Below are 55722 nucleotides of genomic sequence, written 5' to 3'. Positions count from 1 at the left end.
CAGGACATAAACGGCGCCATCACAATGGTCATCAGACGCTCGCGCGGTGCGTCAAGGGTGCGGGCGCCCATCACCGACGGCACGTTGCAGCCGAAACCGACAATCAACGGGACAAAGGATTTCCCCGGCAGGCCGAGGGCTTGCATCAGGCGGTCCATGACAAAGGCGGCGCGCGCCATGTAGCCGGAGTCCTCGAGGAAGGAGAGGAACAGATACATCATGCCGATCTGCGGCACCAGCGGCAGTACGGTGTTGATACCGCCGCCGATCCCCTGGGCGAGGAACACGGTCAGCCAGTCCGGGAAGTGCAGGGTGTAGCCCAGCCATTGAATACCGTGAATAAAGACCGCGACCGAACCGGCATCAAAAATCGGCTGCAGCGCGCCGCCGATGTTTATCGCCAGCAGGAACATCAGGTACATGACAAAGAGAAAAATCGGCAACCCGAGGAAGCGGTTGAGGATCACTTTGTCCATCGCCGCGGTGAAGCGGCTCGGCTCGGCGGTCAGGGTGTTGCTGACGGCGTCGCAAATGGCGGCGATGGTCTGATAGCGTGCGTCTGCGATATGCAACGCCGGGTCGTCGATCACGTCGCTGAGATTCGCCAGAGCAATATCCAGTTTATCGGCGGCGTCGCCGGCATAGGCCCGGCTGTAGATATCGCCCTCCAGCATCTGCAGACCCAGCCAGCGCCGCTGCCGGGTCGGGATCTGCGCTGACATTTGCTGCGCCAGCAGGTCAGCTTCGCGCAGCAGCGGCTGCGGATAGTGAACCAGCTCAATATCGCTGTTCGCCTGATGACGGTCGAGGGCAATCTTCAGCGCTTCGATTCCGCGTCCGCGGGTTGAGACCAGCGGAATGACCGGGCAGCCGAGACGGGCGGCGAGGGCGTCGATATCGATACGCACCTGCTGCTTTTCGGCGATATCCAGCATGTTCAGCGCGACGACGCAGGGGATCCCCAGCTCGAGCAGCTGCAGCGTCAGATAGAGGTTTCGCTCAAGGTTGGAGGCATCAACCACGTTAATCAGCATGTCGGCGTCGCCGCTCAGGATGTAGTGGCAGGCAATCTGCTCGTCCAGCGAGGTCTGCGAAGAGATGGTGGTCAGGGAGTAGGTCCCCGGGAGGTCGACCAGCGTGACCTGATGGTCAGTGGTGGCGAAAACGCCCTCTTTACGCTCAACGGTGACCCCGGCCCAGTTGCCTACGCGCTGGCGGGCACCGGTCAGCTGATTAAATAAGGTGGTCTTGCCAGAATTAGGATTACCAATTAAACCAACGGTTAATTTTTTCATATTTCAGACTCTTGTGCCGGGCCAGCCGTTATTGTGCAACCGCTTCCAGTTCGATTAAGGCGAGATCTTTTTTGCGTAATACCAGACTGACGCGTCGGGTTTCAATATGAACAGGATCGCCGAGTGGCGCTACGCGAACCACATGAAATGAGGAACCGGGCAGCATGCCGAGGGAGAGTAATTTCTGACGGTATGCTGGGCTAATATCGCGGGAGAATCCGGTAATTTTCCACGCACTATCAGGTGTGAATTGCATAGGGCCTACTTGTCTATCGCTAACCGAAGAAGAATTTTCCGGACGCCTGGAGGCAGCTGCGCCGGGGACCGTAGCCAACGAAAAAGGAAAAAACGTTCTGAAAGTGATGATAATGAGAATGGTTTTTATCATCAATACATATGATGCGCTTCGCGCTATTTTTATAGCGAAAATCACCTTTTTATTGATATGCCGCAAAATCCAGTCGGTGATCAAATAGCGCAAAATATTATTTCGGCGATCTAATGTTTAATTAAGGTTTCTTAAGTTAACGAAATGAAAATAATAATTTCGCGACCTTTCCTTAACGGAATTAATGCAGATTATCAGAAATGACTGAACCCGTTTTGCGCGTAATGGCGGCCGTATCGCCAGGGGATAAAAAATGAAAACTGCCCCTGAAAAGGGGCAGGGAGAGATTAGCGTTTTTTACCCATCGCCGCAGCGAGGGCATCCATCATTGCGCTGTTACCGGCAGGCTGTGCCTCGCGACCGCGGGGTTTGGCGGCTTTCGCGGCCGGGCGGTTGCCCTGGGGGCGATCCTGACCGCCGCCGCGGCGGGCGTTGCTGTCGCCTGGCTGCTCGTCGAGACGCATGGTCAGAGCGATACGTTTACGCGGCAGATCGACTTCCATGACTTTGACCTTCACGATGTCGCCCGCTTTCACCACGGTGTGCGGATCTTCAACAAACCGGTCAGAAAGCGACGAAATGTGTACCAGTCCATCCTGATGGACGCCGATATCGACAAACGCGCCGAAATTGGTGACGTTGGTGACGGCGCCTTCCAGGATCATCCCCGGCAGCAGATCGTTCATGGTCTCTACGCCGTCGGCGAACTTCGCCGTCTTAAACTCCGGACGCGGATCGCGGCCCGGTTTTTCCAGCTCTTTGATAATGTCGGTGACGGTCGGAACGCCGAACTTCTCATCGGTGAAATCCACGGCCTTCAGATGACGCAGTTCGCTGCTGTTGCCCATCAGATCTTTCAGCGCCTGCTGGGTGGCGGCCAGAATGCGCTCGACCACCGGATAGGCTTCCGGGTGCACGGTGGAGGCATCCAGCGGGTTGTCGCCGTGGTTGATACGCAGGAAGCCGGCGCACTGTTCAAAGGCTTTCGGCCCCAGACGGCTGACCTTCAGCAACTGCTGGCGATTCTGGAACTGGCCGTTCTCGTCGCGCCAGGCAACGATGTTCTGCGCCATCATGCGGGTCAGGCCGGCGACGCGGGTCAGCAGCGGAACGGAGGCGGTGTTCAGGTCAACGCCGACGGCGTTCACGCAGTCTTCCACCACCGCGTCCAGCTTACGCGCCAGCTGGGTCTGGCTGACATCGTGCTGATACTGGCCGACGCCAATCGATTTCGGGTCGATTTTCACCAGCTCGGCCAGGGGATCCTGCAGACGGCGGGCGATGGAGACCGCGCCGCGCAGCGACACGTCGAGGTCCGGGAACTCCTGGGCCGCCAGCTCGGAGGCGGAGTAAACGGAAGCCCCGGCTTCGCTGACGATCACCTTCTGGGCGGTGACTTTCGGGAACTGCTTCTGCACGTCGAGGAAGAAACGCTCGGTTTCACGCGAGGCGGTACCATTGCCGATGGCCACCAGCTCAACATTGTACTTTTCACACAGCGCGGCGACGACGACGGCCGCTTTGGCGGCCTGGCCGGTATGGGGATAGATGGTATCGGTGGCGACCAGTTTACCGGTGGCGTCGACGACGGCCACTTTCACCCCGGTGCGCAGGCCCGGATCGAGTCCCATGGTGGCGCGCAGCCCGGCGGGCGCGGCCATCAGGAGGTCGTGCAGGTTACGGGCGAAGACGTTGATGGCTTCGTCCTCCGCGCGCTCGCGCACGGTGCCCATCAGCTCGGTTTCGAGGTGCATCAGTACTTTGATACGCCAGGTCCAGCTGACGACACCTTTACGCCAGCTGTCCGCCGGGGCGTTATTCAGGCGCAGGCCAAGGTGGTGGATAATAATTTGCTCGCCGTGGCTCTCTTTCGGCGGCTCGTCAAACTGCGGATCGGCGTTTAAAGAGAGCTGCAGCACGCCTTCGTTGCGACCGCGGAACATCGCCAGCGCGCGATGCGACGGCACGGTGGCGATCGGTTCATGGTGATCGAAGTAGTCGCGGAATTTGGCGCCTTCCTCTTCTTTGCCGCTGACGACGGTGGAGACCAGGTGGGCGTTTTTCCACAGATAGTCACGGACCTTCGCCAGCAGCGCGGCGTCTTCGGCAAACCGCTCCATCAGAATATAGCGCGCGCCGTCCAGGGCCGCTTTGCTGTCGGCGATGCCGTTGTCAGCGTTAATATATTTTGCGGCTTCCGCTTCCGGATCGTGGGCCGGTTCGTTCCACAGCAGGTCAGCCAGCGGCTCCAGCCCGGCTTCGATGGCGATCTGCCCGCGGGTACGGCGCTTCGGCTTGTACGGCAGGTAGAGGTCTTCCAGTTCGGTTTTGCTCAGCGTGGAGGTGATGGCTTTTTCCAGCGCGTCGGTCAGTTTGCCCTGTTCAGCGATGGATTTGAGGATCGCCTGACGACGGTCTTCCAGTTCGCGCAGATAGCCAAGGCGAGTTTCCAGATTACGCAGCTGCGTGTCATCCAGACCGCCGGTGACTTCTTTACGATAACGTGCAATAAACGGCACGGTGTTCCCTTCATCAAGCAGGCGAACGGCAGCTTCTACCTGTTCGGCTCTGGCCTGAAGTTCACCCGCAATAATGCGGCAGAGCGAATCATTCATCATGGCTTTTAATTCATCTTTAGGGTCAAAAATCAGGGACTAGTTATACGGACTGACGGCTGAAAATGCCAGTCGCGCCCGGTGTCTCTCGGAAAGTTCTTGTCTATTTTACGTATTCGATCTCGTTGACATACCAGCTGGCTTCGCCCGCCGGCGTGTTAACGATAGCCAGATCGCCGACCTCTTTTTTCAGCAAGGCCCGCGCCATCGGTGAGTCGATGGAGATGTAGTCTTTGCGGCCAAAAATTTCATCGTAGCCGACGATGCGAAAGCGTTTGGTATCGCCCTCGTCGTTTTCGATCTCTACCCAGGCGCCGAAGAAGACTTTGCCTTCCTGCTGCGGGGAATAATCGACGATCTTTAACTGTTCCAGACATTTGGTCAGATAGCGGACCCGGCGATCGATCTCCCGCAGGCGCTTTTTGTTGTACTGGTAGTCCGCGTTCTCGCTGCGGTCGCCAAGGCTGGCGGCCCAGGTGACCTTTTTGGTCACTTCCGGGCGCTCCTGGCGCCACAGGTAGTCCATTTCCTGCTTCAGTTTTTCATATCCCTCGCGGGTGATCAGCGGCGTTTTCATCGTGAGTTCAACCTTCTGACAGTCTGTCGTTGCGCACAATTTGTAGCGCGTAATAATACCGACAGGATAAATACTGTGTCTTATGATTAAATGTATACTTAACCTGCTGTTAAATATGCTTTGTAACAATTTAGCCTGGAATATATACCAGATTTAGCTGGTGAGCGCGCCGGGCTTTTTTGAGAATACGCACTGACTATTGCAGTGAACCTTTGGGAGTACAAACAATGCAAGAGAATTATAAGATTCTGGTTGTGGATGACGACATGCGCCTGCGTGCGCTGCTCGAACGTTATCTGACCGAGCAGGGCTTCCAGGTTCGTAGCGTGGCGAACGCCGAACAGATGGATCGTCTGTTAACCCGTGAATCCTTCCACCTGATGGTGCTGGATCTGATGCTGCCTGGGGAAGATGGTCTCTCGATTTGCCGTCGTCTGCGCAGTCAGAGCAACCCGATGCCGATCATTATGGTGACGGCGAAAGGTGAAGAGGTTGACCGGATCGTTGGCCTGGAAATCGGGGCTGACGACTACATTCCGAAGCCGTTTAACCCGCGTGAACTGCTGGCCCGTATTCGGGCGGTGCTGCGTCGTCAGGCGAATGAACTGCCGGGCGCGCCATCGCAGGAAGAGGCGGTTATCGCCTTTGGTAAATTCAAACTGAACCTGGGCACCCGCGAGATGTTCCGTGAAGACGAGCCGATGCCGTTGACCAGCGGCGAATTTGCGGTCCTGAAGGCGCTGGTGAGTCATCCTCGCGAACCGCTGTCGCGCGATAAGCTGATGAACCTCGCCCGCGGGCGCGAATATTCTGCGATGGAGCGCTCCATCGACGTTCAGATCTCCCGCCTGCGCCGCATGGTGGAAGAGGATCCGGCGCATCCGCGCTATATCCAGACCGTCTGGGGTCTGGGCTACGTCTTCGTCCCGGACGGCTCTAAGGCATGAAACGCGTGCGCTTTTCGCCGCGCAGCTCCTTTGCTCGCACGCTGCTCCTGATCGTCACCTTGCTGTTCGTCAGCCTGGTGACGACCTATCTGGTGGTACTGAATTTCGCGATCCTGCCGAGTCTCCAGCAGTTTAATAAAGTATTGGCCTACGAAGTCCGTATGCTGATGACCGACAAACTGCAGCTGGAGGATGGCACCCAGCTGGTGGTGCCCCCGGCGTTTCGTCGTGAAATTTATCGTGAGCTGGGGATTTCGCTCTATTCCAATGAAGCGGCGGAAGACGCAGGGCTGCGCTGGGCGCAGCATTATGAATTCTTAAGCCAGCAGATGGCGCATCAGCTCGGCGGCCCCACTGAGGTGCGGGTGGAGGTCAATAAAAGCTCCCCCGTGGTGTGGCTGAAGACCTGGCTGTCGCCCAATATCTGGGTGCGGGTACCGCTGACCGAAATTCATCAGGGCGACTTCTCGCCGCTGTTCCGCTATACCCTGGCGATCATGCTGTTGGCGATAGGCGGCGCCTGGCTGTTTATCCGTATTCAGAACCGTCCGCTGGTAGATCTCGAACACGCGGCGCTGCAGGTCGGGCGCGGTATTATCCCGCCGCCGCTGCGAGAGTACGGCGCCTCTGAGGTGCGCTCGGTGACCCGCGCCTTTAACCATATGGCCGCGGGCGTGAAGCAGCTGGCTGACGACCGTACGTTGCTGATGGCCGGGGTCAGCCACGATTTACGTACTCCGCTGACGCGCATTCGTCTGGCCACCGAGATGATGGGCGAGCAGGACGGGTATCTCGCTGAGTCGATCAATAAAGATATCGAAGAGTGCAACGCCATCATCGAGCAGTTTATCGACTATCTGCGCACCGGGCAGGAGATGCCGATGGAGCTGGCGGACCTCAATGCTGTACTGGGCGAAGTGATCGCCGCAGAGAGCGGCTATGAACGTGAGATCGCCACCGCCCTGCAGGCCGGTGAAATCCCGGTACGCATGCACCCGCTTTCTATCAAGCGTGCGCTGGCGAATATGGTGGTGAATGCGGCTCGCTATGGCAATGGCTGGATCAAGGTCAGCAGCGGCAGCGAAGCGAGCCGGGCCTGGTTCCAGGTGGAAGATGACGGGCCGGGGATCAAACCTGAGCAGCGCGAACATCTGTTCCAGCCGTTTGTACGCGGCGATAGCGCCCGCAGTACCAGCGGCACCGGGCTGGGGCTGGCGATTGTTCAGCGTATTATCGACAATCACAACGGCCGGCTGGAGATTGGCTCCAGCGAACGCGGCGGATTACTGATCCGCGCCTGGCTACCGGTGCACCGGATGCTGGCGCCGATGAAACCCGCCAAAGAGAGCTGAGTGCGGCCGAGGTTGGCCGATCAGGACGTTGCACAACAAAAAGCCGGGCAAGCCCGGCTTTTTCACCTCTGCGCCCGTTAGCGCTGCGGCCCTGCCGCCACCAGCGTGGCGCCCGCTGGCGTATCGGTATACTTCTCAAAGTTCTCGATAAACAGCTTCGCCAGCTGATCGGCTTTTTCCTGCCACTGCTCCGGGGAACCATAGGTGCTGCGCGGATCGAGGATCTGGGTATCCACACCCGGGAGCGCCGTTGGGATCTGCAGGTTAAACATCGGCAGGGTAAAGGTCTCCGCGTTGTCCAGCGAGCCATTGAGGATGGCGTCGATGATGGCGCGGGTATCTTTAATCGAGATACGCTTGCCGGTGCCGTTCCAGCCGGTATTGACCAGATAAGCCTGCGCGCCGGCCGCCTGCATACGTTTAACCAGCACTTCGGCGTACTGTGTCGGATGCAGCGACAGGAAGGCGGCGCCAAAGCAGGCGGAGAAGGTTGGCGTGGGCTCGGTCACGCCGCGTTCGGTGCCGGCCAGTTTGGCGGTAAACCCGGACAGGAAATGGTACTGGGTCTGATCGGCGGTCAGGCGGGAGACCGGCGGCAGGACGCCGAACGCATCGGCCGTCAGGAAGATCACTTTGGTGGCGTGACCCGCTTTGGAAACCGGTTTAACAATGTTGTCGATATGGTCGATGGGGTAGGAGACGCGGGTGTTTTCAGTCTTCGAACCGTCATCGAAATCGATCGTGCCATCGGCGCGCACCACCACGTTTTCCAGCAGAGCATTGCGGCGAATGGCGTGATAGATATCCGGCTCGGCCGCTTCAGAGAGCTTGATGGTCTTGGCGTAGCAGCCCCCTTCGAAGTTAAACACGCCGTCGTCATCCCAGCCATGTTCATCATCGCCAATCAGGCGGCGTTTTGGATCGGTGGAGAGGGTGGTTTTGCCGGTGCCTGAGAGGCCGAAGAAAATAGCGACATCGCCTTTTTCGCCGACGTTGGCTGAGCAGTGCATGGAGGCGATGCCCTTCAGCGGCAGCAGGTAGTTCATGATCGAGAACATCCCTTTCTTCATTTCGCCACCATACCAGGTGCCGCCGATCAGCTGGATGCGCTCGGTGAGGTTGAAGGCGATGAAGTTTTCCGAGTTCAGACCTTGCTCTTTCCACTGCGGGTTGGTGCACTTCGCGCCGTTCATCACGATGAAGTCGGGCTCGAAGTCCGCCAGCTCTTCATCGCTCGGGCGGATGAACATGTTTTTAACGAAGTGCGCCTGCCAGGCCACTTCGGTAATAAAGCGCACGCTGAGACGCGTATCGGCGTTGGCGCCGCAGAAGGCGTCGACGATAAACAGCCGTTTACCGGACAACTGCTGGGTCACCAGCCCTTTCAGATGCTGCCAGGTTTCCTGTGAAAGCGGCTTGTTGTCGTTTTTACCTTTGCCTTTATCGGACCACCAGACGGTATCGCGGGTGGTGTCGTCGCGAACGAGATACTTATCTTTCGGAGAACGGCCGGTAAAAATGCCCGTGTCGACGGCGATAGCACCCAGACTGGTTAATACGCCACGTTCGTAACCTTCCAGGCTGGGGTCGAGCTCTTCCTGAAACAACATATCGTAGCTGGGGTTGTGGACGATATCCTGAACGTCATTGATACCATAAGCCTTGAGATCCTGCGGGGTTAAACCATGATTAACGCGCATGTCACTGCTCCTTAGCCAAGATGTACTGCTGTAAATTGTAGGGTTTCTTACCGGGTATTGACCGCGACCAGGCTCATAGATTTACGTATCTCGACATTCCTCAGAATGACGAAAAAAACGGTGACTCCTGTCACGAAGTGAAGTGGATTATCTCAGGAAATGGGCGGATGTTGGGGGTAGATGTTTATTAATGGTTAAAAAGTAATTAAAAAAACTACTGAATTGTGAATGTAATCGCTTTCCTGGAATAAAATTACGTAACTCTTTCAGGGAAAATCGATTCAACTCGTGAATAAATAAAAGTCAGGCACAAGGCGACGAACAACATCGCCACCCTGTACCTGTGGAAGACGCGGGGATTAATGGACCTGTGGGTCGGCCGGAGAGGCGTTATTACGGATCTCGGCAATATCCATGGCATTGAAGATATAGTGGTTACCGCAGTAGTCGCAGTGCATATCAATCTCGCCTTCATCGGCGAGGATGCTATCTATCTCTTCATCCGGCAGGGTCTTCAGCGCGCCAGCGCAGCGTTCACGAGAACACGTACATTTGAACTCGACGCTCTGCGGCTCGTAGACCGTGACCTCTTCCTCATGGTACAGGCGCCACAGCACATCGTTCGCCGGCAGGGTGAACAGCTCTTCCGCCTTGATGGTCTCGGTGAGCGTCGCCAGGTGCTCGAAGTCGGTCGTCTGGGTATCCTGCGCCGGCATCACCTGCAGCAGCATCCCACCGGCCATCGGCTGACCTTCATGTTCCCCGGTGCGAATGATGAGGCGCGTCGGCAGCTGCTCTGAACGCTGGAAGTAATCTTCCAGGCAGGCGGCCAGCGTATCGCCTTCCAGACCGACCACACCCTGATAACGTTCACCCTCTTTCGGGGAGATGGTAATGACCAGATAGCCGTTGCCGACCATCGTTTTCAGATCCGCATCGTCCGCAATATCGCCCTGCACGCGCGCGACGCCACGCAACTGCTGCTGGTTATTGCCGTTGATCACCGCCAGCTGTAAAGGGCCATCGCCCTGCAGCTGAACGGTAATATCACCAGCAAACTTCAGCGTCGCGGTCAGCAGGCTGGTGGCGACCAGCAGCTCCGCCAGCACCGTTTTCACCGGCTGTGGATAGGTGTGATTGGCCAGAATCTGTTCCAGGGTTTCCGACACCGTCACCAGCTCGCCGCGTACGGCATAGTTTTCAAACAGATAACGATGTAATTGATCGTGTTGAGTCATAATCATCTCTCTTTCTGGCGCGAGTTACTCACTCTCGCCGTGTTTAAATCTCATCAGGTCGCGGCGCTCTTTCTTGTCCGGACGTCTGTCAGGGTGCGGCATGGTCAGGGCGTTCATTTTGCGCGCCAGGGCCACTTTTTCACGCTTCTCGATACTTTCCGCCGTCTCTTCATACAGGGCGACGGCTTCACTTGCCGGGCGGCGCTGTTCGGTAATACCGACAATCCGTACCGTACGCTCGTCATTGCCCTGGCGCAGCGTCAGCATGGCGTCCAGCTCGACAATTTTCCCGGGTTTGCTGCGTTGTCCGTTGTAATGCACCTTGCCGCCTTCAATCATCTCCCGCGCCAGTGCGCGGGTCTTGTAAAAGCGGGCGGCCCAAAGCCATTTGTCCAGTCTGACGGTTTCGCTGGGCTTCTCTTTCATCGCCTCTCCTTCGGGGTAAGCGAAGGGATCAGTCGCCGGTAATCATTCAATCCTGGGTGGCGCAGATACTGCTTTTCCGCCAGCCCGGAGTCGGGATTGGTAATGCCCAGGCAGTAACGAATGCCAAATTCCCTCGCGGCATCCAGAATCGCCTCGCTGTCGTCGACAAACAGCGTTTTATGGGCCTCAAGGCCAGTCTCCTCCGCCACGGCGCGCCACAGGCGCTGATCCTCTTTCGGATAACCAAATGTGTGGGTGGAAAGTAATAAATCAAGGTGCGCATCCAGGCCGGTGTGTTTGAGCTTCACCGCCAGATTGTGGGGATGGGCATTGGTCAACAGAATGCGTCGCTTACCGCAGGCCTTGAGCGCATCAAGGAACGGCACCGTATCCTCGCGCAGCGTGGCGCGCGGACCCTGTTCGCTGGTCATCGCACAAATATCCAAACCCAGGCGCTCGCTCCAGTAATCCAGACAGTACCAGTTTAGCGTATGCTGCACGGCGTGATACTCCTGGCGCATGGCGTCTTTCGCCTCCTGCAGATTGAGGCCGCGGGCGGCGCCCCAGGTTTCAGGCACCAGCGTTTGCCAGAAATAGTTGTCGAAAGCGAGGTCCAGGAGCGTGCCGTCCATATCCAGCAGAACGGTATCGACCTCCTGCCAGGCGATATCAAAATGCATGATGACTCTCCAGCGAGCAGAAAATGGGCGACAGGGTATCATACCCTGTCGCCGGGAAAATTAATCTTGCGGGTCAGACGCGGGGAGCAGTACCGGGTTCAGGCAGCTTTCGTAATATTTCTGAATCTCTTCCATACGCTGGCGATGGCGTTGATAACGACGCAGCGCCTGTATGCCGTGGTAAGCCATGCATCCCAGCATCGACAACAGCAGCAGCGTAATGCCCAGATAGCGCCACAGTCCGCTGCGGTCGGGGATGCGGTGCAGATTGATATGCTGGGTGCCGTTGGCGTCGGTAAACAGATTGGTGACGATCCCTTCGGCGTGGAAAGGGGTATGCATGAGCATACCGGCCAGTCGCCGCAGCTCGCTCCACTGCTCATGTGCCGGATAATCATACAGGCTCACCGCCGGCCACGGCTGATTGACCAGCACGCTGCCTTCATCGCTGGCGATCAAGAAACCGCCGGGCGCCGGGCTGTTTAGCGCCTGCGCGGCTCGCGAAGTTTCACGCATTACAAAGGGGGCGGTGGAAGTGGTCACCAGATTCTCCAGCGACTCCGCGCTGACCGGGCGCAGCAGCACGTTCACGCCGTCCAGTTTTCCGGCGGTGGCGCGCTTGGTCAGCGCCTCCCAGTTACGGGTATTTCCGAGGTTGACCAGCGCATTCTTCAGGCGCAGGCAGTCATCCTTTGCCGAGCAGAGATCGTTGGTTTTCAGGACGATATCGCCGAAATCATCCAGCAGCACCATGCCTGATTTCTGAATCGCGGAGCGCAGCGCCGGGCTGACGCGGGAGTCATCGTCGGTTTCCGGGTGCAGCTGGCGCTGGACGGACTGCATCAGGGCGGTCGCTTTGCTGACAATATCAGACTCTGGCAGCGGCAGAGGAGGGGCGTCGTTCCATACAATCTGTGAACAATCGAAAGGCAGGAACGGCGAATCCTCTTTGGCCGACCAGCTACCCGGCGTACGGATATTACACATCCCGGTGCCTGTCAGGCGCAGCGTATCGCCAATGCGCACATGGGCTTTTGCCAGCTGGTCGACGGTTGTCGCTTCAATCGTCTGGGCGCCCTTCAACCACGACAGGGTGAACTTAAACGGCATATTTAGCGGTACGCTGACCCACAGCATGATCACCACTACCAGCGCGCCGGCGGCGATAATCGCGCTGCGCAGCCAGTACTGTAGCGGGAAGTTTTTCACTTCATCATGGAGCGACAGGTAGCGTCCCTGGCGGGCCACGTGACGGTTGAGATAGATATCAATATCGGTCTGCTGTCCCAGGTCCTGGGCGATCCATGGCTGCCAGTGGCGCGGATAGATGAGATCGATAATACCCAGCGAAATGTTATTGATATGTTCCTGATCGTTTTCGCCAAACAGACCCCAGCGTTTGGGAACGCCCCGCAGGCAGTGAATTTCGCGCAACGCGGCGCGGCGCGGCGGGGCATAGATCCCCCCCACGCCAGCGGCGAGAAGCAGTACCCCCGCGGCCACCAGCCAGGGGGTAAAAACGGCTGGCCCAATCAGGCTGAAATAAAAGAACAGGAAGGAGGCGACGATCAGGATCGCTTCGCGCAGCCCATCCGGCCGGTTGAGGGCGTGTTCTTCCCGACTTTCCCGACGGATCTGCCGTAGCTCTACCTGTTCGCTCTCTTCGCCGCGAATGGAGGCCTGGGTGGCCGATGCGCGTTCCAGGGCGTAGCTTTGCGCCTCCTGACGATAGTCGCTCAGGCTATGACCGTTAAGGGTGATAACCAGCGGCAGGCTGTCGGTGGGGATCAGCTCAACGCTGTTTTCGTCGTTGATATGCTGTTCCCAGAACGGCGGCAGATGGACTTCCACCGAATCGAGAAAGTAGCGCCATTTATTCGGCGCGTCGGTAGTGATCCCGTAGCGAGTGATGGCTCGCGTCACCGCGTAGACCGTATCACTCTGTTCATTCAGCGCCAAAGCGACGGGCGCGGTCGTTGCGCCGGACGCCGGGACCTGCAGGGTGCGACTGAGCTCCGCAAGATACTTTTCGATAGCCTGACGCTCATCGGCAGGAAGCGGCCGCGTAGTGGCGTCGCTAAAGGCGTGCAGTAGAGGAAGGCGTCGGCGTCTGGCGTGAGCGCGGTACCACCATCCGATGAGCAATACGCAGATTAGCAGAGCTGTAAGGAAAATCAGAAAGGTGCCCATGCCCATCCCATCATAGTTATTTTTTTCTTACGATATCGTTGGTGAACGTGAAGACTAACGTCAAGCTGCAGTGTTAGTGGCGCACCTGGTTACAGGGTAATGAATATGTCTTGCAGCAACGCATAAGCTTACCAAAAACGTTAATGCGCAGAAATCGGTAAATTCTCAAACAGAATTCAAGCTATTGACTTTTTTATCTTTATTACTTTCCCCTTTGCCAGTAAAAGGTTACAACTCTGTAAATAAGTAGCGATTTGGATTGCCGAAAGCGTGTTGCGTATCGCACAATGACTGCTTAATCACAGCATAGACCGATGACAATGAGCAAATCATTACAAAAACCCACCATTCTCAATGTTGAAACTGTCGCCCGTTCGCGCCTCTTTAATGTCGAAAGCGTCGATCTGGAATTCAGCAACGGTGTGCGTCGCGTTTATGAACGTATGCGGCCATCCACCCGTGAAGCGGTGATGATTGTGCCGATTGTTGATGATCACATTATTTTGATTCGCGAGTATGCCGTCGGCACGGAATCCTACGAACTGGGTTTCTCCAAAGGGCTGATTGACCCGGGTGAAACCGTGGATGAAGCAGCGAATCGCGAGCTGAAAGAAGAGGTTGGCTTTGGCGCCAATAAGCTGACGTTTCTGAAGAAGCTCAGTATGGCCCCCTCTTACTTCTCCAGCAAAATGAATATCCTGGTGGCGGAAGACCTCTATCCTGAGTCACTGCCGGGCGATGAACCTGAGCCGCTGCCGCAGGTGCGCTGGCCGCTGGCGCAGCTGATGTCGCTGCTGGATGAAGAAGATTTTAACGAAGCCCGTAACGTCAGCGCGCTGTTTTTAGTGCGCGAGTGGCTGCTGGCTCAGGGCCGGCTCTGAGAGAAAGCGCGCCGTTAGCAGCAATAAAAAAGCGCCCGCAGGCGCTTTTTTTGTCAGAACAGTTCGTGGGTTTCACCACCGCCGTCAGTCAGGGTGGTGCCCACCTCATGGACCGCCTGCTGCGTGGGCTGGGTTCCTTCAATGAAGTATTCCGCGCGGCTGTTGCCCCCGTTAGCCAACTGACCAGTGCTGCGGTCGATATTCACCGTGACGATCCCCGGCGGCGGGGTTAACGGCTCTTCCGGCACCCCCTCCAGCACGCTCTTCATAAAGCTGTCCCAGGCAGGCTGGGCACTTTTAGCACCCCCCTCATAGCCGGAGATCTGATCTTTAATCGCCCCGGAGGCGGTGGTGCGGCCAAGATCGCGACGATGATCGTCAAAGCCGATCCATACCGAAGTCACTACACCTGGGCCGTAGCCTGAGAACCAGGCATCCTTCGAGCTGTTGGTGGTCCCGGTTTTCCCGCCGATGTCATGCCGCTGCAGATCGCGTCCGGCACGCCAGCCGGTTCCCATCCAGCCCGGTTCGCCAAAGATGTTGCTGTTCAGTGCGCTTTTTATCAGGAACGACAGCGGCGTGTTAATCACATGCGGCGCGTATTCCTGGGCGCCGCTCTGTGCAACCAGCGACTGGTTGGCCTGCTCCAGCTGCGGCTGTGGCGGCACGTTGCCGTTCTGCGGTTCCGTCGAGGTGGCGACATCTTCCACATCTTTATTTTCCAGCACGTTGGATTTTGGCGTATCACCGTAAATGACCGGTAAATCACACTGCGGGCAGGCGATTTTCGGACGTTCTTCGAAGAGAACGCCGCCCTGATCATTCTCAATCTTACTGATAAAGAACGGGTTGACCAGGAAGCCGCCGTTGGCCATCACCGAATATCCGCGGGCAACCTGCAGGGGCGTAAAGGAGGCGGAGCCCAGGGCCAGCGATTCTGTGTGGACAATGTTTTGCGCCGGGAAGCCAAAGCGCTGCAGATACTCGGCGGCATAGTCAACGCCCATGGCGCGCATAGCGCGCACCATCACCACGTTTTTCGACTGTCCAAGCCCCTGGCGTAAACGAATCGGACCGGCATACTGCGGCGGCGAGTTCTTCGGCCGCCAGTCGGATCCTGCGCCTGCGTCCCAGCGCGAGATCGGCACATCGTTGAGCATACTGGCCAGCGTTAAGCCTTTATCCATCGCGGCGGTATAGAGGAACGGCTTAATGTTGGAGCCGACCTGACGCAGCGCCTGAGTGGCGCGGTTGAACTTGCTCTGGTTAAAGTCAAACCCGCCGACGAGAGCAATAATCGCGCCGTTTTGCGGATTAATGGAGACCAGCGCTGAGTTGACGTCCGGGACCTGTGACAGCCACCAGCCGTCAGCCACTTTACGAACCCAGATCTGCTGCCCGGCCTGCAGGACGTCGTTGACTTTACGCGGGGTCGCCCCCTGCTGCGTATCCGAGATAAAGCGCCGGGCCCAGCGCACGCCGTCCATCGTCAGAGAAACCGAGTCGCCGTTAGCCAACAGCGCGACGGCCTCCTGGGCATTCGCGGAAGTGACCACCGCCGGGAAAAGCGGGCCGTAGCCAGACTGACGCTTCAGCGAGTCGATGATTTTCTTCGTCTCCCACGGCGTTTCACCGACTTTCCATAGCACGCTGGCCGGGCCGCGGTAGCCGTGACGCATATCGTAATCCAGCACGTTATTGCGTACCGCCTGCTGGGCTGCCTGCTGATTCTTGCGAGTAATGGTGGTGTAAACCCGGTAGCCATCTTCATAGGCCTGCTCGCCGTAGCGATTCACCATCTCCTGGCGCACCATTTCGCTCAGGTAAGGGGCGGAGAAAGCGATTTTCGGCGCGTGATAGCTTGCGTCGATCGCTTCGCTGCGCGCCTCATCATATTGCGCCTGGGTGATGTACCCCTCGCTCAACATACGCGACAGCACCACGTTGCGACGGGCGGTCGCGCGATCCATGGAATAGAGTGGGTTAAAGGTAGAAGGCGCTTTCGGCAGACCGGCAATCACCGCCATCTCACTCAGGGTCAACTGGTCGATAGGTTTGCCAAAATAGACCTGCGCCGCGGCGCCGACGCCATAGGCGCGGTAGCCGAGGTAGATCTTGTTCAGATACAGCTCAAGGATTTCATCTTTGTTCAGCAACTGCTCGATGCGGATAGCCAGAAAGGCCTCTTTAATCTTACGCATCAACGTCTTCTCGGGGCTGAGGAAGAAGTTACGTGCTAACTGCTGGGTGATGGTGCTGGCGCCCTGGGAGGCATGGCCTGAAAACATCGCCACGCTGGCGGCGCGGAAAATACCCACCGGATCGACGCCGTGGTGCTCATAGAAACGGCTGTCTTCAGTGGCGATAAACGCTTTCACCAGCTCGGGGGGAATTTGCTGCAGCGTCACAGGGATACGGCGTTTTTCGCCATATTGCGCAATAAGCTCACCGTCGGCGCTATAGACCTGCATCGGGATCTGCAAACGCACATCCTTCAGGGTTGCGACGTCGGGGAGTTGCGGCTCTATGTATTTGTAGAGGCCAAAAATCGAGCCTGCTCCCAGCAGTACGCAACAGACTGCAAGGATCAATAGATACTTTACGAACTTCACCGGTGTTTTCCCATTTAGTTTTATTTGGGCAGTTTATAAACAAACGCGCGGTAGTATAAAGGCAAGCCAGGTGCATTGATATAGCCGGACAGTTTTGCCGGATAAGGAGATCGTAAGCATGGCTTTCAGAAACTGGCGGATCGGGATGCATATCCAGCAGGATAGCATCGCCATTGTCGCGCTATTGCATGAACGCTCACACTGGGCGCTGCGCCGCTGGTGGCGTATTCCGCTGCCGCCAGGCCTGGTACGGCAGGGGATGGTGGTGGACGTCAGCGCCCTTGGCGCACAGCTTAGCGCCTGGCGGCGGGAGCTACCGGTGCAGCATCAGGTCAGTATCGCTTTCCCCGCCGTTCGCACGCTGCAAAAGCGCCTGCCTTATCCCCAGTTCGCCCTGCGGGATCGTGAACAGGCGACGTGGATAGCCAGCGCGATGACCCAGCAACTGGCGATGCCCGCCGCCTCCTTAAGCATTGATTATGCTCCCACCTCGCGGGATGACGGTTGGCAGGTCACGGCGGCGCAGCGGCTGGACATCAATGTCCTGCGGGCGCTGGCAGGACGGCTACGACTGCGGGTAGCGGCCATCGTGCCGGATGCCAGCGCGCTCGGCGCGTTTGTCCCCTTGCTGAACCCGCAGTCGCAGGGCCTCGCGTGGCGGGATGAAAATCACTGGCTATGGGCGACGCAGGAGGCCTGGGGTTGTGTCACCTGCGATGAGGTGAAGTCGTTAAGCCAGCTGGCGGAGCAGCTTCAGGTTCCTTTGCGTCTGTGCGCTGACGCTGGCGACGAGGCCAGCAACTTAGATGTCTGGCAGGTCATTCACCGCCGGCAGCCTCCTCTGCCGGTCGATGGCGATCGCTACGCTATCGCCCTTGGGCTGGCGCTGGGGAGTGAACACCATGACGCATGCCGTTAATCTTCTCCCCTGGCGCGACCTGCGGCGGCGCCAGCGCCTGCGCTTCATCCTGCTGATTGCTACCGGCATTATGCTGCTGGGATTGATGATCCTGCAGGTATGTCGCACGGTCCGTCTGCAGCATCTCGCCCTGGCGACACTCCACGCGACGGCCGACGCGCAGTTGCTCGCCTCGCTTAAACAGCGCGAGCTTCCAATGCGCGAGGCGTGGCAGCAGCACCAGCGTCATCGTCAACAGCAACGGCGTAGAGCGGCGATCGCCGCCTGGCAACCCAGGCTGCTGGCGCTGGCGGCAGATCTGCCCGCGCAGGCGTGGCTGACGCGGCTGGATTACCAGGGCGCGGTTCTGACCGTGAACGGCCTGGCCCTCAACCTTCAGGCGCTGGCCGGACTGGAGCGCATTCTGACCAATGTGGCGGGATTCGCGCCTGCAAAAGCGGGCGGAACGCAGCGCGACGCCGAGGGACGCTGGCAGTTCAGTTTTACCCTTGCAGAAGAGCGTGCCGATGTGGATTAGCAGCCGGCGCAGCCAGGCGGTGCTGCTGACCCTGCTCGCGATGGGGGGGCTGGGCTTCGGCGTTACGCTCTGGCGCGCTGCCGGGCCGCCGCTGGCGGCAGTGTCCCGCGACCCCGTCCTGCAAACGCAGTGGCGCCGGGTGATGGCATTGCGCATGCCTGCCGGTGAAACACCCGGAGGGCGCATCGACAAGCAGCCGTTTTCGCCGATAGCCATTCCGCTTGCCGGGGTGAAGCTTATCGCCTGGCGACCTCAGGGTAGCGGGGGCGAGATGGAGCTGACCCTGCCCTGGCAGACGCTGCCCGCGTTTTTTTCCTGGCTGGCGCGCTGCGGGATGAACCCGCGATCGTTCTCGCTGGAGCGTGAGGCGCAGGTGCTCCGCCTGCGTTTGCAACTGGAGGCGGAAGATGGGACGTAAACGCTGGGCTTTACTGTGGCTGCCGCTGTCGCTGCTGGCGGCCGAGCGCGATCCTTTTCAGCCGGTAGAGGATCCCTGCCGCACGATGCAGTTATCACAATGGCGCTATGGCGGCGCGGCCGGGGATGGCGCAGGCTGGACGGGGTTTCTGCAGGACGGGAGCGGCAAATGGCGGCGGGTGCGCATGGATGATCAATTGCCCACGGGCTGGCGGGTGAGCCGGCTGACGACCGGTGAGCTGGAGATCGCCACGCCTGCGGGGTGTGAACCGCCAGCGTGGCGCTGGCAACGTGAAGGGAAACAATATGATGCGATGGATAAGCCTACTGCTTCTGCTGCTGCCGCTGGCGGCGCCCGCCGCCCGAAATGAAAAGACAATTTCGCTGGTGGTTGATGACGCGCCGGTGGCTCATGTGCTGCAAGCGCTGGCCGAAATGAACCACAAGAACCTTGTTGTGGCGCCGGACGTTAGCGGTACGCTCTCCCTGCATCTGCAAACGGTCCCCTGGACCCAGGCGCTGCGGGCGGTGGCGGATAGCGCAGGCCTCTCTTTGCAACAGCAGGGGACGGTCATCTACGCGCATACCCAGGCCTGGCAAAAGGCGAATCAGGCGCAGCGTGAAGCGGAACAGGAGAAACGCCTGCAGAACCTGCCCCTGCAGGCCGAGAACGTGACCCTGCACTATGCCGATGCCGAGGAGCTGGCTAAAACGGGCGGTAAGTTGCTTAGTGCCAGGGGGCACCTGATGGCGGACAAACGGACCAACCGGCTGCTGATCCGCGATGATGCCCGGCATCTGCCGGCGTTGAAAGCCTGGGCGCAGGAGATGGATTTGCCCGTCGGACAGGTGGAGCTGGCCGCTCATATCGTGTCGATGAGCGAAACCAGCCTTCGCGAGCTGGGGGTGAAGTGGCGGCTGGCGGAGGCCGGAGGCTCGCCGGGATCAGGACAAATCACCACCCTGAGCAGCGATATGTCGGTGAACGATGCCAGCACCCGTGCGGGGTTTAACATCGGTAAGATTAACGGTCGCTTACTCGAACTGGAACTTTCCGCGCTGGAGCGCAAGCAGCAGGTCGATATTATCGCCAGCCCTCGTTTGCTGGCCTCGCATATGCAGCCCGCCAGCATCAAGCAGGGGAGCGAGATCCCCTATCAGGTTTCCAGCGGTGAAAGCGGCGCCACGTCGGTGGAATTTAAAGAGGCCGTGCTGGGCATGGAGGTGACGCCGACGGTGCTGCAGCAGGGGAGAGTGCGGCTGAAGCTGAGGATCAGCGAAAATACGCCGGGTCAGGTGCTGAAGCAGGATAATGGCGAGGCGCTGGCCATCGATAAACAGGAGATAGAAACCCTGGTGGAAGTTCGCAGCGGCGAGACGTTAGCGTTGGGCGGCATCTTTTCGCAGAAAAACAAAACCGCCCGCGACAGCGTCCCGCTGCTTGGCGATATCCCGGTGCTGGGGCGTCTGTTTCGTCGCGACGGGAAAGATAATGAACGCCGTGAACTGGTTGTCTTTATTACGCCACGGATTCTGGCGGTACGTTAAGCAGGTTTTTCATGCTAAACACGTTTCAGGTGTTTGACGTGAGGACGGATTTAGCATACAAGGGGTACCGATTTGAGAGTCGGGTACGACATCAATCCTCCCTTTATTGTCCGGCGATTTTATTCAGTTGCCAAACCAGCCGGAGTATTGAGATAATTTTTAGTCTGACTCTCGCTCTATTGCATATGAGGTTTCAGTTCATGCCCTGCGGCGCTGGGTGTCTGCGAAGCGGGTTTATCATTAACGAATAGTCTTAGTAGTACCGAAAAAATGGCAGAGAAACGCAACATCTTTCTGGTTGGGCCTATGGGTGCCGGCAAAAGCACTATTGGGCGTCAGTTAGCCCAACAGCTCAACATGGAATTTTACGATTCCGATCAAGAAATTGAGAAACGCACTGGCGCTGATGTGGGCTGGGTCTTCGATGTTGAAGGCGAAGAAGGCTTCCGCGACCGTGAAGAAAAAATTATCAATGAGTTGACGGAAAAACAGGGGATTGTGCTGGCGACTGGCGGCGGCTCTGTAAAATCCCGTGAAACGCGTAACCGTCTCTCCGCCCGCGGCGTGGTGGTCTACCTGGAAACGACAATCGAGAAGCAGTTGGCCCGTACGCAGCGCGATAAAAAGCGTCCTTTGCTACAAGTCGATGCGCCGCCTCGTGAAGTGCTGGAAGCGCTGGCTGACGAGCGTAACCCGCTGTATGAAGAGATCGCCGATGTGACTATCCGCACAGACGATCAGAGTGCGAAAGTCGTCGCGAACCAGATTATTCATATGCTGGAAAGCAATTGATTCTGGCTTAATAAAAGTGCGTCAGAGTAAAAGTCACTGAGGTGGACGTCGCGTTATGGAGAGGCTTACTGTTACCCTCGGGGAACGTAGTTACCCGATTACCATCGCGGCTGGTTTGTTTAACGATCCAGCTTCCTTCCTGCCACTCAAGTCGGGCGACCAGGCTATGCTGGTCACCAACGAAACGCTGGCGCCGCTTTATCTGGATACCGTCCGCTCTGTGCTGGAGCAGGCAGGGGTCAACGTTGACAGCGTGATCCTGCCCGATGGCGAGCAGTATAAAAGCCTGGCGGTGATGGATACTGTTTTTACCGCGCTGTTGCAAAAACCGCATGGCCGCGACACCACGCTGGTGGCGCTTGGCGGTGGCGTAATTGGTGATTTAACCGGTTTCGCCGCGGCAAGCTATCAGCGCGGGGTGCGTTTTATCCAGGTCCCTACCACTCTGCTGTCACAGGTCGATTCGTCGGTCGGCGGCAAAACCGCAGTGAACCATCCTCTCGGCAAAAATATGATTGGCGCCTTCTGGCAGCCGGTTTCGGTGGTGGTTGATCTTAACTGTCTGAAGACCCTCCCGGCGCGTGAACTCGCTTCCGGACTGGCTGAGGTCATCAAGTACGGTGTGATCCTCGACGGCGAATTCTTCAGTTGGCTGGAAAACAACATTGATGCGCTGCTGGCGCTGGATGAAAAAGCGATGGCGTACTGTATTCGCCGTTGCTGTGAGCTGAAAGCGGAAGTTGTGGCTGCCGACGAGCGTGAAACCGGGTTACGTGCTTTACTCAATCTTGGACATACCTTCGGCCATGCTATCGAGGCGGAAATGGGCTACGGTAACTGGCTGCACGGCGAAGCGGTGGCGGCAGGTATGGTGATGGCGGCGCATACGTCCGAACGGCTGGGGCAGTTCCGCGCGCAGGATACACAGCGCATTATCGATCTGCTCAAGCGTGCAGGCTTACCGGTACGCGGCCCGCAGGAAATGAGTGCGCAGGCGTATTTGCCCCATATGATGCGCGATAAAAAAGTACTGGCGGGCGACATGCGGCTGGTGCTCCCGCTCGCAATAGGAAGCAGCGAGCTGCGCGGCGGAGTGCCGCATGATGTGGTTCTTGGCGCGATTGCTGATACTCAGCAGGCGCAACAATAAGAAGGTCTGGCCGCGTTCGCGCGGCGTTATCATTTCGGGTGATGTGCAATAATCGTGAGCATAAGCCTTTTAGTGGGGTGTTAAATGGATGATTTCAAACCAGAAGACGATATGAAAGCCGATCGCAACGATCGTCGTGCTGGTCGTTCCCGTCAGTCTTCCGAGCGTGATGCCGATCCGCAGATCAATTTTGACGACGTCGATCTTGATGCCGATGAAGGCCGTCCGACGCGCGCCGGTAAGGCCCGTCGCGAGCGTGAAGAGGAAGAGTTCGAAGAAGAACTGGATGCGGAAGACGAGGAACTGCTCGAAGAGCAGCCTGTAGAGCGTCGTCCGCGCAAGCGTAAAAAAGCGCCGGCCAAACCTGCCTCCCGTCAATACATCATGATGGGCGTGGGGATTCTGGTGCTGCTGCTGTTAATCGTGGGTATTGGTTCTGCGCTGAAATCGCCATCCTCGTCCAGCCAGCAGACCGCTTCCGGCGAGAAGAGCATTAATTTGTCTGACGATCAGTCCACCAGCACGCCTGCTGCCGGTCAGGATCAGACTGCTGCGGCCAACACCACCCCACAGCAGGACGTAACGGTTCCGCCTATTGCCGCGAACCCGACGCAGGGCCAGGCAGTATCAGAGCCGCAGGGCCAGCAGCGTATTGAAGTTCAGGGCGATCTGAACAATGCGCTGACCCAGCAGCAGGGCCAGCTGGACGGCGCCGTGGCTAACTCGACGCTGCCAACTGAACCGGCAACCGTCGCGCCGATCCGTAATGGCGCCAATAGCACTGCGGCGCCGCGCCAGGCGACCGAGCGTCAGACGGCTGCAACGCCGCGTCCGACAGAGCGTAAGCACACCGTTATCGAAGCGAAGCCGCAGACGAAGCCTCAGGCCGTGGCAAAAGCGCCGGTAGAAACGAAGCCGGTTCAGCCGAAGCATGTTGAAAGCGCGGCGACTACCGCCCCGGCGAAAACCACCGTAACCGAAAGCAAACCGGTGGCAACAGCGCAGAGCAAACCGGTAGCAACAGCGTCCACCACCACTGCCGCGCCAGCCGCAACGGCAGCGCCAGCCGCGAAGAGCGGTAAAACAGCAGGTGACGTGAGCTCAATGAAATCTGCGCCGTCGGGTAACTATACCCTGCAGCTCAGCAGCTCCTCTAACTACGACAACCTGAACAACTGGGCGAAGAAAGAGAAGCTGGATAGATATGTTGTCTATGAAACGTCGCGTAACGGCCAACCGTGGTACGTGCTGGTGAGCGGTATCTATGCTTCGAAAGAAGAAGCGAAACGCGCTGTCACCTCGCTGCCGGCGGACGTGCAGGCGAAAAATCCATGGGCAAAACCACTGCATCAGGTACAGGCTGACCTGAAATAATGCCGTGGGGTAGTCTTAAGCGCAGGATGCTGTCGGAGCTTTCTCCACAGCCGGAGAACGTGTAATTAGTTAGGCAGCATGAAAAAGAATCGCGCTTTTCTGAAGTGGGCAGGGGGGAAGTACCCCCTGCTTGACGATATTAAAAAGCATTTGCCGGAAGGCGAGTGCTTAATCGAGCCCTTTGTGGGCGCCGGGTCGGTATTTCTCAATACCGACTTTTCTCGTTATATCCTCGCGGATATCAACAGTGACTTAATTGGCCTGTACAACATCGTTAAATTGCGTACCGACGAATACGTCGCCGCTGCGCGTGAGATGTTTGTCCCGGAAAACAACGTCGCTGAGCGCTACTACCAGTATCGTGATGAATTCAACCAAAGCCAGGATCCGCTGCGTCGCGCGGTGCTGTTCCTGTATCTGAATCGCCACGGCTACAACGGCCTGTGTCGCTACAATCTGCGCGGCGAGTTTAATGTGCCGTTTGGCCGCTATAAAAAGCCCTATTTCCCCGAGGCAGAGCTCTATCATTTCGCCGAGAAAGCACAAAACGCCGAGTTTTACTGCGAATCGTATGAAGAGTGCATGCAACGTGCAGATAGCCGCGCGGTGGTATATTGCGATCCACCCTATGCGCCGCTGACGGCGACGGCGAACTTTACCGCCTACCACACCAACAGCTTCAATCTGGAACAACAGGTACTGCTGGCGCAAAAGGCGGAATCGCTGATGAAAAAGCGGATCCCGGTGCTGATTTCCAACCACCGCACACCGTTGACGCAGGAATGGTATAAAAACGCGGCAGAAACACATATTGTGAAGGTTCGGCGCAGCATCAGCAGCAACGGTGGTACGCGTAAAAAGGTGGATGAGCTGTTAGCGCTCTACCGTCCGCCTAAGACCAAATAAATTTCAAGGAGATGCGGATGAAGCAGTATTTGATTGCCCCTTCGATTCTGTCAGCTGATTTTGCCCGTCTGGGTGAGGATACCGCGAAGGCGCTGGCGGCGGGTGCGGATGTCGTGCACTTCGACGTCATGGACAACCACTACGTGCCGAATCTGACGATTGGCCCGATGGTGCTGAAGTCGCTGCGCAATTACGGTATTACCGCGCCAATCGACGTCCACCTGATGGTGAAGCCGGTCGACCGCATCATTCCTGATTTTGCCGAAGCCGGCGCCAGCATCATCACCTTCCATCCTGAAGCCTCCGAACACGTCGATCGCAGCCTGCAGCTGATTAAAGAGCACGGCTGTAAAGCGGGCCTGGTGTTTAACCCGGCGACGCCCCTGAGCTACCTCGATTACGTGATGGATAAGCTGGACGTGATCCTGCTGATGTCGGTTAACCCGGGCTTTGGCGGCCAGTCCTTTATTCCCCAGACGCTGGATAAACTGCGTGAAGTACGCCAGCGCATCGATGCTTCTGGCTACGATATTCGCCTGGAAGTGGATGGCGGCGTGAAAGCCAGCAATATTGGCGAAATCGCCGCGGCGGGTGCGGATATGTTTGTTGCCGGTTCGGCGATCTTCGGTCAGCCGGACTACAAGAAAGTGATTGATCAAATGCGTAGTGAATTAGCGAAGGTGAGTCATGGATAAATTACAGGCGATCCGCGGCATCGCGTTTGATCTCGACGGCACGCTGGTGGACAGTGCGCCGGGTCTAACCTCGGCGGTTGATAACGCCCTCTACGCCCTGGAGTTGCCGGTGGCGGGAGAAGAACGCGTTGTCACCTGGATCGGCAACGGCGCCGATGTCCTGATGGAGCGGGCGCTGACCTGGGCTCGTCAGGAGCGTGCGACGTTACGGGCGGCGATGGGTAAGCCTTCCGTCGACGATCATGATATTCCGCAAGACGAACAGCTGCGCATTTTGCGTAAACTGTTTGACCGCTATTACGCCGAAACGGCGGAAGAGGGTAGCTTCCTGTTCCCGGCGGTGGCCGATACGCTCGGCGCGCTGCATGCCAAAGGCCTGCCGCTGGCGCTGGTCACCAATAAGCCGACGCCGTTTGTCGCCCCGCTGCTGGACGCGCTCGATATCGCGAAATATTTTACCGTGGTGATTGGCGGCGATGACGTGCAGAACAAAAAGCCGCATCCGGAACCGCTGCTGCTGGTAGCGGAAAAGCTCTCTCTGGCTCCTGCCGAGCTGCTGTTCGTCGGCGATTCGCGCAATGATATTCAGGCGGCCAAAGCGGCAGGCTGCTGCTCTGTCGGCCTGACCTACGGTTATAACTATGGCGAACCGCTTGCGCTGAGCGAGCCGGACTATCTCTTCGACCAGTTTAATGAACTCTTACCCGCTCTCGGGTTACCGCACAGTGAAACTCAGGAATTGAAACATGACTAAGCCCATCGTTTTTAGTGGCGCACAGCCCTCAGGTGAACTGACCATTGGCAACTACATGGGTGCGCTGCGTCAGTGGGTAAACATGCAGGACGATTACCACTGCATCTATTGCATCGTGGACCAGCACGCCATTACCGTGCGCCAGGATCCGCAGCAGCTGCGCAAAGCGACGCTGGATACCCTGGCGCTGTATCTGGCCTGCGGCATCGATCCGCAGAAAAGCACTATCTTCGTTCAGTCGCACGTGCCGGAACACGCCCAGTTAGGCTGGGCGCTGAACTGCTACACCTATTTCGGCGAACTGAGCCGCATGACCCAGTTTAAAGATAAGTCCGCGCGCTACGCGGAGAACATCAACGCCGGTCTGTTTGATTACCCGGTACTGATGGCCGCTGACATTCTGCTGTATCAGACCAACCAGGTTCCGGTAGGGGAAGATCAGAAACAGCACCTGGAGCTGAGCCGCGATATCGCCCAGCGTTTTAACGCCATCTATGGCGATGTCTTTAAAGTGCCTGAGCCGTTTATTCCGAAGTCCGGCGCACGCGTGATGTCGCTGCTGGAGCCGACCAGGAAGATGTCCAAGTCCGACGACAACCGCAACAACGTCATCGGCCTGCTGGAAGATCCGAAATCGGTGGTCAAGAAGATCAAACGCGCGGTGACCGACTCCGACGAGCCGCCGGTGGTACGCTACGACCTGAAAGAAAAAGCGGGTGTCTCCAACCTGCTGGATATCCTCTCCGCGGTCACCGGGAAAACCATTCCTGAGCTGGAGCAGCATTTTGAAGGCAAAATGTATGGCCACCTGAAAGGCGAAGTCGCTGAAGCGGTGTCGGGCATGCTGACTGAGCTGCAGGAGCGCTATCACCGTTTCCGTAACGACGAAGCGTTTCTCAACCAGGTAATGAAAGACGGCGCAGAGAAAGCCAGCGCGCGCGCATCTCAGACCCTGAAAGCGGTATACGAAGCGATTGGTTTTGTCGCCAGGCCGTAAGCGACGCAACAGCTAAAAAGGCGGGATATTATCCCGCCTTTTTTATGTCTGTCGTCCACGCGGGGGAGGCGAAGATTAGTGGTTCGAGAACCAGTTCAGTTTATCCCGCAGGCCGACCACGCGGCCGACGATGATCAGCGCCGGACTAGCCATCTGCTGCGCCAGGATATCCAGTTGCCCTAAGGTGCCGCTGACCACTTTTTGCGACACGGCGGTGCCGTTCTCGACGATGGCGGCGGGCATATCTTCCGCCATGCCGTGAGCAATGAGCTTCTCGCGGATCGCCGGCGCCTGGTTCAGGCCCATGTAGAACACCAGGGTTTGCTTCTCCACCGCCAGGTTCGCCCAATCCAGCTCGCCGCCGGTTTTCAGGTGGCCGGTGACCAGGCGGACGCCCTGGGCGAAATCGCGGTGTGTTAACGGGATCCCCGAGTAGGCGGAGCAGCCGGAGGCGGCGGTGATGCCTGGAACAACGGAGAAGGGGATGCCTGCCTCACAGAGGGTTTCCAGCTCTTCCCCTCCGCGGCCAAAGATAAAGGGATCGCCGCCTTTCAGCCGGACCACGCGTTTTCCTTTTTGCGCTTCACGCAGCAGGATCTGGTTGATCTCCTCCTGCGGGACGCAGTGGTAGCCAGAACGTTTGCCGACGAACACCCGGTCGGCATCGCGACGCACCAGATTCATGATGTCGTCGGAAACCAGCCGGTCATAAACCACCACGTCGGCCTGCTGGATCTGCTGCAGGCCTTTGAGCGTGAGCAGCCCGGCGTCGCCGGGGCCGGCGCCAACCAGCACCACCTCGCCGCGATGCTCCAACGGCTCCGTCAGCAGCTGCTCGGTGGTATCCGCCACCGCCTGCCGATCGTCATTGGCCAGCGACTGCGCCAGCCGGTCGTTCACAAACAGCTTCTCCCAGAAGCGGCGGCGTTCGCCCACGCTGGCAAACTGCTGCTTAACGCGCGCGCGCAGATGGCCGGCATAGCGGGCCAGCTGGCCGAGATGCAGGGGTAAGACTGACTCCAGCTTCTCGCGCAGCAGGCGCGCCAGTACCGGCGATGTCCCGCCCGAAGAGACGGCGACCATCAGCGGCGAGCGGTCGATGATGGATGGCATAATAAAGCTGGCCTGACGCGGGGCATCCACCACGTTACAGAAGATACGCCGCGCTTCGGCTGCATCGCTGACCTGCTGGTTCACCGTCTCATTATCGGTAGCGGCAATGGCCAGCCAGCAGGTGTCCAGCAGCGAGGGGATAAACTCACCCTGCACCAGGGTTAGCATCTGTGAATCGGCCCACACCTGAAACTGCGGGGTGAAGTCGAGCGCATTGACCGTGACGTTTGCGCCAGCATCCAGTAGCAGACGGGCCTTGCGTTCGGCGACATCCCCGCCGCCAACCAGTAAACAATCCCGCTGGCGCAACTGGCAGAATATGGGTAAGTGATCCACAGAATAACCTCATGAAAATAAGGGGTAGAAAATGCGTGGTCGTAGAATAGCAGCAAAGGTAATACAAAACATGCGACTTATCCCGCACTCATGCGTTGTCGGTCAGAAGTGTTGCTTATGTCTCCCCCCGTAGCCGGGGGGAGGAAGAGGACTTACGCTTTAAGCTGCACCTGGCCGTCTTTCACCCGGGCGTCGAAGCGGGCGATGGAGTGGCTGGCATCTTCCATGCACAGGCCGTCGCTCAGGCGGAAGCGCTGCTTTTTCAGCGGGCTGGCAACCCATAGCGCGCCATCATGTTCGGCGATAATCCCGCGAGACAGCACGCTGGCCTTGAAGAACGGGTCAATGTTGCTGATGGCGAATACCCTGTCGTCCTGGTAGGGACGGAAGATCGCCACCTGCTGCTGGCCGAGCAGCGCGCAGACGCCGGTGGCCGGCAGGATGTCGTCAATTTTGCAGATGTTTACCCACTGGCTCATACGTTTTCCTCCACCAGCGTGACCGGGATGCGCTCATAGGGCGTGGCCGGGCGGTGCTGGTCACGTTCCGGCACCACCTGTACGTTCGGGTCGCGCTGGTCGCTGTTGATAAAGTGTTTGAAGCGGGTCTGCGCCGCCGGGTTGTTGACGGTTTCGGTCCACTCGCAGGCGAAGGCGGCGCGCAGGCGAGCCAGCTCCTCTTCCAGATGGTCGTTCAGGCCCAGCTTGTCATCGATGATGACGCTGCGCAGATAGTCGATGCCGCCTTCCATGTTGTCCAGCCACGGCGCGGTGCGGGTCAGCTTATCGGCGGTGCGGATGTAGAACATCATAAAGCGGTCGAGATACTTAATCAGCGTCTCGCGATCAAGGTCCGCGGCCAGCAGATCGGCGTGGCGCGGCTTCATCCCGCCATTACCGCACACGTACAGGTTCCAGCCTTTCTCGGTGGCGATGATCCCCACGTCTTTGCCCTGGGCCTCCGCACATTCGCGGGTGCAGCCGGAGACGCCGAACTTCATTTTGTGCGGGGTGCGGATGCCTTTGTAGCGGTTTTCCAGTTCCACGCCGAAGCCGACGCTGTCGCCGACCCCGTAGCGGCACCAGGTGCTACCGACGCAGGTTTTCGCCATCCGCAGCGCTTTGGCGTAGGCGTGGCCGGTTTCGAAGCCCGCTTCAATCAGCTGACGCCAGATCTCCGGCAGGTCGTCTTTCTGCGCGCCAAACAGGCCGATGCGCTGGGAGCCGGTGATTTTGGTGTACAGATTGAATTCACGCGCGATACGGCCCACGGCGACCAGCCCTTCCGGCGTGATTTCGCCGCCAGCGGAGCGCGGGATCACCGAGTAGGTGCCATCTTTCTGAATGTTGGCAAGGAAGTTGTCGTTGGTGTCCTGCAGCGGCGTGTGCTGCGGTTTGAGGATGTACTCATTCCAGCAGGAGACCAGCAGAGAGCCGACGGTCGGCTTACAGATCTCGCAGCCATAACCCTGACCGTGTTTTTCCAGCAGTTCGTCGAAGGTTTTAATGCCTTCCACGCGGATCAGGTGGAACAGCTCCTGGCGGGAGTAAGCGAAGTGTTCGCACAGGTTGTTGTTGACCTCGATGCCCTGTTTCGCCAGTTCGGCATTGAGCACCTGCGTCACCAGAGGGATACAACCCCCGCAGCCGGTTCCGGCTTTGGTTTCCGCTTTCAGCGCCGCGACGGTGTGGCAGCCTTTGTTGATGGCGGCGATCAGGTCGCCTTTACTGACGTCAAAGCAGGAGCAGATCTGCGCGCTGTCCGGCAGTTTATCGACGCCGATCGACGGCTTGCCGCTGCCGGCGTGGGCCGGAAGGATCAGCGAATCCGGATTTTCCGGCAGCTCGATAGCGTTGAGCACCAGTTGCAGCAGATTGCCATAGTCGCTGGTGTCACCGACCAGCACCGCGCCGAGCAGCGTTTTATTGTCGGCGCTGACGATCAGGCGCTTATAAACTTCTTTGCTTTCGTCGAGATAGACGTAGCTGCGGGCGCCCGGCGTACGGCCGTGGGCATCGCCGATCCCACCCACGTCCACACCCAGCAGCTTCAGCTTGGCGCTGAGGTCGGCGCCGGTGAAGCTGTTTTCACTGCCGAGGAGATGGTCGACGGCCACCTGGGCCATTTTATAACCCGGGGCGACGAGGCCATACACGCGGTTGTTCCAGCTGGCGCATTCCCCGATGGCGTAGATGTCCGGGTCGGAGGTCTGGCAGCTATCGTTGACCATGATGCCGCCGCGCTGGGCGACCGCCAGCCCGCACTGGGTGGCCAGCTTATCGCGCGGGCGGATCCCGGTTGAGAAGACGATGAAATCGACCTGCAGCTCGCTACCGTCGGCGAAGTGCATGGTTTTACGCGCCTCGGTGCCCTGCTGGACGATCTCTTTGGTATTTTTACTGGTGTGAACTTTCACGCCCATGCTTTCAATTTTGCGCCGCAGCTGCTCGCCGCCCATCTGGTCGAGCTGCTCGGCCATCAGCATCGGCGCGAACTCGATCACGTGGGTTTCCACGCCGAGGTTTTTCAGGGCGCCTGCGGCTTCCAGGCCTAGCAGGCCACCGCCGACCACCGCGCCGCGTTTGCTGCGACGGGCGCAGGATTCAATCGCGTTAAGATCTTCGATGGTGCGATAAACGAAGCAATCCTGAGTTTCCGCGCCTTTAATCGGCGGGATCCAGGGGTATGAGCCGGTCGCCATAATCAGCTTGTCGTAGAACACGGTGCGCCCGGCGCTGGAGTGGATCACCTTCTCCTGGCGGTTGATGGTGATCGCCCGTTCGCCGACCAGCACCTTGACGCCGTGTTTCTCATAGAAACCTTCGCGCACCAGCGACAGCTCTTCTGCGGTATGGTGGGAGAAATAAGACGACAGGTGGACACGGTCGTAGGCGATACGCGGTTCTTCACAGAACACGGTAATGTCGAACTGTCCGGCAGGCGCCTTATCGAGAAGCTCTTCGATAAAGCGATGGCCAACCATGCCGTTACCGATGATAGCGATTCTGACTTTGCTCATTTTTGCCTCGATTTCTTTTCTATTACCGCCTACCTTAACGATTCAGCCATCAGGCTTATTGATGCAAATCAATGACAACTTCACCTACCACTTAATGGGTATATAATTGATTTGTCTGTATTTTTCTAAGTTATGGAAAACGCTGGCTTTTCCTTTTTGCTGATTTTGTGTACAAGAATTGGATGGGCCGCGATTGGGGTTGGGCAGAAAACTAGCCATATTGAATGGAGAAGGTGATATGACAGCAGCGCCGCTTTGGTTAATTCAGAACGTACGCCTGGCAGACCGCGACGGCCTGTGGCAAATAGCGATTGATAAGGGCCGCTTTGGCGAGATCACGCCGATGGGCGAGGCGCGCGACGAAAGCTACGAGGTGTTGAACGCTCGCGGCGGGCTGGCGATCCCGCCTTTTATTGAGCCGCATATCCACCTGGATACCACCCAGACGGCCGGCGAGCCGCACTGGAACCAGTCCGGCACCCTGTTCGAGGGGATTGAGCGCTGGGCGGAGCGAAAAGCGCTGCTCAGCCATGAGGACGTCAAAGCCCGGGCGTGGAAAACCCTGAAGTGGCAGATCGCCAATGGCGTGCAGTTTGTCCGCACTCATGTCGACGTCTCCGATCCCACGTTAACAGCGCTGAAGGCGATGCTGGAGGTCAAACGGGAGGTCGCGCCATGGGTTGAGTTGCAGATAGTTGCTTTTCCACAGGAGGGGATCCTCTCTTACCCCAACGGCGAGGCGCTGCTGGAGGAGGCCCTCAAGCTGGGGGCGGACGTCGTTGGGGCCATCCCGCATTTTGAGTTCACCCGTGAATATGGGGTGGAGTCGCTGCATATCGCCTTCCGGCTGGCGCAAAAATATGATCGCCCGCTGGATATTCACTGCGATGAAATTGACGATGAACAGTCGCGCTTTGTTGAAACCGTTGCCGCGCTGGCGTTAAAGGCGGGGATAGGGGCGCGGGTGACGGCCAGCCATACCACCGCCATGCACTCCTATAATGGCGCTTATACCTCGCGCCTGTTCCGCCTGCTTAAGCTCTCCGGTATCAACTTTGTCGCCAATCCGCTGGTGAATATTCATCTGCAGGGCCGGTTTGATGACTACCCTAAGCGACGGGGGATTACCCGGGTGAAGGAGCTGATGGCGGCGGGGATCAACGTGTGCTTTGGTCATGATGACGTCTTTGACCCGTGGTACCCGCTGGGGACCGGCAATATGCTGCAGGTCCTGCATATGGGCCTGCACGTCTGCCAGCTGATGGGCTACCAGCAGATCAACGACGGTCTGAAGCTTATCACCGCCAACAGCGCCCGCACGTTTGGCCTGGAGGATTACGGCATTGTCAGCGGCAACCCGGCTAACCTGATCATTCTCCCGGCGGAGAATGGCTTTGAGGCCGTCCGCTGCCAGGTGCCTGTGCGCTGGTCAATTCGCCAGGGAAGGGTGATCGCGACCACCCAGCTGGCGCAAACCTGGATCCAGACCGACCGCGGTGGCGAGGAGCTCTCTTTTATGAGGAACAGCCCCCTTGCGGACGCAAAGGGGCCGAAGGCTTAGTGAGACGCCGCCTGAGCGTTGTTCTGGCGGTGACGGGAGACGAAGCCGAGGATAAAGCACATCACGAATACCACGGCATAGAGGCCGTTAGCGGTGTGCAGCGCTGCCAGTGGACCGCTGGCAGCCACAATCGGGCCGGTGACCACGAAAGTGAGCATGGTGCCGATGGTGCCGCAGGTGAGGATAAAGTTCACCAGCTTCGGCGAAGCGACCCGCGTCTGCTGCGAGCCGAGCGTAATGATCGAGGTGTAGATGGCGCTGGAGAAGAAGCCCAGGGTCAGAATAAACCACGGCATATGCTCCGGGGAACCATTGATAAACAGGTACATCAGCACCGTCGCGAGCCCGGCGAGGACGGTTAAGATACGCTGCAGGTCGAAGAAGCGCAGGATGAAGCTGAATGACCACATGCCGATCATGTAGGACATCCAGAAATCGCTCACCAGTTTACCGGCATCCCCGAGGCTCATGCCCAGGCTCTTCGCATATTCCGGTACCCAGGAGATAAAGCCCAGCTGACCGAGGATGTAGCACAGCGCCGCAACGGAGAGGAACAGCACGCCGATGCCCCACTTCTCTTTCACTACCGGCTGGCTGTTTTCGCTCTGCGCTTTTTTGCCCAACACCGGAAAATCACAGCCGAAAGTCAGGACGAAAATGGCGACATACACCAGACCAATACAGGCGTAGACCCAGTACCACTCGATGCTGCGCGCCAGCAGGACGGCGGCGACCATCGGGAAAATCATTCCCGCCATGCTAAAGAAGGAGTCGGTAAACAGCAGACGCGCTCCGCGCTGACGGCCTTCATACATATGGGTGATCAGGAAGGTCCCGATCGACATGGTGATCCCGCTCACCAGGCCGAGAACGAACATCGACGCGGAAAACAGCGCCAGGCTGTGGCTGAGCATCAGGCCGGCCACCGCCAGCACCATCAGAATAAAGCCAAAGCGCAGCTGAGTTTTCAGCGGCACGATTTCCATCAGCCAGGCATTGAGGAAGATAGAGATCAGAATACCGGCGTTCAGAAAGGTAAAGGTGTTGCTCATACTGGAAACGGGCAGATGGAAATAATCCGCAATGTTACCCATCACCATCCCGGTGACGATCACCAACGCGCCGGTCAGGGCGTAGGAGAAGAAGCTGATCCATGTGAGCTTAATACGGTTGCTGTTAGTCATGACTGGCCTGTGAATAGAAAGGTAAAGCGCGTTGACGCTGCGCCGGGCGGACAGATTTTATTCGTTCAGGTGATGTAATCAAATGTTTATTGTGAAAGTGGTTATCTTTTGCATGGTTTAATGTGACATGCATCACACTTTATTCGCCGCACAGGAGAACGTTTGCGCGGTTACAATTATTACAGCTAAGTAAAATTTGGTAAAAGGCTGGCCCAGGATGCAAAGGCTCTTTAGAATCAAGGCACTCGCTTTTATTCTGCTCCGTTAAGGAATTTCCATGCTCAAATCAACACTGGCGGCGATGGCTGCCGTTTTCGCCATTTCAGCGTTCTCCCCGGCCATGGCGGCAAAGGGCGATCCGCATGTGCTGCTGACCTCCTCGGCAGGGAACATTGAGCTTGAGTTAAACAGTCAGAAAGCCCCGATTTCCGTGGATAACTTCCTGAAGTACGTCAACAGCGGCTTCTACAACAACACCACCTTCCACCGCGTGATCCCGGGTTTCATGGTGCAGGGCGGCGGCTTTAACGAGCAGATGCAGCAGAAACAGCCTAACCCGCCGATCAAGAATGAAGCAGACAACGGCCTGCGCAACACCCGCGGGACCATCGCGATGGCGCGTACCGCCGATCAGGATAGCGCCACCAGCCAGTTCTTCATCAACGTGGCGGATAACGCCTTCCTTGACCATGGTCAGCGCGACTTTGGCTATGCGGTGTTTGGCAAGGTAGTGAAAGGTTTGGACGTCGCGGATAAGATCTCCCAGGTCCAGACCCATAACGTCGGCCCATACCAGAATGTGCCGACCAAACCGGTTGTTATCCTCTCTGCGAAAGTGCTGCCCTAATCCTTCCACGGCGCGGTGTGCTATCGCCGCGCCCGGTTGCCTCCCGGCATAACCTGAAATTGCTGCTTATACTTGTGGCACACAGGGGACGATAAGGGGGGCGACGATGCGTCCACTCACCGAAAAGCAAAAATCCCGACTCTGGGAACAGACACGCAATACCAATTTTCAGGCCAGTCGTCGCCTTGAAGGCGTGACGGTGCCGCTGGTTACGTTGACTGCCGAAGAGGCGCTGGCGCGTCTGGCGACGCTGCGGAGGGAGTATGAGCGATAAATTCGGCGATGAACGCGATCCTTACCTCTACCCGGCGCTGAATGTCCTGCGCAACCGCCTCGGCATCCGGCAGGCTAAAAATCTGCAACAGGCCGCCTTTGAGATGACGGCGTTGCGGGCGGCAACCTTGCCGCTGGGGCCGCGGGTGCGCGGCTTACCCTATCTGTGCGCGATTCATCATCAGCTGTATCAGGATCTGTTTGACTGGGCCGGCCGGTTGCGTGAAGTGAACCTCTATCTGGGCGATACGCCGTTCTGCCACTTTGCCCGGATCGAGGAGGAGGGGAACGCCCTGATGCAGGCCCTTGAGCAGGAGGATTATCTCAATGGCCTGCCGCGCGAGACCTTTATCGAACGCCTGAGCTGGTTCTATGGCGAAATTAATGTGCTGCATCCTTTTCGTCTTGGCAATGGCCTGACCCAGCGCATTTTCTTTGAACAGCTGGCGATACATGCCGGCTACCTGCTTGACTGGCGTGACGTCGACCCCGCCGGCTGGAGCGCGGCCTGCCAGCAGAGCGCGATGGGCGATCCGGCTCCGCTGGTGGCGATCTTTCGCAAAGTGGTAAGCGAAGCGCGGGAATCTGAGTAGAATAGCCCGGTTTTGATTGTTCCGGAGCCGCTATGATCCTGCTTATCGATAATTATGACTCTTTCACCTGGAATCTGTATCAGTACTTCTGCGAACTGGGTGCGGAAGTACTGGTCAGGCGCAATGATGCGTTGACGCTGGAGGAGATAGCGGCGCTGGCGCCGGAGAAAATCGTGATCTCGCCAGGCCCCTGCACGCCGAATGAGGCGGGGATTTCCCTCGCGGTTATCCGCCACTATGCGGGGAAAACGCCGCTACTGGGCGTCTGTCTCGGGCACCAGGCGATAGCCCAGGCGTTTGGCGCGACCATCGTACGGGCGGCACAGGTGATGCATGGTAAAACCTCGCTTATTGAGCATAACGGCGAAGGGGTGTTTCAGGGGCTGAATAATCCCCTGACGGTGACCCGTTATCACTCGCTGGTGATTGACCCGCCGACGCTCCCGCCCGAGTTTATCGTCACCGCCCGCAGCGCCAGCGCTGAGATTATGGGGATCCGCCACCGCGACTGGGATCTTGAGGGCATGCAGTTTCATCCGGAAAGCATCCTCAGCGAGCAGGGCCATCAATTGCTGGAAAACTTTCTGAAGCGGTGATTTTCAGTTGCCATTGACTGATTTTTTATGCATATTTTGTGATTATATTTTCATGATTACATCTGCATAACGAAGAGGGATGGGCAAGACATGGCAACTGAACAACCGGCAATCACCCGCGCCACATTCGATGAAGTTATTTTGCCGATTTATGCACCAGCAGAATTCATCCCGGTGAAAGGGAAAGGCAGCCGCGTCTGGGATCAGCAGGGCAAAGAGTATGTTGATTTTGCCGGCGGTATCGCGGTGACGGCGCTCGGCCATTGCCACCCGGCGCTGGTAGCGGCGCTCCACGAGCAGGGCGAAACGCTGTGGCACACCAGCAACGTCTTTACCAATGAGCCAGCGCTGCGTCTGGGACGTAAACTTGTCGAGGCCACCTTCGCCGAGCGCGTGGTGTTTATGAACTCCGGTACGGAAGCCAATGAAACGGCCTTTAAGCTGGCGCGTCACTATGCGGTGACCCGCCATAGCCCGTATAAAACCAAAATCATTGCCTTCCATAATGCCTTCCATGGCCGCTCCCTGTTTACCGTTTCCGTCGGTGGGCAGCCGAAGTACTCCGATGGTTTCGGCCCGAAACCGGCGGATATTGTCCATGTTCCCTTCAACGACCTGCAGGCGGTAAAAGCGGTGATGGATGACCACACTTGCGCAGTGGTGGTGGAGCCGATTCAGGGCGAAGGCGGCGTGACGGCAGCGACGCCGGCCTTCCTGCAGGGGCTGCGTGAGCTGTGCGATCAGCACCAGGCGTTGTTAGTCTTTGATGAAGTGCAGTGCGGTATGGGACGTACCGGATCGCTGTTCGCCTATATGCATTACGGTGTGACGCCGGATATTCTGACCAGCGCCAAAGCGCTCGGCGGCGGCTTCCCGGTCAGCGCCATGCTGACCACCCATGAGATCGCCAGCGCCTTCCATGCGGGTTCCCATGGCTCAACCTACGGCGGCAACCCGCTGGCCTGCGCGGTCGCCAACGCCGCCTTCGATCTAATCAATACCCCGGCGGTGCTGGATGGCGTGAGCGCGAAGCGCGAACTGTTCGTCAAACACCTGCAGCAGCTGGATGCTGAATTTGATCTGTTCAGTGATATTCGCGGGATGGGCCTGCTGATTGGCGCCGAACTCAAGCCGCAGCACAAGGGCCGCGCGCGTGATTTCCTCTATGCCGCTGCGCAAGCCGGCGTCATGGTGCTCAACGCCGGGCCGGACGTGATGCGTTTTGTTCCCTCGCTGATCATCGACGAGCAGGATATTGCCGAGGGGATGGCGCGTTTTGCCCAGGCAGTGGCAAAGGTGATTAACGGCTGATTTTCCGCAGCCAGATGCCATGATGCGGCCGCTGACGCCATGCTACTGACGATATGGTATGCATGGTGTTCAGATGGCCCAGAATGCGTTGCAGGTGCTGCTCCAGGGTACTTAACGGACCGTTCGGCACCTCTGTTTCCGGCGACTCCAGAATATTGGCATCCCCTGCGCTGCCGGGACCATCGCTGTCCAGCCGCTGCTGGCAGCGTTGCAAGGCAATCTCACAAGATTCGAGATAGCGCTGGGCAAGATCCGGGGTGAGCATCGTATGCTCCCGGGCCAGGGTGGTCATAGCGTTGATGTGTTCGACGATAAACTGACTGTGCGTCACCCACAGCTTCATATCTTCCAGGTAGTGGGTATTAAAACCGGGCTCCTGCATCGCCTGATTCAGGGAGTTGTAGAGCGCGTTATGCGCCTGGTTGACGCGCATGCGTTGATAGGCCAGCGCGGGGGCTTTTGGATCGGCGCTGAGGATCAGGCGAATCGCCTGCTGGTCGGCCTCCAGCGCATCGTGGGCGTTTTTTTTCAGCAGGCCGCTCTGCCACTGCGGCCACAGCCAGACCATCCCGCCGAAGGCGATCAGGCAGCCGATAAGCGTGTCGATAAGCCGGGCGACAATAAACTGTTCGCCGTTGAGCGTCAGCAGTTGCAGGGTATACACCGCCGTCACCGTAAAGCCTACCATCGCCCAGCCATAGTGTTTACGGATGATCAGATAGCTGAGCAGGGTAATCAGCAGCATCCCGCTCAGGGTATAGCTCTCCGGAACGTGAAAGTGCAAGGTTAGCCCGGCGATGACCAGGCCGGCGAGCGTTCCCGCCGCCCGGTGAACAATTCGCACCCGCGTGGCGCCATAGCCATTTTGCGTGACGAAGAGCACCGTCATCAGGATCCAGTAGGGCTTCGGCAAATGCAGGGCGTTGCCCATCAGGCTGGCGACGCTCAGCATGACGCTGATGCGCGCGGCATTGCGCAGTGCGGGTGATTTCAGCGACAGATAGTTCTTTAGCGCGGGAAACAGCGGTAAACGACGCTCTTTGTCGGCCATCAGATCCCGGGCATACAGGGGGCGCTGGGTATGCAGCACCCGGGCGATACGGCTAAAGTGCCAGGCGCAGAACTGACCGACCGGGTTGTCCGGATGCTGGCGGGCGATCTTTTCCAGAGCCTCAATCTGTTTATCCATCTGAAAACGCTGCGGAAAGCGATGATAGAGAATATCATCCGCCAGCACGCGCAGGCGGGCAGCGACGGTTTGCGCATTCCAGCGGATCACCGCTTCGGCATGGCTGCGTTCCACCAGCTTTTGTACCTCTTCTGGCTGATGCAGGCTAACCGAAATATGTTCCTGTAGATCCAGCCCAACCTGGAACGCCCGCAGCAGACGCTTGTGGTCGTTGCGTTGGTTGGCGGCCAGCATATGCATCTGCTGATAGCACTGGGTAATCAGGTCGACTACCTTCTGCTGGCGGGTGAGCAGCGGCGGCAGGGCGGTCGACGGATCGGTATGCTGGGTCAACAGACTGTATTTGGCTTCACAATAGTCAGCCAGTTCCCGGTAAAGCAGGCTGAGCGACTCCCGCAGCGGCTGTTCGCGCCACAGCCAGAACCAGAGCCAGTTAAACACGCCGTACCACAGCGTACCGAAAGCGTAGATCAGCAGTGGTTCCCAGATGGGCATATTGCCCGCCAGGCTCAGGGTAAAGATAGCGGCGATCAGCGACGCGGGCAGCAGGCGCGCGTGCAGCGAACTGATCTCCGCGGTGACGCCGAGCAATAGCGCCAGGCCGCTGAGAATAAGCGGCAGGGGAATGGCCTGAGCGAGCAGCAACTGCACCACCAGACTGCATCCGGCAAACAGACAGCCGCCGATAATCAGACGTTTGAAAAAGCGCTTATGTGGGGTATCAAGACCGGCAATGTTGCAGCAGGCGGGCACTAAGGAAAACAACAGCCCCTGCTGGAGATGGCCGAGCAGAAGACCGATGGCCACAGGCAGACACAGCACCAGCGTTTGCCGCAGTGCATAGTTGACTTCCGGGTGGTAAATCAGCCTGCGCCACATGAGGGAAAAACAAAAACGGCGTACTGCAGGAGCAATACGCCGCTTAGCAACTTAACGGGTGCCGTAGACGACGATAGTTTTACCGTGTGCGGAAATCAGGTTCTGATCTTCCAGCATTTTCAAAATACGGCCAACCGTTTCACGAGAGCAGCCGACGATCTGACCAATTTCCTGACGGGTAATTTTAATTTGCATACCGTCCGGGTGGGTCATGGCATCAGGTTGCTTCGCCAGGTTCAGCAGCGTCTGGGCGATACGGCCCGTCACGTCGAGGAAGGCGAGGTTGCCCACTTTCTCAGACGTGACCTGCAGACGGCGAGCCATTTGCGAAGAGAGACGCATCAGAATGTCCGGGTTAACCTGGATCAGCTGACGGAATTTCTTATAAGAGATTTCGGCCACTTCACATGCGGTTTTCGCCCGTACCCAGGCGCTACGCTCCTGACCCTCTTCAAACAGGCCTAATTCACCGATGAAATCGCCCTGGTTGAGGTAGGAGAGGATCATCTCTTTACCTTCTTCATCCTTGATGAGTACAGCCACGGAGCCTTTAACGATGTAGTACAGCGTTTCTGCTTTTTCACCCTGGTGGATCAGCGTGCTCTTTGATGGGTACTTATGAATGTGGCAATGAGACAAGAACCATTCAAGGGTAGGGTCTGTTTGCGGTTTGCCAAGCACCATGCGCGGTTATCCTCTGTTATAAGCTATCTCCGGGCGCCGACACTACACGGCGTCCGGGCATGCAATCGTATTGTTTCCCTATACCTGGGAAGCTGGCTGATGATTTTTCGACAGCCCGTAATGTGAACTCCTCTGCATACATGCAGTACATCAATGTAATACTGTAGCATCCAGACTGTTTTAGCATAGCTTTCGCCGCATGTCTCCTGGTGTCTCGCTTCAGCATGACGCAGGTCGCCTTCCGTTGCGAGAATTGTTATGTGCGCGTAATCTGACAGGAAAATTGCGATACTGGAGTTAAATTTTATGCAAGCGCGTGTGAAATGGGTTGAAGGGTTAACCTTTATCGGGGAGTCCGCGTCAGGACACCAGATTCTGATGGATGGCAACTCCGGGGATAAGGCACCCAGCCCGATGGAGATGGTGCTGATGGCGGCGGGCGGTTGCAGTGCGATCGATGTGGTTTCTATTCTGCAAAAAGGTCGCCATGAGGTGACCAACTGCGAAGTGAAGCTGACGTCGGAGCGCCGCGAAGAGGCGCCGCGTCTGTTTACGCATATTAATCTGCACTTTATCGTCACCGGTAAGGCGCTGAAAGATGCCGCGGTCTCCCGGGCGGTGGATCTGTCGGCAGAGAAATACTGCTCGGTGGCGCTGATGCTGGAAAAAGCGGTGAAGATCACCCACTCCTATGAAGTGATCGAGGCGTAGTCTTCGCCTGCCGTTGTGAAGCATCTCAACCCCGGCCTGGCCGGGGTTTTTTCTGTTAGCCGATCTTGCGGCCTTCCATCAGGCGCTCGACCAGCGGCGTCATGATAAGCTCCATCGCCAGCCCCATTTTACCGCCCGGCACCACCAGCGTGTTCATGTGCGAGATAAACGACCCCTGCAGCATCGCCAGCAGCCAGGGGAAGTCGATATTCTGCAGGTTACGGAAATGGATCACCACAAAGCTCTCGTCCAGCGAGGGAATAGTTTTCGCGGCAAACGGGTTGGAAGTGTCTACCGTCGGCACGCGCTGAAAGTTGATATGGGTGCGGGAAAATTGCGGGGTAATGAAGTTGATGTAGTCTTCCATCGAGCGGACGACTGAGTCCATCACCGCCTCCCGGGAGTGGCCGCGCTCGCTGGTGTCGCGAATAAGCTTTTGGATCCACTCGAGGTTAACGATAGGCACTACGCCGACCAGCAGGTCGACATGGCTGGCGACATCATGATGCGGCGTGACAACCCCGCCGTGCAGCCCCTCATAGAACAGTACGTCTGTCGGCTCCGGCAGCGGCTGCCAGGGGGTGAAAGTCCCTGGCACCTGATTCCACGGTACGGCTTCGTCATAGGTATGCAGGTATTTCCGCGACTGGCCTTTTCCGTGGCGGCCATAGTCGACAAAGGTCTGCTCCAGCAGGCCAAAGTCGTTCGCCTCCGGGCCAAAGTAGCTGATATGTTTGCCCTGATCCCGCGCCTTGCGGATCGCCATGTCCATTTCCGGGCGGGTGTAGCGATGAAAGCTATCGCCTTCCACCTCCGCGGCGTGCAGGTTTAGCTGCGCGAAGATTTTGCGAAAGGCAAGGCTGGTGGTGGTAGTGCCCGCGCCGCTGGAGCCCGTGACGGCGATCACCGGATGTTTGGCAGACATAACAACTCCCTGGTTAAACGATGTAGTGGCGTCGCCTTAGCCGTTAAACAGCGCGCGCGGCATAATATTGACCGTCTCATGCAGTTCCGACCACACAAGAACCGCCTCTCCGCGTTTCAACTGCTGTTTTACATCGGCGACTTTATCGGCAAGTGAACGTTCATGTTCACCATAATCGGTGCCTTCACGTAACACAAAGCTTTCAATCAGGTTATCCAGCGTTTCGGGATCCAGATCCTGCCAGGGAATAATCATACGGGGACCTCCAGCCAACGGTTTAACCAGTCCGGGATGCGTCTTTCCAGCCACATCTCCGGCTTACGCAGGGTGCCGCCGACGAAACCAACGTGGCCGCCTTGCTCAGTTAATTGATACTCAACGTTCGCCGGCAGTTGCTCCTGCGGTGGTATGGAGTGGTGATCCATAAATGGATCGTCTTTCGCGTGAATGATGAGCGTTGGCTTAGTGATATCGCTGAGCCGCGGCATGGCGCTGCATTGCCGGTAATAATCCAGCGCATCGGCGAAACCATGGATTTTGGCGGTGATCATATCGTCAAATTCCCGGATGCGGCGCATCCCTTTAAGCTGGCGTAAATCGACAGGCAGTGAGCCAGGATACGCTTTCAGCTTGCGTGAGGCATTGGCTTTTAACAGATTGAGCAGATAGCGCTGATAAACCCGCGAGAAGCCCTTATCCATATGATAGCTGCAGGCTTCCAGCATAAAAGGCGCGGAGACGATCACCGCCGCATCCAGCGGGCAGCGGTCGCCTTCTTCTGCCAGCAGGCAGCCCAGCATATTGCCGCCTAGTGAATAGCCGACGGCCGCAGTCGGCGCGGGACCAAACTCGCGCTGTAGCCAGTGCAGAAACCAGGTGCCATCTTCTGTTTCGCCGGAGTGATAGATGCGGTTATTGCGGTTAGGTTCGCCGCTGCAGCCGCGGAAATGCATAACCACGCCCAGCCAGCCGCGCTGCATCGCCGCATGGATCAGACCATGGGCGTACGGGCTGTGCAGGCTTCCTTCGAGACCATGAAAGACGACGAGGCGCGGCTTATGGCGCGCCTGATGCGGGTCTTCGCTCCAGGCTAGATCGACAAAATCGCCGTCTGGCAGCTCAAGGCGCTGCCAGTGCGGGGTAAAGCGCAATTTACGGCGAATCAGCCGCGGCAGCATGGTTTGCAGATGACGATTGCCCACGCCGCGCATCGGATGGAACTCACGCGAATCGTTTTCGGGGGGCGTCATGTCTGTGGGGATGATTTCAACCATAGCACCAGAACAATTAATAAACGTGATGATGACTATACCGCGCAGGGCGCACAGGGGTTAGCCAATATGTGGTCTTGTGGCCAGCGACGCCAGGTTACAGCAAAAACAAATCATTGATGTCACTGATGGCAGGCCATGGAGAGGGCAGAAACCCACCCTGCCAGCGGCATCGTACGCGCAGGCAGGATGAGGAAGTCAATATTAGCCTTCCTGAAGCATCTGCTCCAGCTGCTCCTGGGCCTCCAGCCAGGCCATTTCACACTCCTCCAGCCCGGACTTCGCGCTGGCCTGCTGCTGCAGGCATTCGGTCAGCTCGGCTTTACGTGAGGCGTCATAAAGCTCACTGTCGCCAAGTTTTTCTTCCGCACTGGCCAACTGCGCGTTGAGCTTGTCCATCTCTTTTTCCAGACGGGCGATCTCTTTGCGCAGCGGTTGGGTCTGGCTGCGCAGTTCCGCTTCCCGACGCTTCTGGTCCTTGCGCGCCTGGGCGCTGTTGCCGCTCTCTTTTGGCGCGTCGCTGCTCTGTGATTCCTGTTTTTGCGAATCGCTGAGCCACTGCTGATAATCTTCCAGATCGCCGTCGAACGGCTCGACTTTACCGTCATGGACGAGGTACAGATCGTCGGTGGTGGAACGGATCAGGTGACGATCGTGCGACACGACAACCAGCGCCCCTTCAAAGTCGATCAGCGCTTCGGTTAAGGCCTGACGCATATCGAGGTCAAGGTGGTTGGTCGGTTCATCGAGCAGCAGCAGGTTAGGGCGCTGCCAGACGATCAGGGCCAGTACCAGTCGCGCTTTTTCTCCACCAGAGAAGCGGCGGGTCTCTTCGCTGACCTTATCGCCCTGGAAACCAAAGCCGCCCAGATAATCACGCAGTTTCTGCTCCAGTTCCTGCGGGGCCAGGCGCGCCAGGTGCTGCAGCGGCGACTCATCGGCACGCAGGAACTCCAGTTGATGCTGGGCGAAGTAGCCGAGCTTGATACCTTTTGCGAGACCGATCTCGCCGCTCACCGGCTGGAGTTCACCCGCCAGCAGCTTAATCAGAGTCGACTTCCCGGCGCCGTTGCGGCCCAGCAGGCCGATGCGCGAGCCCGGCACCAGATTGAGCTTGATGGAGTCGAGGATAATACGCTCGCCGTAACCGGCGCTGACTTTCTCCATTTTCAGTAACGGGTTAGGCAGACTCTCCGGCTGGCGGAAGCTGAAGTGGAACGGGTTATCCACGTGCGCCGGGGCGATAAGCTCCATCCGTTCGAGCATTTTGATACGGCTTTGCGCCTGCTTGGCCTTGGTGGCCTTAGCGCGGAAGCGGTCGATATAGCTTTGTAGATGCGCAACGCGCTGCTGCTGGCTTTCGTACATCGCCTGCTGCTGAGAGAGACGGGTAGCGCGCTGCACTTCGAACGAGCTGTAGTTACCGGTGTACTCAAACATCGTCTGCTGTTCGATATGGATAATTTTGTCGACGATAGGATCGAGAAAATCGCGATCGTGGGAGATCAGGATCAGCGTCCCTGTGTAACCCTTAAGCCATTTTTCGAGCCAGATGACGGCATCGAGGTCGAGGTGGTTAGTCGGTTCATCGAGCAGCAGCAGATCGGATCGGCAAATCAGCGCCTGGGCGAGGTTAAGGCGCATACGCCAGCCGCCGGAAAAATCGCTGACCGGCCGCTCCAGCTGTTCGTTGCTGAATCCCAGACCGTGCAGCAGGCTGGCAGCGCGCGAACGGATGGTCCAGGCGTCGATGGCGTCCAGCTTGCCGTGGACCGTGGCGATGGCATGGCCGTCGTTGCGCTCATTTGCCTGCTGGAGCGCGGCTTCCAGCTGGCGGTATTCACGATCGCCATCAATAACATAATCGATAGCCGGCTGAGGCAGCGCCGGGGTTTCCTGATTCACCCATGCCAGCTGCCAGCTGCCTGGAAAGGTCATACTGCCGCCGTCAGCGCTTATCTCGTTTTTCAAAAGCGATAGCAGCGTCGATTTCCCGCAGCCGTTTTTGCCCACCAGACCGACCTTTTGGCCAGGGTTGATGGTAGCGGTGGCGTTGTCCAGCAGGACGCGTACGCCGCGACGAATTTGTAACGAGGAGAAAACAATCATAAGGCGCCGTATGTTCAGACTATGTTAATTTGTCATTATGATAATGTAGTGTGGAAGCGAATCGCTTCACCGGGCCGCCATGGTAGCCCAAAACGAAGACGATACACAAAGTCATTCTGGCGGTGTCAGAACACCGGGGCTGCGCAGGCCGCCAGAAGACCTACGGGAGGGGAATGATGTCTCAGACAGCGAAAGTGTTGCTGCTGTATGCCCACCCAGAATCTCATGATTCCGTGGCCAACCGGGTTTTATTAGAGCCGGCCTTACAGTTGCCGAACGTCACCGTGCACGATCTTTACGCGCACTATCCGGATTTTTTTATCGATATCGCTCATGAACAGGACCTGCTGCGCCAGCATGAGGTGATTGTTTTCCAGCATCCTTTATATACCTGGAGCTGTCCGGCGCTGCTCAAGGAGTGGCTGGATCGTGTGTTAAGCCGCGGCTTCGCCAGCGGTGCCGGAGGAAACGAACTGGCGGGAAAGTACTGGCGTAGTGTGATCACCACCGGTGAACCTGAGAGCGCCTACCGTCGCGATGCCAATCGCTATCCGATGAACGATATTTTACGTCCTTTTGAACTGACCGCCGGCATGTGCCGTATGCACTGGATGAGCCCCATTATTGTCTACTGGGCCCGGCGGCAACAGCCAGAGGAATTGCGTAGCCGCGCTCGAGCCTACCGGGACTGGCTGGCCAATCCCCTTACCGCCGGAGGTATACATGGCGGGATCTGATTTGCTGCTGGCGGGCGTTCTTTTTTTGTTCGCCGCCGTTATTGCCGTACCTCTGGCCTCAAGATTGGGTATTGGCGCGGTGCTGGGCTATCTGCTGGCCGGGATTGCGATTGGCCCGTGGGGACTTGGGTTTATCAGCGATGTGGATGAAATTCTCCATTTCTCTGAGCTCGGTGTAGTGTTTCTGATGTTTATCATCGGCCTGGAGCTTAATCCGGCCAAGCTATGGCGGCTGCGAAGCTCTATCTTCGGCGTTGGCGCGGCGCAGGTGATGCTCAGCGCGGCGATCCTCGGTGGATTGCTGATGACGACCGGGTTTTCATGGCAGGCGGCGGTGGTCGGCGGGATCGGCCTGGCGATGTCTTCCACCGCCATGGCGCTGCAGCTGATGCGTGAGAAGGGAATGAGCCGCAGCGAATCGGGGCAGTTAGGCTTTTCGGTCCTGCTGTTTCAGGATCTGGCGGTGATCCCGGCGCTGGCGCTGGTTCCCCTGCTGGCCGGTTCCGCGGATGATCATGTTAACTGGCTGACGGTCGGTATGAAGGTCCTGGCCTTTGCCGGGATGCTGATTGGCGGACGCTATCTGCTGCGGCCGGTGTTCCGTTTCATCGCCAGCTCAGGGGTCAGGGAAGTGTTTACTGCCGCCACGCTACTGCTGGTCCTTGGGTCGGCGCTGTTTATGGAGGCGCTGGGGTTGTCGATGGCGCTTGGTACCTTTATCGCCGGCGTGCTGCTGGCGGAAAGCGAGTATCGCCACGAACTGGAAATCGCTATCGATCCGTTCAAGGGGCTGCTGCTTGGGCTGTTCTTTATCTCCGTCGGCATGGCGCTGAACCTTGGCGTGCTGTATACCCATCTGCTGTGGGTGGCGGTGAGCGTGGCGGTGCTGGTGGCGGTAAAAATGCTGGTGCTCTATCTGCTGGCCCGTCTCTATGGCCTGCGAAGTTCAGAGCGGATGCAGTTTGCGGGCGTATTAAGCCAGGGCGGTGAGTTCGCGTTTGTCCTCTTTTCGCTGCCCGCCTCTCAGCGGTTGTTCCAGCATGACCAGATGGCGCTGCTGCTGGTGGCGGTGACGTTGTCGATGATGACGACGCCGCTGCTGATGAAGGGGATAGATAAGCTATTGTCGCGACGGCTGAATCCGGCAGATGATACCGATGAGGCGCCGTGGGTGGAGGATGACAAGCCGCAGGTGATTATTGTCGGGTTTGGTCGCTTTGGTCAGGTTATCGGTCGCCTGCTGATGGCCAATAAGATGCGTATTACAGTGCTGGAGCGGGACATCAGCGCGGTGAATCTGATGCGAAACTATGGCTACAAAGTCTATTTTGGCGACGCTACCCAGCTGGAGCTGCTGCGCTCGGCGGGAGCGGAAGAGGCGCAGTCGATTGTCATCACCTGTAATGAGCCGGAAGACACTATGCGGCTGGTGGAAATGTGTCAACAACACTTTCCACATCTGCATATTCTGGCCCGCGCACGCGGTCGCGTTGAGGCGCATGAGCTGCTGCAGGCCGGTGTGACGCAGTTTTCTCGTGAAACCTTCTCCAGTGCACTGGAACTGGGGCGCAAAGCGCTCATCACCCTGGGGATGCATCCTCACCAGGCCCAGCGCGCGCAACTGCACTTCCGACGGCTCGATATGCGAATGCTGCGCGAGTTAATGCCAGTGCATACTGATACGGTACAGGTATCTCGCGTGCGGGAAGCCCGACGCGAACTGGAAGAGATTTTTCAGCGTGAAATGCAGAAAGAAAGTCGGCAGCTGGACGGCTGGGACGAGTTTGAATAAAGGTAAATCATATGGCAGTGCGTAAACGTTTTATTGCCGGGGCGAAATGTCCGGCGTGCCAGGCGCAGGATTCGCTGGCGATGTGGCGTGAGAATAATGTCGATGTCGTTGAATGCGTTAAGTGTGGTCACCAAATGCGTGAGGCGGATAAAGAGGCCCGCGAGCATGTACGCAAAGAGGAGCAGGTGATTGGCATTTTTCATCCCGACTAGCGTTATCCGTCGGCTTTTTTTAAGCTAGAGGGTACACGGCTGCAGAATTCCGCTACAATCTGCGCCACTATTCTTCCCATCTCAGGAGATATCATGAAAGTAGCAAAAGACCTGGTGGTCAGCCTGGCCTATCAGGTACGTACAGAAGACGGTGTGTTGGTTGATGAGTCTCCGGTAAGCGCGCCGCTGGATTACCTGCACGGTCACGGCTCCCTGATTTCCGGCCTGGAAAACGCGCTGGATGGCCACGAAGTGGGCGACAAATTTGACGTAGCTGTCGGCGCTAACGACGCTTACGGCCAGTATGACGAAAACCTGGTGCAGCGTGTACCGAAAGACGTCTTTATGGGCGTTGATGAACTGCAGGTTGGCATGCGCTTCCTGGCGGAAACCGATCAGGGTCCAGTACCGGTAGAAATCACTGAAGTTGAAGACGACCACGTTGTGGTTGATGGCAACCACATGCTGGCTGGCCAGAACCTGAAGTTCAATGTGGAAGTTGTCGCTATTCGTGAAGCAACGGCTGAAGAGCTGGAGCATGGTCACGTGCATGGCGCTCATGGCCACGATCACGATCATGACCATGGTCATGACGGTTGCTGCGGCGGCCACGGCCACGATCATGGTCACGACCATGAACACGGCAAAGGTGGTTGCGGTAACGGCGGTTGCGGTTGCCACTAATGGCGTCGCGTTCGCGCGGATAGCCAAAAAAAGCGGGGAAACCCGCTTTTTTTACGTCTCAATAATGGGGAGGCGGCGTCTCTTCTGCCTGAGAGGCGATATGGGACGGTTGGGTCGCCTTCAGTTTCTCGATCATCAGACGCATATGCTCCCGCATCTTCGCCATCTCTATCTCGTGGGCGGTCACGGTTTTATTGAGGTCTTCGATGGTGATTTCCTGAAACGCCAGCCGGCTTTCCAGCTCTGCAAGGCGCGTTTCTAATGTGCTATCGTGCATGGGTAACCTCTTTAGTCTGATCCTGCGAGCGGATTCTACTTAAGTTTCTCTTTTCGCGCAGCATCGCTGCGTCTGACAGGAAACTTATTCATACAAAAATAGTCCTAAAAGAGGCGATATTCAGGAACGTCCGTATGTAGATTTTAACGGCAACGTTCTATAGTACGTTTTTTGCTTTTTACGATAACCCTGGGGTGAGAGGCCCCGGCCCTGGAGAAATGGATGAAATCACTGTTTAAAGTAACGCTGCTGGCGACCACAATGGCCGTCGCCCTGAATGCACCGCTGACCTTTGCTGCAGATACGGCGGCGAAGGCAGCCCCAGCGGCTGAGAGTAAATCGGCATTTAAAAATGACGATCAGAAATCTGCCTATGCACTGGGCGCGTCTCTCGGGCGTTACATGGAAAACTCCCTGAAAGAACAAGAAAAGCTGGGCATTAAGCTGGACAAAGCCCAGCTGATCGCCGGCGTACAGGACGCGTTTGCCGATAAGAGCAAGCTGTCCGACCAGGAGATCGAACAGACTCTGCAGGCCTTTGAAACGCGCGTGAAGACCGCGGCTCAGCAGAAAATGGAAAAAGACGCGACTGAGAACGAAGCCAAAGGCAAAACCTTCCGCGATAGCTTTGCTAAAGAGAAGGGCGTGAAAACATCGAAAACTGGCCTGCTGTATAAAGTCGAGAAAGAAGGCACTGGTGATGCGCCGAAAGACAGCGACACCGTGGTGGTTAACTACAAAGGCACCCTGATCGACGGTAAAGAGTTTGATAACTCTTATACCCGCGGTGAGCCGCTCTCTTTCCGCCTGGACGGCGTGATCCCGGGCTGGACGGAAGGCCTGAAGAACATCAAGAAAGGCGGTAAAATCAAGCTGGTCATTCCACCGGATCTGGCTTACGGCAAAACCGGCGTTCCGGGGATCCCGGCCAACTCTACGCTGGTCTTTGACGTAGAACTGCTGGATATCAAACCGGCGCCGAAGGCGGATGCACAGCCGGAAGCCGCTGGCGACGCGAAAGCCGCAGACGCGAACGCTGACGCTAAGAAGTAATCGGGTTCAGGCCGCCGTCTCGTCAGAGGCGGCGGCTTTTTTATTGAGCGCAGATATAATTAAAACTGGAAAGATCCTCAGGCGCTGTATTACTTTAGATAGCTTAATAATGATGATGAGCCTGCCCTGACAATAACGACAGGCTCCTGAAAAGGAGTGCTTTTTTTCATGTCCAGGTCGCTTTTAACCAACGAAACCAGCGAGCTTGACCTGCTGGATCAACGTCCCTTTGACCAGACCGATTTCGATATTCTTAAATCTTATGAAGCGGTGGTGGACGGGTTGGCGATGCTCATCGGTTCGCACTGTGAAATCGTGCTGCATTCTTTGCAGGATCTTAAATGCTCTGCCATCCGTATCGCCAATGGTGAACATACCGGCCGCCAAATCGGTTCACCGATTACCGATCTTGCGCTGCGCATGCTGCACGATATGACGGGCGCCGATAGCAGCGTTTCCAAATGCTACTTCACCCGTGCCAAAAGCGGCGTACTGATGAAGTCGGTGACGATAGCCATTCGCAATCGCGATCATCGGGTGATCGGTCTGCTGTGCATCAACATGAATCTGGATGTGCCTTTTTCACAGATCATGAGCACCTTTATTCCGCCAGAAACGCCGGAGGTCAACTCACCGGTGAACTTTGCTTCCTCGGTTGACGATCTGGTCGCGCAGACGCTGGAATTCACCATTGAAGAGGTGAACGCCGATCGCAGCGTGTCTAATAATGCGAAAAACCGCCAAATCGTGCTGAATCTCTACGAAAAAGGGATCTTCGATATCAAAGACGCCATTAACCAGGTGGCCGATCGTCTGAATATCTCCAAGCATACCGTCTACCTCTATATCCGCCAGTTCAAGAGCGGCGATTTCCAGGGGCTGGATAAGTAATGCGTTTTGCCCTCACGGTGACTGGCCCTGCCTATGGGACCCAGCAGGCGAGCAGCGCCTGGCAGTTTGCCCAGGCCGTATTGCAGGAAGGTCATGAACTGGCATGCGTTTTTTTCTATCGCGAAGGCGTGCTCAACGCTAACCAACTGACGGCGCCCGCCAGCGATGAGTTCGATCTGGTGCGCGCGTGGCAATCATTGCACGATGAACAAGGTGTGGCACTACACATCTGCGTGGCGGCTGCCTTGCGTCGAGGCGTAACGGACGAGCGTGAGGCGCAACAGCTCGCGCTGGCCAGCCACAATTTGCAACCCGGCTTCACGCTGAGCGGGCTCGGCGCGCTGGCGGAAGCCGCGCTCACTTGCGATCGGATGGTGCAGTTCTGATGAAACGTGTGGCTTTTATTTTTTCCTCCGCGCCGCACGGCAGCGCCGCCGGCAGGGAAGGGCTCGATGCCTTATTAGCAACCTCCGCGCTCACCGACGAGATTGGCGTGTTCTTTGTAGGCGACGGCGTTTTTCAACTGCTGCCCGATCAACGGCCGGGTGCAGTGCTGGCTCGCGACTACATAGCCACCTTTAAACTGCTGTCACTGTATGACATCGATCAGTGCTGGCTGTGTGCCGACTCCGCGCGGGAGCGCGGTCTGGACCCCGCTACTCCGTGGGCGGTGGATGTCGAATGCCTGGCGCCGGATGCCCTGCGCGCCCGTCTGCATGAATTTGATGTGATTTTGCGTTTCTGAGGTCCCCATGCTCCATACGCTCAGTGTTTCTCCCTGGCATGCCGATATCGCAGCAATGCTTCGCGTGATGGATCACGGCGACGATCTGTTATTGCTGTCTGATGGCGTCACGGCGGCCATCGCCGGCGGTCGCTTCCTTGAGATCCTGCAATCCGCCCCCATAACCCTCTATGTGCTGCAAGACGACGTTGACGCCCGCGGGCTGGCTGGTCAAATTGCGGACAGTGTCGGTAGGGTTAGCTATACTGATTTCGTCAGACTCACGGTAAAACATGCCGGTCAGCTGGCCTGGTGATGGCGGGATCGTTGTATATTTCTTGACACCTTTTCGGCACCGCCCTAAAATTCTGCGTCCTCATATTATATGAGGCGATTTATTACGTGTTTACGAAGCAAAAGCTAAAACCAGGAGCTATTTAATGGCAACAATTAACCAGCTGGTACGCAAACCACGCGCACGCAAAGTTGCAAAGAGCAACGTGCCTGCGCTGGAAGCCTGCCCGCAGAAACGTGGCGTATGTACTCGCGTATATACCACCACTCCTAAGAAACCGAACTCCGCACTGCGTAAAGTTTGCCGTGTGCGTCTGACTAACGGTTTCGAAGTCACCTCCTACATCGGTGGTGAAGGTCACAACCTGCAGGAGCACTCCGTGATCCTGATCCGTGGCGGTCGTGTTAAAGACCTTCCGGGTGTTCGTTACCACACCGTTCGTGGTGCGCTTGACTGCTCCGGCGTTAAAGACCGTAAGCAGGCTCGCTCCAAGTACGGCGTGAAGCGTCCTAAGGCTTAATGGTTCTCCGTTAAGTAAGGCCAAACTGATTTACCTTAATGTCATACTAAACTCTTAGAGTTTTGGACAATCCTGAATTAACAACGGAGTATTTCCATGCCACGTCGTCGCGTCATTGGTCAGCGTAAAATTCTGCCGGATCCGAAGTTCGGATCAGAACTGCTGGCTAAATTTGTCAATATCCTGATGGTAGATGGTAAAAAATCTACTGCAGAAGCAATCGTATACAGCGCGCTGGAGACCCTGGCTCAGCGCTCTGGTAAAAATGAACTGGAAGCTTTCGAAGTCGCTCTCGACAACGTGCGCCCGACTGTAGAAGTTAAGTCTCGCCGCGTTGGTGGTTCTACTTATCAGGTTCCAGTTGAAGTTCGTCCGGTTCGTCGTAATGCTCTGGCAATGCGTTGGATCGTTGAAGCTGCTCGTAAACGCGGTGATAAATCCATGGCTCTGCGCCTGGCGAACGAACTCACTGATGCTGCAGACAACAAAGGTACTGCAGTTAAGAAACGTGAAGACGTTCACCGTATGGCCGAAGCCAACAAGGCGTTCGCACACTACCGTTGGTAATCCCTTCGGAGTCATAGTCACCAGGCGGGCGCTTCAGATGAGTCGCCCGCTCTGGATAACTTAACTGAACGCCTAAAGAAATAAACGAGGAATCAAATGGCTCGTACAACACCCATCGCACGCTACCGTAACATCGGTATCAGTGCGCACATCGACGCCGGTAAAACCACTACTACCGAACGTATTCTGTTCTACACCGGTGTAAACCACAAAATCGGTGAAGTTCATGACGGCGCCGCTACCATGGACTGGATGGAGCAGGAGCAGGAACGTGGTATCACCATCACTTCCGCTGCGACTACTGCATTCTGGTCTGGTATGGCTAAGCAGTATGAACCGCACCGTGTAAACATCATCGACACCCCGGGGCACGTTGACTTCACTATCGAAGTAGAACGTTCCATGCGTGTTCTTGATGGTGCGGTAATGGTTTACTGCGCAGTTGGTGGTGTTCAGCCACAGTCTGAAACCGTATGGCGTCAGGCAAACAAATATAAAGTTCCGCGCATTGCGTTCGTTAACAAAATGGACCGCATGGGTGCGAACTTCCTGAAAGTTGTTGGTCAGATCAAAACCCGTCTGGGCGCGAACCCGGTTCCGCTGCAGCTGGCGATTGGTGCTGAAGAAGGTTTCACCGGTGTTGTTGACCTGGTGAAAATGAAAGCCATCAACTGGAACGATGCAGACCAGGGCGTTACCTTCGAATACGAAGATATCCCGGCTGACATGCAGGACCTGGCTGACGAATGGCACCAGAACCTGATCGAGTCCGCTGCGGAAGCTTCCGAAGAGCTGATGGAGAAATACCTGGGTGGTGAAGAACTGACTGAAGAAGAGATCAAAAAAGCTCTGCGTCAGCGTGTTCTGAACAACGAAATCATCCTGGTAACCTGTGGTTCTGCGTTCAAGAACAAAGGTGTTCAGGCGATGCTGGATGCGGTAATTGATTACCTGCCATCCCCGGTTGATGTTCCGGCAATCAACGGTATTCTGGACGACGGTAAAGATACCCCGGCTGAGCGTCACGCAAGCGACGAAGAGCCGTTCTCTGCACTGGCGTTCAAAATCGCTACCGACCCGTTTGTTGGTAACCTGACCTTCTTCCGTGTGTACTCCGGTGTGGTTAACTCTGGTGATACCGTACTGAACTCCGTGAAAGCTGCACGTGAGCGTTTCGGTCGTATCGTACAGATGCACGCTAACAAACGTGAAGAGATCAAAGAAGTTCGCGCGGGCGACATCGCTGCTGCTATCGGTCTGAAAGACGTAACCACTGGTGACACCCTGTGTGACCCGGATGCGCCGATCATTCTGGAGCGTATGGAATTCCCTGAGCCGGTAATCTCCATCGCCGTTGAGCCGAAAACCAAAGCTGACCAGGAAAAAATGGGTCTGGCTCTGGGTCGTCTGGCTAAAGAAGACCCGTCATTCCGCGTATGGACTGACGAAGAGTCTAACCAGACCATCATCGCCGGTATGGGTGAGCTGCACCTCGACATCATCGTTGACCGTATGAAGCGTGAATTCAACGTTGAAGCGAACGTCGGTAAACCTCAGGTTGCTTACCGTGAAGCGATTCGCGCGAAAGTTACCGATATCGAAGGTAAACACGCCAAGCAGTCTGGTGGTCGTGGTCAGTACGGTCACGTTGTGATCGACATGTACCCGCTGGAGCCGGGCTCTAACCCGAAAGGTTACGAGTTCATCAACGACATCAAAGGTGGTGTAATTCCTGGCGAATACATCCCGGCCGTTGATAAAGGCATCCAGGAACAGCTGAAAGCTGGTCCGCTGGCAGGTTACCCGGTAGTTGATATGGGTATCCGTCTGCACTTCGGTTCTTACCACGACGTTGACTCCTCTGAGCTGGCGTTTAAACTGGCTGCGTCTATTGCCTTTAAAGAAGGCTTTAAGAAAGCAAAACCAGTTCTGCTTGAGCCGATCATGAAGGTTGAAGTAGAAACTCCGGAAGAGAACACTGGTGATGTTATCGGTGACTTGAGCCGTCGTCGCGGTATGCTGCGCGGTCAGGAATCCGAAGTAACCGGCGTTAAGATCCACGCTGAAGTACCGCTGTCCGAAATGTTCGGTTATGCAACTCAGCTGCGTTCTCTGACCAAAGGTCGTGCATCATACACCATGGAATTCCTGAAGTATGATGATGCGCCGAACAACGTTGCTCAGGCCGTTATTGAAGCCCGTGGTAAATAATCCACAGGATTAAAACCTAAGTCCCGTGCTCTCTCCGAAGGGGAGAGCACTATAGTAAGGAATATAGCCGTGTCTAAAGAAAAATTTGAACGTACAAAACCGCACGTCAACGTTGGTACTATCGGCCACGTTGACCATGGTAAAACTACCCTGACTGCTGCCATCACTACCGTTCTGGCTAAAACCTA

The 55722-nt window shown here is 57.2% G+C and carries 56 protein-coding genes (1 of these 56 only partly in view); 35 read left to right on the top strand and 21 right to left on the bottom strand.

Annotated elements, in window-relative coordinates; translation table 11 throughout:
• The 4 genes from feoB to greB all read right to left on the bottom strand — a co-directional run.
• Positions 1-1295, bottom strand: the 5' portion of a protein-coding gene (feoB, locus tag HMPREF3096_RS01540) for a Fe(2+) transporter permease subunit FeoB (RefSeq protein ID WP_032731346.1). The gene continues 1024 nt to the left of window position 1, outside the view; the window shows 1295 of its 2319 coding nt (coding positions 1-1295); it begins with the start codon at positions 1293-1295; the stop codon falls past the left edge of the window.
• A gap of 28 nt (positions 1296-1323) precedes the next feature.
• Positions 1324-1551: a ferrous iron transporter A gene (feoA, locus tag HMPREF3096_RS28385; RefSeq protein ID WP_002920506.1), complete on the bottom strand. Its 228-nt coding sequence runs from the start codon at positions 1549-1551 to the stop codon at positions 1324-1326.
• A gap of 419 nt (positions 1552-1970) precedes the next feature.
• A complete protein-coding gene (locus HMPREF3096_RS01535) occupies positions 1971-4301 on the bottom strand; it encodes a Tex family protein (protein ID WP_032731344.1) in 2331 nt (776 codons plus the stop codon).
• A 100-nt stretch (positions 4302-4401) separates the two neighbouring features.
• Positions 4402-4875, bottom strand: coding sequence for a transcription elongation factor GreB (gene greB / locus HMPREF3096_RS01530; protein WP_008807004.1), 474 nt, complete (start codon positions 4873-4875; stop codon positions 4402-4404).
• A 227-nt stretch (positions 4876-5102) separates the two neighbouring features.
• Here greB and ompR point away from each other — a divergent pair, with 227 nt between their 5' ends.
• Positions 5103-5822, top strand: a complete 720-nt coding sequence (gene ompR, locus HMPREF3096_RS01525; protein WP_001157751.1) for an osmolarity response regulator transcription factor OmpR — start codon at positions 5103-5105, stop codon at positions 5820-5822.
• The gene (envZ, locus tag HMPREF3096_RS01520) at positions 5819-7174 is read left to right on the top strand and encodes a two-component system sensor histidine kinase EnvZ (RefSeq protein WP_012540408.1); all 1356 of its coding nucleotides are present in this window, start codon (positions 5819-5821) and stop codon (positions 7172-7174) included. Before ompR ends, envZ begins: the two co-directional genes overlap by 4 nt.
• 77 nt (positions 7175-7251) lie before the next feature.
• On the opposite strand, the gene pckA is transcribed toward envZ, so the two are convergent.
• The 5 genes from pckA to HMPREF3096_RS01495 all read right to left on the bottom strand — a co-directional run bounded on the left by pckA (position 7252) and on the right by HMPREF3096_RS01495 (position 13408).
• A complete protein-coding gene (gene pckA / locus HMPREF3096_RS01515; protein WP_032731343.1) occupies positions 7252-8874 on the bottom strand; it encodes a phosphoenolpyruvate carboxykinase (ATP) in 1623 nt (540 codons plus the stop codon).
• Positions 8875-9233: 359 nt separating this feature from the next.
• Positions 9234-10118, bottom strand: a complete 885-nt coding sequence (hslO, locus tag HMPREF3096_RS01510; RefSeq protein ID WP_008807007.1) for an Hsp33 family molecular chaperone HslO — start codon at positions 10116-10118, stop codon at positions 9234-9236.
• A gap of 18 nt (positions 10119-10136) precedes the next feature.
• Positions 10137-10538 (bottom strand): ribosome-associated heat shock protein Hsp15, encoded by a 402-nt coding sequence (gene hslR / locus HMPREF3096_RS01505; RefSeq protein ID WP_008807008.1) that lies wholly within the window; start codon positions 10536-10538, stop codon positions 10137-10139.
• The gene (gene yrfG / locus HMPREF3096_RS01500; RefSeq protein WP_004181456.1) at positions 10535-11218 is read right to left on the bottom strand and encodes a GMP/IMP nucleotidase; all 684 of its coding nucleotides are present in this window, start codon (positions 11216-11218) and stop codon (positions 10535-10537) included. The genes hslR and yrfG overlap by 4 nt, the downstream gene beginning before the upstream one ends.
• 60 nt (positions 11219-11278) lie before the next feature.
• Positions 11279-13408 carry an intracellular growth attenuator family protein gene (locus tag HMPREF3096_RS01495; RefSeq protein ID WP_012540410.1) on the bottom strand — a complete coding sequence of 710 codons (2130 nt, stop codon included), beginning with the start codon at positions 13406-13408 and terminating at the stop codon, positions 11279-11281.
• 320 nt (positions 13409-13728) lie between these two features.
• Here HMPREF3096_RS01495 and nudE point away from each other — a divergent pair, with 320 nt between their 5' ends.
• Entirely contained in the window at positions 13729-14289 is a 561-nt protein-coding gene (gene nudE, locus HMPREF3096_RS01490; RefSeq protein ID WP_012967138.1) for an ADP compounds hydrolase NudE, read from the top strand.
• A 53-nt stretch (positions 14290-14342) separates the two neighbouring features.
• On the opposite strand, the gene mrcA is transcribed toward nudE, so the two are convergent.
• Positions 14343-16901, bottom strand: coding sequence for a peptidoglycan glycosyltransferase/peptidoglycan DD-transpeptidase MrcA (mrcA, locus tag HMPREF3096_RS01485; RefSeq protein ID WP_008807011.1), 2559 nt, complete (start codon positions 16899-16901; stop codon positions 14343-14345).
• Positions 16902-17019: 118 nt separating this feature from the next.
• Between mrcA and HMPREF3096_RS01480 the strand changes: the two genes are divergently transcribed.
• From HMPREF3096_RS01480 to trpS, 12 genes are all read left to right on the top strand, one after another.
• Complete coding sequence (locus tag HMPREF3096_RS01480) at positions 17020-17820, top strand: type IV pilus biogenesis protein PilM (protein WP_012967139.1); 801 nt, start codon at positions 17020-17022, stop codon at positions 17818-17820.
• Entirely contained in the window at positions 17804-18337 is a 534-nt protein-coding gene (locus HMPREF3096_RS01475; RefSeq protein ID WP_012540413.1) for a PilN domain-containing protein, read from the top strand. The genes HMPREF3096_RS01480 and HMPREF3096_RS01475 overlap by 17 nt, the downstream gene beginning before the upstream one ends.
• On the top strand, positions 18327-18755 hold the full coding sequence (locus HMPREF3096_RS01470; RefSeq protein WP_032731342.1) for a HofO family protein: 429 nt from the start codon (positions 18327-18329) through the stop codon (positions 18753-18755). Before HMPREF3096_RS01475 ends, HMPREF3096_RS01470 begins: the two co-directional genes overlap by 11 nt.
• Entirely contained in the window at positions 18745-19125 is a 381-nt protein-coding gene (locus HMPREF3096_RS01465; RefSeq protein ID WP_032731341.1) for a HofP DNA utilization family protein, read from the top strand. The genes HMPREF3096_RS01470 and HMPREF3096_RS01465 overlap by 11 nt, the downstream gene beginning before the upstream one ends.
• On the top strand, positions 19061-20302 hold the full coding sequence (gene hofQ, locus HMPREF3096_RS01460) for a DNA uptake porin HofQ (RefSeq protein ID WP_032731340.1): 1242 nt from the start codon (positions 19061-19063) through the stop codon (positions 20300-20302). The genes HMPREF3096_RS01465 and hofQ overlap by 65 nt, the downstream gene beginning before the upstream one ends.
• Before the next feature lie 270 nt (positions 20303-20572).
• Entirely contained in the window at positions 20573-21094 is a 522-nt protein-coding gene (gene aroK, locus HMPREF3096_RS01455) for a shikimate kinase AroK (protein ID WP_002920267.1), read from the top strand.
• 55 nt (positions 21095-21149) lie between these two features.
• A complete protein-coding gene (aroB, locus tag HMPREF3096_RS01450) occupies positions 21150-22244 on the top strand; it encodes a 3-dehydroquinate synthase (RefSeq protein WP_008807017.1) in 1095 nt (364 codons plus the stop codon).
• A gap of 84 nt (positions 22245-22328) precedes the next feature.
• On the top strand, positions 22329-23618 hold the full coding sequence (damX, locus tag HMPREF3096_RS01445; protein ID WP_008807018.1) for a cell division protein DamX: 1290 nt from the start codon (positions 22329-22331) through the stop codon (positions 23616-23618).
• A 78-nt stretch (positions 23619-23696) separates the two neighbouring features.
• Entirely contained in the window at positions 23697-24524 is an 828-nt protein-coding gene (gene dam, locus HMPREF3096_RS01440) for an adenine-specific DNA-methyltransferase (protein WP_008807019.1), read from the top strand.
• Positions 24525-24541: 17 nt separating this feature from the next.
• A complete protein-coding gene (gene rpe, locus HMPREF3096_RS01435) occupies positions 24542-25219 on the top strand; it encodes a ribulose-phosphate 3-epimerase (RefSeq protein WP_004202179.1) in 678 nt (225 codons plus the stop codon).
• Complete coding sequence (gph, locus tag HMPREF3096_RS01430) at positions 25212-25973, top strand: phosphoglycolate phosphatase (protein ID WP_012540418.1); 762 nt, start codon at positions 25212-25214, stop codon at positions 25971-25973. The genes rpe and gph overlap by 8 nt, the downstream gene beginning before the upstream one ends.
• Positions 25966-26970 carry a tryptophan--tRNA ligase gene (trpS, locus tag HMPREF3096_RS01425; RefSeq protein WP_008807022.1) on the top strand — a complete coding sequence of 335 codons (1005 nt, stop codon included), beginning with the start codon at positions 25966-25968 and terminating at the stop codon, positions 26968-26970. The genes gph and trpS overlap by 8 nt, the downstream gene beginning before the upstream one ends.
• 75 nt (positions 26971-27045) lie before the next feature.
• On the opposite strand, the gene cysG is transcribed toward trpS, so the two are convergent.
• The 3 genes from cysG to nirB form a co-directional block, all read right to left on the bottom strand.
• The gene (gene cysG / locus HMPREF3096_RS01420) at positions 27046-28419 is read right to left on the bottom strand and encodes a siroheme synthase CysG (RefSeq protein ID WP_012967144.1); all 1374 of its coding nucleotides are present in this window, start codon (positions 28417-28419) and stop codon (positions 27046-27048) included.
• A gap of 152 nt (positions 28420-28571) precedes the next feature.
• Positions 28572-28898, bottom strand: a complete 327-nt coding sequence (gene nirD, locus HMPREF3096_RS01415; protein ID WP_032731333.1) for a nitrite reductase small subunit NirD — start codon at positions 28896-28898, stop codon at positions 28572-28574.
• Positions 28895-31438 carry a nitrite reductase large subunit NirB gene (nirB, locus tag HMPREF3096_RS01410; RefSeq protein ID WP_070544254.1) on the bottom strand — a complete coding sequence of 848 codons (2544 nt, stop codon included), beginning with the start codon at positions 31436-31438 and terminating at the stop codon, positions 28895-28897. The genes nirD and nirB overlap by 4 nt, the downstream gene beginning before the upstream one ends.
• A 238-nt stretch (positions 31439-31676) precedes the next feature.
• On the opposite strand from nirB, the gene HMPREF3096_RS01405 reads away from it, so the two are divergent.
• Positions 31677-32999, top strand: coding sequence for a cytosine deaminase (locus HMPREF3096_RS01405; RefSeq protein WP_012540421.1), 1323 nt, complete (start codon positions 31677-31679; stop codon positions 32997-32999).
• Here the strand turns inward: HMPREF3096_RS01405 and tsgA are convergent.
• Positions 32996-34183: an MFS transporter TsgA gene (tsgA, locus tag HMPREF3096_RS01400; protein ID WP_002920240.1), complete on the bottom strand. Its 1188-nt coding sequence runs from the start codon at positions 34181-34183 to the stop codon at positions 32996-32998. The genes HMPREF3096_RS01405 and tsgA overlap by 4 nt on opposite strands.
• Before the next feature lie 277 nt (positions 34184-34460).
• On the opposite strand from tsgA, the gene ppiA reads away from it, so the two are divergent.
• The 5 genes from ppiA to argD all read left to right on the top strand — a co-directional run bounded on the left by ppiA (position 34461) and on the right by argD (position 37803).
• The gene (gene ppiA / locus HMPREF3096_RS01395) at positions 34461-35030 is read left to right on the top strand and encodes a peptidylprolyl isomerase A (protein ID WP_070544253.1); all 570 of its coding nucleotides are present in this window, start codon (positions 34461-34463) and stop codon (positions 35028-35030) included.
• 106 nt (positions 35031-35136) lie between these two features.
• Positions 35137-35304 (top strand): YhfG family protein, encoded by a 168-nt coding sequence (locus tag HMPREF3096_RS01390; protein WP_012540423.1) that lies wholly within the window; start codon positions 35137-35139, stop codon positions 35302-35304.
• Positions 35294-35896 (top strand): putative adenosine monophosphate-protein transferase Fic, encoded by a 603-nt coding sequence (locus HMPREF3096_RS01385; protein WP_008807028.1) that lies wholly within the window; start codon positions 35294-35296, stop codon positions 35894-35896. Before HMPREF3096_RS01390 ends, HMPREF3096_RS01385 begins: the two co-directional genes overlap by 11 nt.
• Positions 35897-35928: 32 nt before the next feature.
• Entirely contained in the window at positions 35929-36492 is a 564-nt protein-coding gene (pabA, locus tag HMPREF3096_RS01380) for an aminodeoxychorismate synthase component 2 (RefSeq protein WP_032731331.1), read from the top strand.
• Positions 36493-36582: 90 nt separating this feature from the next.
• Positions 36583-37803, top strand: coding sequence for a bifunctional acetylornithine/succinyldiaminopimelate transaminase (argD, locus tag HMPREF3096_RS01375; RefSeq protein WP_008807030.1), 1221 nt, complete (start codon positions 36583-36585; stop codon positions 37801-37803).
• On the opposite strand, the gene HMPREF3096_RS01370 is transcribed toward argD, so the two are convergent.
• Both HMPREF3096_RS01370 and crp read right to left on the bottom strand, forming a co-directional pair.
• The gene (locus tag HMPREF3096_RS01370; protein WP_012540426.1) at positions 37793-39871 is read right to left on the bottom strand and encodes a YccS/YhfK family putative transporter; all 2079 of its coding nucleotides are present in this window, start codon (positions 39869-39871) and stop codon (positions 37793-37795) included. The genes argD and HMPREF3096_RS01370 overlap by 11 nt on opposite strands.
• Positions 39872-39922: 51 nt before the next feature.
• Positions 39923-40555, bottom strand: a complete 633-nt coding sequence (gene crp, locus HMPREF3096_RS01365) for a cAMP-activated global transcriptional regulator CRP (protein ID WP_000242758.1) — start codon at positions 40553-40555, stop codon at positions 39923-39925.
• Between the two features lie 306 nt (positions 40556-40861).
• Here crp and HMPREF3096_RS01360 point away from each other — a divergent pair, with 306 nt between their 5' ends.
• Positions 40862-41266: an OsmC family protein gene (locus HMPREF3096_RS01360; RefSeq protein WP_004202200.1), complete on the top strand. Its 405-nt coding sequence runs from the start codon at positions 40862-40864 to the stop codon at positions 41264-41266.
• Positions 41267-41321: 55 nt separating this feature from the next.
• Here the strand turns inward: HMPREF3096_RS01360 and HMPREF3096_RS01355 are convergent, their stop codons facing one another.
• From HMPREF3096_RS01355 to HMPREF3096_RS01340, 4 genes are all read right to left on the bottom strand, one after another.
• A complete protein-coding gene (locus HMPREF3096_RS01355) occupies positions 41322-42191 on the bottom strand; it encodes a phosphoribulokinase (protein WP_008807033.1) in 870 nt (289 codons plus the stop codon).
• Positions 42192-42227: 36 nt separating this feature from the next.
• Complete coding sequence (locus tag HMPREF3096_RS01350; protein WP_002920151.1) at positions 42228-42446, bottom strand: YheU family protein; 219 nt, start codon at positions 42444-42446, stop codon at positions 42228-42230.
• A complete protein-coding gene (locus tag HMPREF3096_RS01345; RefSeq protein WP_162493231.1) occupies positions 42443-43441 on the bottom strand; it encodes a hydrolase in 999 nt (332 codons plus the stop codon). The genes HMPREF3096_RS01350 and HMPREF3096_RS01345 overlap by 4 nt, the downstream gene beginning before the upstream one ends.
• Positions 43442-43666: 225 nt before the next feature.
• Positions 43667-45571: an ABC transporter ATP-binding protein gene (locus HMPREF3096_RS01340; RefSeq protein ID WP_008807036.1), complete on the bottom strand. Its 1905-nt coding sequence runs from the start codon at positions 45569-45571 to the stop codon at positions 43667-43669.
• 173 nt (positions 45572-45744) lie between these two features.
• On the opposite strand from HMPREF3096_RS01340, the gene kefG reads away from it, so the two are divergent.
• The 4 genes from kefG to slyD all read left to right on the top strand — a co-directional run bounded on the left by kefG (position 45745) and on the right by slyD (position 48996).
• Positions 45745-46308, top strand: a complete 564-nt coding sequence (gene kefG / locus HMPREF3096_RS01335) for a glutathione-regulated potassium-efflux system ancillary protein KefG (protein ID WP_008807037.1) — start codon at positions 45745-45747, stop codon at positions 46306-46308.
• Complete coding sequence (kefB, locus tag HMPREF3096_RS01330) at positions 46295-48100, top strand: glutathione-regulated potassium-efflux system protein KefB (RefSeq protein ID WP_032731329.1); 1806 nt, start codon at positions 46295-46297, stop codon at positions 48098-48100. Before kefG ends, kefB begins: the two co-directional genes overlap by 14 nt.
• A gap of 11 nt (positions 48101-48111) precedes the next feature.
• Positions 48112-48312, top strand: coding sequence for a YheV family putative zinc ribbon protein (locus tag HMPREF3096_RS01325; protein WP_002920143.1), 201 nt, complete (start codon positions 48112-48114; stop codon positions 48310-48312).
• 93 nt (positions 48313-48405) lie between these two features.
• Positions 48406-48996: a peptidylprolyl isomerase gene (gene slyD / locus HMPREF3096_RS01320; protein ID WP_008807039.1), complete on the top strand. Its 591-nt coding sequence runs from the start codon at positions 48406-48408 to the stop codon at positions 48994-48996.
• A 58-nt stretch (positions 48997-49054) separates the two neighbouring features.
• Here the strand turns inward: slyD and HMPREF3096_RS01315 are convergent, their stop codons facing one another.
• The gene (locus HMPREF3096_RS01315; protein WP_002920136.1) at positions 49055-49273 is read right to left on the bottom strand and encodes a protein SlyX; all 219 of its coding nucleotides are present in this window, start codon (positions 49271-49273) and stop codon (positions 49055-49057) included.
• Between the two features lie 222 nt (positions 49274-49495).
• On the opposite strand from HMPREF3096_RS01315, the gene fkpA reads away from it, so the two are divergent.
• From fkpA to HMPREF3096_RS28360, 9 genes are all read left to right on the top strand, one after another.
• Entirely contained in the window at positions 49496-50326 is an 831-nt protein-coding gene (gene fkpA, locus HMPREF3096_RS01310) for an FKBP-type peptidyl-prolyl cis-trans isomerase (RefSeq protein WP_022064590.1), read from the top strand.
• Between the two features lie 168 nt (positions 50327-50494).
• Entirely contained in the window at positions 50495-51217 is a 723-nt protein-coding gene (locus HMPREF3096_RS01305) for a helix-turn-helix transcriptional regulator (RefSeq protein ID WP_002920130.1), read from the top strand.
• Positions 51217-51603 (top strand): sulfurtransferase complex subunit TusD, encoded by a 387-nt coding sequence (gene tusD / locus HMPREF3096_RS01300; RefSeq protein ID WP_008807041.1) that lies wholly within the window; start codon positions 51217-51219, stop codon positions 51601-51603. Before HMPREF3096_RS01305 ends, tusD begins: the two co-directional genes overlap by 1 nt.
• On the top strand, positions 51603-51962 hold the full coding sequence (gene tusC / locus HMPREF3096_RS01295) for a sulfurtransferase complex subunit TusC (protein WP_008807042.1): 360 nt from the start codon (positions 51603-51605) through the stop codon (positions 51960-51962). Before tusD ends, tusC begins: the two co-directional genes overlap by 1 nt.
• Before the next feature lie 7 nt (positions 51963-51969).
• Positions 51970-52257, top strand: coding sequence for a sulfurtransferase complex subunit TusB (gene tusB, locus HMPREF3096_RS01290; protein ID WP_008807043.1), 288 nt, complete (start codon positions 51970-51972; stop codon positions 52255-52257).
• A gap of 124 nt (positions 52258-52381) precedes the next feature.
• Complete coding sequence (gene rpsL, locus HMPREF3096_RS01285; RefSeq protein WP_002920115.1) at positions 52382-52756, top strand: 30S ribosomal protein S12; 375 nt, start codon at positions 52382-52384, stop codon at positions 52754-52756.
• A gap of 96 nt (positions 52757-52852) precedes the next feature.
• Positions 52853-53323: a 30S ribosomal protein S7 gene (gene rpsG / locus HMPREF3096_RS01280; RefSeq protein WP_008807044.1), complete on the top strand. Its 471-nt coding sequence runs from the start codon at positions 52853-52855 to the stop codon at positions 53321-53323.
• 96 nt (positions 53324-53419) lie between these two features.
• Positions 53420-55534, top strand: coding sequence for an elongation factor G (gene fusA / locus HMPREF3096_RS01275; RefSeq protein ID WP_008807045.1), 2115 nt, complete (start codon positions 53420-53422; stop codon positions 55532-55534).
• Positions 55535-55603: 69 nt separating this feature from the next.
• A partial coding sequence (locus HMPREF3096_RS28360; RefSeq protein WP_000031649.1) for a GTP-binding protein occupies positions 55604-55722 on the top strand: 119 nt, incomplete at its 3' end.

The organism is Klebsiella sp. HMSC25G12 (assembly GCF_001807705.1).
Lineage (GTDB): Bacteria > Pseudomonadota > Gammaproteobacteria > Enterobacterales > Enterobacteriaceae > Klebsiella > Klebsiella variicola.
Note: the sequence above shows the minus strand (reverse complement) of the source record. Positions and strands in the feature narration are given on the sequence as shown.

Excerpts from the sequence above, each read along its gene's own strand:
- feoA (WP_002920506.1), bottom strand. The coding sequence starts at position 1,551 with ATGCAATTCACACCTGATAGTGCGTGGAAAATTACCGGATTCTCCCGC.
- HMPREF3096_RS01535 (WP_032731344.1), bottom strand. The coding sequence starts at position 4,301 with ATGATGAATGATTCGCTCTGCCGCATTATTGCGGGTGAACTTCAGGCC.
- greB (WP_008807004.1), bottom strand. The coding sequence starts at position 4,875 with ATGAAAACGCCGCTGATCACCCGCGAGGGATATGAAAAACTGAAGCAG.
- ompR (WP_001157751.1), top strand. The coding sequence starts at position 5,103 with ATGCAAGAGAATTATAAGATTCTGGTTGTGGATGACGACATGCGCCTG.
- envZ (WP_012540408.1), top strand. The coding sequence starts at position 5,819 with ATGAAACGCGTGCGCTTTTCGCCGCGCAGCTCCTTTGCTCGCACGCTG.
- pckA (WP_032731343.1), bottom strand. The coding sequence starts at position 8,874 with ATGCGCGTTAATCATGGTTTAACCCCGCAGGATCTCAAGGCTTATGGT.
- hslO (WP_008807007.1), bottom strand. The coding sequence starts at position 10,118 with ATGATTATGACTCAACACGATCAATTACATCGTTATCTGTTTGAAAAC.
- hslR (WP_008807008.1), bottom strand. The coding sequence starts at position 10,538 with ATGAAAGAGAAGCCCAGCGAAACCGTCAGACTGGACAAATGGCTTTGG.
- yrfG (WP_004181456.1), bottom strand. The coding sequence starts at position 11,218 with ATGCATTTTGATATCGCCTGGCAGGAGGTCGATACCGTTCTGCTGGAT.
- HMPREF3096_RS01495 (WP_012540410.1), bottom strand. The coding sequence starts at position 13,408 with ATGGGCACCTTTCTGATTTTCCTTACAGCTCTGCTAATCTGCGTATTG.
- nudE (WP_012967138.1), top strand. The coding sequence starts at position 13,729 with ATGAGCAAATCATTACAAAAACCCACCATTCTCAATGTTGAAACTGTC.
- HMPREF3096_RS01480 (WP_012967139.1), top strand. The coding sequence starts at position 17,020 with ATGGCTTTCAGAAACTGGCGGATCGGGATGCATATCCAGCAGGATAGC.
- HMPREF3096_RS01475 (WP_012540413.1), top strand. The coding sequence starts at position 17,804 with ATGACGCATGCCGTTAATCTTCTCCCCTGGCGCGACCTGCGGCGGCGC.
- HMPREF3096_RS01470 (WP_032731342.1), top strand. The coding sequence starts at position 18,327 with ATGTGGATTAGCAGCCGGCGCAGCCAGGCGGTGCTGCTGACCCTGCTC.
- HMPREF3096_RS01465 (WP_032731341.1), top strand. The coding sequence starts at position 18,745 with ATGGGACGTAAACGCTGGGCTTTACTGTGGCTGCCGCTGTCGCTGCTG.
- hofQ (WP_032731340.1), top strand. The coding sequence starts at position 19,061 with ATGATGCGATGGATAAGCCTACTGCTTCTGCTGCTGCCGCTGGCGGCG.
- aroK (WP_002920267.1), top strand. The coding sequence starts at position 20,573 with ATGGCAGAGAAACGCAACATCTTTCTGGTTGGGCCTATGGGTGCCGGC.
- aroB (WP_008807017.1), top strand. The coding sequence starts at position 21,150 with ATGGAGAGGCTTACTGTTACCCTCGGGGAACGTAGTTACCCGATTACC.
- damX (WP_008807018.1), top strand. The coding sequence starts at position 22,329 with ATGGATGATTTCAAACCAGAAGACGATATGAAAGCCGATCGCAACGAT.
- dam (WP_008807019.1), top strand. The coding sequence starts at position 23,697 with ATGAAAAAGAATCGCGCTTTTCTGAAGTGGGCAGGGGGGAAGTACCCC.
- rpe (WP_004202179.1), top strand. The coding sequence starts at position 24,542 with ATGAAGCAGTATTTGATTGCCCCTTCGATTCTGTCAGCTGATTTTGCC.
- gph (WP_012540418.1), top strand. The coding sequence starts at position 25,212 with ATGGATAAATTACAGGCGATCCGCGGCATCGCGTTTGATCTCGACGGC.
- trpS (WP_008807022.1), top strand. The coding sequence starts at position 25,966 with ATGACTAAGCCCATCGTTTTTAGTGGCGCACAGCCCTCAGGTGAACTG.
- nirD (WP_032731333.1), bottom strand. The coding sequence starts at position 28,898 with ATGAGCCAGTGGGTAAACATCTGCAAAATTGACGACATCCTGCCGGCC.
- nirB (WP_070544254.1), bottom strand. The coding sequence starts at position 31,438 with ATGAGCAAAGTCAGAATCGCTATCATCGGTAACGGCATGGTTGGCCAT.
- HMPREF3096_RS01405 (WP_012540421.1), top strand. The coding sequence starts at position 31,677 with ATGACAGCAGCGCCGCTTTGGTTAATTCAGAACGTACGCCTGGCAGAC.
- tsgA (WP_002920240.1), bottom strand. The coding sequence starts at position 34,183 with ATGACTAACAGCAACCGTATTAAGCTCACATGGATCAGCTTCTTCTCC.
- ppiA (WP_070544253.1), top strand. The coding sequence starts at position 34,461 with ATGCTCAAATCAACACTGGCGGCGATGGCTGCCGTTTTCGCCATTTCA.
- HMPREF3096_RS01390 (WP_012540423.1), top strand. The coding sequence starts at position 35,137 with ATGCGTCCACTCACCGAAAAGCAAAAATCCCGACTCTGGGAACAGACA.
- HMPREF3096_RS01385 (WP_008807028.1), top strand. The coding sequence starts at position 35,294 with ATGAGCGATAAATTCGGCGATGAACGCGATCCTTACCTCTACCCGGCG.
- pabA (WP_032731331.1), top strand. The coding sequence starts at position 35,929 with ATGATCCTGCTTATCGATAATTATGACTCTTTCACCTGGAATCTGTAT.
- argD (WP_008807030.1), top strand. The coding sequence starts at position 36,583 with ATGGCAACTGAACAACCGGCAATCACCCGCGCCACATTCGATGAAGTT.
- HMPREF3096_RS01370 (WP_012540426.1), bottom strand. The coding sequence starts at position 39,871 with ATGTGGCGCAGGCTGATTTACCACCCGGAAGTCAACTATGCACTGCGG.
- crp (WP_000242758.1), bottom strand. The coding sequence starts at position 40,555 with ATGGTGCTTGGCAAACCGCAAACAGACCCTACCCTTGAATGGTTCTTG.
- HMPREF3096_RS01360 (WP_004202200.1), top strand. The coding sequence starts at position 40,862 with ATGCAAGCGCGTGTGAAATGGGTTGAAGGGTTAACCTTTATCGGGGAG.
- HMPREF3096_RS01355 (WP_008807033.1), bottom strand. The coding sequence starts at position 42,191 with ATGTCTGCCAAACATCCGGTGATCGCCGTCACGGGCTCCAGCGGCGCG.
- HMPREF3096_RS01350 (WP_002920151.1), bottom strand. The coding sequence starts at position 42,446 with ATGATTATTCCCTGGCAGGATCTGGATCCCGAAACGCTGGATAACCTG.
- HMPREF3096_RS01345 (WP_162493231.1), bottom strand. The coding sequence starts at position 43,441 with ATGACGCCCCCCGAAAACGATTCGCGTGAGTTCCATCCGATGCGCGGC.
- HMPREF3096_RS01340 (WP_008807036.1), bottom strand. The coding sequence starts at position 45,571 with ATGATTGTTTTCTCCTCGTTACAAATTCGTCGCGGCGTACGCGTCCTG.
- kefG (WP_008807037.1), top strand. The coding sequence starts at position 45,745 with ATGATGTCTCAGACAGCGAAAGTGTTGCTGCTGTATGCCCACCCAGAA.
- kefB (WP_032731329.1), top strand. The coding sequence starts at position 46,295 with ATGGCGGGATCTGATTTGCTGCTGGCGGGCGTTCTTTTTTTGTTCGCC.
- HMPREF3096_RS01325 (WP_002920143.1), top strand. The coding sequence starts at position 48,112 with ATGGCAGTGCGTAAACGTTTTATTGCCGGGGCGAAATGTCCGGCGTGC.
- slyD (WP_008807039.1), top strand. The coding sequence starts at position 48,406 with ATGAAAGTAGCAAAAGACCTGGTGGTCAGCCTGGCCTATCAGGTACGT.
- HMPREF3096_RS01315 (WP_002920136.1), bottom strand. The coding sequence starts at position 49,273 with ATGCACGATAGCACATTAGAAACGCGCCTTGCAGAGCTGGAAAGCCGG.
- fkpA (WP_022064590.1), top strand. The coding sequence starts at position 49,496 with ATGAAATCACTGTTTAAAGTAACGCTGCTGGCGACCACAATGGCCGTC.
- HMPREF3096_RS01305 (WP_002920130.1), top strand. The coding sequence starts at position 50,495 with ATGTCCAGGTCGCTTTTAACCAACGAAACCAGCGAGCTTGACCTGCTG.
- tusD (WP_008807041.1), top strand. The coding sequence starts at position 51,217 with ATGCGTTTTGCCCTCACGGTGACTGGCCCTGCCTATGGGACCCAGCAG.
- tusC (WP_008807042.1), top strand. The coding sequence starts at position 51,603 with ATGAAACGTGTGGCTTTTATTTTTTCCTCCGCGCCGCACGGCAGCGCC.
- tusB (WP_008807043.1), top strand. The coding sequence starts at position 51,970 with ATGCTCCATACGCTCAGTGTTTCTCCCTGGCATGCCGATATCGCAGCA.
- rpsL (WP_002920115.1), top strand. The coding sequence starts at position 52,382 with ATGGCAACAATTAACCAGCTGGTACGCAAACCACGCGCACGCAAAGTT.
- rpsG (WP_008807044.1), top strand. The coding sequence starts at position 52,853 with ATGCCACGTCGTCGCGTCATTGGTCAGCGTAAAATTCTGCCGGATCCG.
- fusA (WP_008807045.1), top strand. The coding sequence starts at position 53,420 with ATGGCTCGTACAACACCCATCGCACGCTACCGTAACATCGGTATCAGT.